Genomic DNA, 52,037 nt, shown 5'->3' on the forward strand with positions numbered 1-52,037 from the left:
GTAGTCCCTAGGAGGATCGAACTCCTGATTTGTATTTTGCTAAAGATATTAATAGATATTAATTTACATGCATTGGCACTACTTCGCTTAAAGCAGATATCTCACTATAAAATATAATATCTTTTGGTATGTATATATAACTTATGTGTTAAAAATGTGTTAAGTGATTTTATTATTTTATAGAGTATTATCAATGTCTAAAAGCAATTTTTATTTTTTATATTGTGCTAGCTTTTGATACTAAAAACCACTTTATAGAAACTCAATTATTGTAAAATTTATATGCACATTTAATATTTTATTAATTTTACTTTCTATCATATTTTTCAAAATCATCAAATATTTTTTTATGAGTTTTATCTAATAGCAAAGTTTCATCTAACTGTTGTAACAAATCATACTTTCTTATTAGTAGTAAAAATTTTCCTTCGCTGTATTTATTCATAGAATTATAGAATATTAACAACATTTCATATGTAGAAAGTTGTGCCCTAACTAAAGATGCATAATATTCTTTATCATTTTGATTAATAATATTATTCCTATCAATAAATTTTATTATATGATATAAATTTCTAAAATAATGTCCAATATACCTTTGATTTAGTTTATAAAATTTTTCATAAACATTGCGAATACTATTTAACTCTTGAATATAATCTTTAATATGTGTATAATTTTTTTTATTTTCTTTATAAAAAGCCTTTAATTGATTATATGCTATCTCAAAATACTCTCTACCTTTTTTATCATTATAAATAATAGAATTAATTATATCGTTATTAAAAGATAATAAATTAAATAATGTATTTTCAAATCTTTGTATATTGACATTTTTATTTTGTTCCTGACTTTCTTCCTTAGTTATTTCTAATTGCTTTAAAGCGTAAATTAATGTACCGACAGTACCTATTGAACCTATCCACGTAGCTATATCTCCAATATTTGCTTTTGCAGGGTTAAGTAAAAAGTAAATTATTAATATAGCTACTAATAGTTCAACCAAAAGCATCTTTTTATCTTTCATTTTTATTGTTTTCATCTCCATATAATGATCCTATTAATATTACTGATAATTTTGTAAAAGTAAATTCACTTATTATTTTAATATAAAAGTTAAAACGAATTTAAAACAAAAATCTATACTTTTTCTATGAAAATATAAGTTTTTAAAATTACATTTTATTTTATTTTGAATATTTATATTATTTAATAAAATCACTAATATGATGAACTAATGGTTGAATATAAGGCTCAAGCCATTCCCAACTTTGATGAATAGTATTAACCAATGTTAATACTACTTGTACATTTTTAGCTTTGTCCACTATACCTTTTTTCTTAATTTTATTATTTGCTTCTTCTATACTATCGGAAGAAACGCTAGTATTTTCTAGAATAATATCTTTTAATGATGTTGGAGTATTGAGTGTTGAGTCATAATTACCAGTTGAAATTTGATTACAATTTAACTTTTCTTGTACTTGTAAGCAAACATTCTTTTTTTTTATATATTCTCTATAGTTATCATTAATATAATAAATAGGAAATATATTTTCTAAACCAATTACAAATTCAGTTACTGAATCGCAATCTTCACACTCAATATTTTTTCCTAAATAGTCCTCATAAGAATCAACTATATCCATAATATCAAAATTATCACATCTTATTTCAAATTTTAATTTCAAATATCCCATATTAACTAGTTTATTTAATCTATTTATCACTAATTTAATCGGAAATTTCAGCATCTTACAAATTGCTATAGGATAAAAACTTTTAACATTTTTATTTGATGCTAGTTTCTCAATATAACTATCTATTTCAAATTCATTCATATGTTAAAATCCCTCCTCCTAAATTATCATAATAAATATTTTAACAAGCTACTTTAGATGGTAAATTAATTATAGCACTTTTTGCCTTATATATTTTATAGTTTTTTCACTAACAGAAGATTTAAAAAATATAGAAAGAGTCTTTAAGCCAACTGATATTGTGTAAATTTCTCCTACAGGAGAATCTGAAAACTTTATCAAGCCTGAATAATTAGTTATATATTTTTTTAATACATTATAAAGAGTTTGTTTTGATAAATCTTCTTCACAATCTTTCCTTATTTTTAATCCAATACTAGCCATTCCAGCTAATAATAATTCTGTAAATGGTGTACCATCAGTATCTATATTTAAAGCCTGAACCTTATCATTAAATTTTTTTATATCTTTATCTCCAAAATAGTCATCAATAACTATTAACATATTAACTAATAATTCATTGTTCTCTTCAGTCAATTTTAAATTTTTATCAGGTATAGATAGAGATTGAGCAAAATTTCCATTATATAAGGAACTCTTAAATTTTTCTAATGATCCATTGTAATTTTTTAAGACATCTAAGTCTCTAATAGAAACATACATGGCTTTAAATGTGTCCATTAACTGATTAGCTATACGTGTAGCATCTTTTGAATTAGTTCTTATTTCTAAGTATTCACAATTAAGATCTACTATTACTACAACATTATTAATATTCTTAAACTTTGAATAGTCTTGACCATCGTTATAAGTTTTAGTACCACATGGAATCATAAACCTCATGATATACTTATTATCATCTAATTTAATGCAAGTATATAAACTGGGGCTCTCTAAGCTTTTATTATTTATAGATTTAATTTTATCAAAACAATATTCATCAGATTCGATTTTTTTAATCAATAAATCTTTATAGTTTTCAATATTATCATTTCCTACATATATAATTTTAAACCATTTCACTGATTTTCTTCCTGCAAAAATTTTACTCAGCAAAACATCTTTAGCCTTATTATCTTTAAATATTAAATCTATATTATCAAACAAACGTTGTCTAGGATCTTCTTTGTCATTTAATTCTATATCTAATATTTTTATTATTTTATCAATTTCTTGATTAGTCAAATTTATAAAATCTGACTTTACTATAATATCTTTTATTTCCATATAATATCCTCCAATATATAACAATATTGTACTTTCAAAAACATTATTATATAATAGAGACGTCAAATGATTTGAAAGCACATATACTGTCATAGGTCCACCAAACTTATGACAGTTTTTTCTTTAGTATAGGACATGCCTAACAAACATTCAACAATTTCGACAAAAGTATACTTAATTTTCAATAGTTACATTATCTGTCATTTATATAATATGTATTCAATATTTACTTTTAAATTCCTTTCAATATTTAATAATTTCTAATAATCAGCTCGCTGTATTTGTGATCTTTATCCTTGTACTTCCCCATAAGGTTATGATTTCGCTGGACTTCATCTATATTGAAATCCTTATACAATCCTCTTACGAATTCACAATCATTATATGAAAGAATAAACTTCCCCTTCACATTTTTAAGAACTTCACACAGCCTCACATGATCCTCTTTGGAAAATTGAGCCTGATAGTATCTTTCAGTACCGTAGTAGGGTGGATCAAGATATATTAAGGAATCCCCTTTATCATAAACCTTAAGTAAATCCTCAAAGTCTTTATTCTCAATCACTACATTTGAAAGCCTTTCCTGAATATCAGTAAGATATTGAGTCATTACATTAACATTTCTTTTTACACATCCATAGGACCTGTGATCACTTCCATAGCTTGTCTTGATTAACATGAAAAATCTAGCTGCTCTTTGAATATCTGTCATTCCTCTAGTGTTGTATTGGCTGACAAAACCATAAAATATCTCCCTTGAATTCAACATGAAAGAGAGTTCCTTTTGTAGCTCTCCACAGTGAAATTTTACACATCTAAATAAATTGACCAGGTCTCCATTTATATCATTGTAAACTTCCATGTTGGCCAGTTTATCTTTTGAGAACAATACCCATGCTGCACCTCCAAATACCTCTATGTATCTATTGAACTTTTCAGGAAAGCGTTTGATTATCTCCTTCCTAAGTAATTTTTTCCCACCTATCCAACTTATAAAACTATTCATATGTACCTCCTATATTCCAGATAATACTATTATATACGAACATGTGTTCTGTTTCAAGGTAGAATATGATAGTGCATAATAGTTGACTAACTATATTTTTTTGCTAATATCTAACTAAAGATAAAAGCTTAATAACTTAAAGTTTTATAGGGTTCCGTAGTTTAAAATAACTAGTCTGGTTCAAGATAAAACGCACAGTATACTGTGTTCACGGAAGGATAAAATCCTAGAAGATATTTTACAATATCAGCCTATGGCTTTTTATTTTTTTGTATATTATAAGAATGGATGAAAGCTATGAAATGGATAATGTTAATTATTGCATGTCTATTTGAAATAGGATGGGCTGTAAGTTTGAAATTTGCACATGGATTTACAAAACCTATACCAAGTATATTTACAATAGTAGGCATGATAGCAAGTTTCTACTTTTTATCATTAGCATTAAAAAATCTGCCTTTAGGTACAGCGTATGCTACTTGGACAGAGATAGGCACTATTGGTACTGTAATCTTAGGTGTACTATTATTTAAAGAGCCTGTTACTATAACTAGACTAGTTTGTATTTACTTTATAGTAATAGGAATAGTTGGATTAAAACTTGTATCTCGTTAACTTTTTATTACTGATAAACATAGAATTATTTAAAGCCTAGAAATTATTTAACTTTCTAGGCTTTAAATTGTTATAGTTTTTGTGGTTCATTTGTATTAACAAATTTATTTTTATCTACCAGCTTTTAATACTATTTGGTTTTGTGCAACAATTTTTCCATTTTTATCATATCCTTTTACAGTTATTTTATAATTAGCATTAGCAGTAAAACTGCTTCCTCCATTTCTTATATATATAACTTTAGATGCATTTTGACTTAATTGAATATAATTGGAATTAGGTACTTGTTTTGCAAATGACCATGAAGCTCCTGTATCTGAATCTACCCATGCATATACACGTTCTATATCACTACTATAACTTCTAATTATTAGATTTATACCTGGATTTCCATTAACATTTGTTCCTCCACCATCTATATTAACATAAGAATTTGAAATTATTATTCTTCTTCCACCACTAAAATCAGATCTATCTACTGATGCTATTTTGACTACATCACCAGTCTGAGGAGCATTTATATATGAGCCATTTCCTATATATATTCCTACATGATATGCAGGTGATCCAAAGAATACCAAATCTCCTGGTTGAAGATTTGCTCTAGATACTGGAGTACCGACTTTTTGTTGATCCTGTGAAGTTCTTGGAAGTGAAATGCCAAAGTGAGCATATACGTATTGAACTAATCCTGAACAATCAAATCCAGATGGGTTAGTTCCACCCCAAACATAAGGAACTCCTAAAAAATTTTGTGCATAATTTACTATTTCTTGTCCAGTAGTTTGAGCTTTAACAGGACTTAAATTTACTGCCAATACCATAAATAGTGCTAAAACGACACTTAATATAGTTGTCTTTTTTTTTGAGTTTTTTTCATTTGTTAACTTTTTTTCCATTGATTTTCCCCCTAAATTTTTAATACTTTGTTTATATTTATTACTATTCTATACAGTTAATTAAATTCCTTCTTTTTTTATCCATCATAATTCTACATATTATTACATTTCCATATCCTTGCTTGTATTTTATAAATAGTTTAGAAACTTAAGGCGGTGTTTGCCTAATCTCTAAATTATTTACATTAAACTGTTGCAGTTCCAGCAGTACTCTGAATACTAGCAATAGTCTGCTTCAACTGAGTATTCTCAGCCTGTACTGCTGCCAAGTCCTGATTTATTTTAACAATCTGTGCATTCTTTTCAGCTTCACTTACAGGAGCATGTCCAAGGTCATTCACTGCTTCCTGGATAAAATCATCAATAAGCTTTTTCTGATTATCTGTTGGAGTAACATTAATTTCTTTCAGTGCTGCATACACCGTTTCTTGTGCGGACTTGAATTTTTCTTCATTTGTTTGAAGACTTCCGGTATGCGCTAGTTGTTCAGCTGCTTTTACTCCGGCCACTGCCTTTTGTTCAATCCAATCTACAAGTGTTGCTGCAGGTTTTAGACTTGGAATTGTCTTTGCTACCTGGATAAGTGGCTCTGTTGCTTTTAATACATCTCCAGTTGTATCAAGTACTTTTTCAGTGTTAACACCTTTTTTCTTAAGATAAGGTACCAATCCATAGATACCACCAATTACCCCTACTAAAACTCCACCTACTGCTACAATATCATTTACATTTATCATTTTTTATTACCTCCATTATTTTGATAATTTAAAAAAGGTAGTTCAATTAAGAAATACCTATAGTTGTTTAGATCCACTATTACCTTTGTTATCATTCCAATATGCTACTGGTGGTTTGCCTTTAAATAGAGTAATATAATTTCCTCTATCAAGGTGTATTCCTAATCCTCCATCAGATCTCTTTTCAATATAGAAATCACCTAGAAAATGCTCTATCGTATCACTTTCAGGTGGAATACTTGTATCATATTTCTTTATAGGAACTGAAACTTTTTCGGCTACATTGACTGTCTTGTTTTTTATAACCTTGAAGAAATTATCATCCATGTAGTTAAGATCAACATATCCACTTATACCAGATATCTGCCCTTTATCTGCATACTGCCACACCGTAAAGTATTTCCATAACGTAAAACTTGGTTTAATAACACCGTAATTTGCAACCCACAACGGGAATTTTGTTATCTTGGAATTTAAATGTGCCTGTATCCAACTTGGATTTGCATAGAACAAAGGCTGTCCCACTACAGATGCTTTGTCTAAAAAATCTATACATAAGTCTGTAATATCACCAGTGCAGTTGTTTTCTGCATCCAATATAACTATGTCTGGATTCGTGTTTTTTATAAAATCAAGGAAATTAGCTATTTCAGTAAGTTCTTTGGCTTTGTCTGCAAAATGTGAAAAGTGATATGCTCCAGTAAGTAACCCTGCTTTCTTGGCGTTTTCTATATTAGTATGATATTTTTCATCTCGCGATCCTGTTCCAGAAGTACCTTCTGTAGCCCTACAAAATACAAATTGATATCCAGCATTTTTCAAGATATTCATATTTACATTGCCATTAAGGTTACTTATATCTACACCTTTAATCATAAAATTTTACCTCCTTTACTTTTTCAATATATTTTTAACTTAAAAATTTACCAATAATAATGCCAACTATTACAGTAATAATCTTATCTATAAGACCATCCCATTTCCTAGCTGGCTTTTCTTTTAAATTTTCTAATTGTGTTGTCATTTTTTCTATTAATTGTTTTATATCTTCAAGTGTATCTTTAAAATTCTGCACATCTTTTGCGGTACCTACATTCTGATTCTCTATCTTTTTAAGCCTGTCAGAATGGTCATTTAACCTTCTTTCATGTTGGTCAAATGTCTCCGTTATCTGCCTATGTCTTTCCTCACATAATTTTGCATCATAGCACTCACTCATTTCCAGCCTCCTATTTTGGACAAAATAAAAAGACTATCTCTAGCCCTCTGTTATTTCTTCAAACATATTATCAAAGGTCGTTGCTTTGATGTCCTTTAATTTATTCATACTAAGAATCCCTTTCTTTAATGTTATATAGTAAATACCGTAATATTTTTGCTAGCTTTTACCAAAAATATAGCTTTAAATTAACCCTTTAAGCTTATCTTCTCCAAAAAGTTTATGCTTTAAGTAAGCGTATTTAATTTTTAGCTTTCATCATCCTAATCTCAAATTTGCTATCCAAACTATCAATTAATTTATTCATATTTCCATTAATATGTCATATTATCTCTTGATAATTTATTTAAAATATGTTCCTTTGGTATTCTCCTAAATGGTTCGTAGTTGTAATTATATAAATTAATGCCCATTCTATATTTGGTTGCTCTTAGATCTGTCATATTAGAAATTAATGTCATACCTTCGCCACTATTTGTGATTATACCAATATGATATTTGCTTGGCCTTAGGTTTGTAAGTATACCAACTACAGGCATACTTAGATATGGAGCTATTATTCCAATATAAGTCGCCATTTTATGCCACCTCTAATTATTTATTTTTATGGCTACTGCCGCGGGTGCAATACTATCACGATAATAGCCATAAATACCGATTAAAGTTGTACCATTGACAGAATAACCACCCATAATAAAAACTTGATAAGTATCAGAACCTACTGTCACTATATCCCCGTTTACTATACTGGTATTTGGCATACAATATAATCCTGATAACACACCTAGAGGCCCGGGGTCACCGGCACCACAGCCATCTCCAGTTACGTAAACAGGTGACAGTAAATATGCTCCTATAGGCGTTGGATTTAAATTATTCAGATTGCATTCACTTAAAGCATGGGCATTATAGTGACCTAAAGAATTTTTATGCCAATAACAACATGAGGAACTAGTCCCCCAAGATGATGGTCTTCCCAAAATATCCCCTAAAATAAGTTGATTTGTGTAATATAGCCCTTCTAAATTTGTACTAGGTTCAGGATAACCTACATATAGGAAATGTGGATATGTTACTGTGCCTGTATTTGTCTGCTGAATAACAATTAATATCCTATGATCTTCAATATCTATGAAATAATCAAACATAGTTGTTGGAATTTTGTTATAAAGATCAAAGCACCATATATTACAATAATAACTTCTATTTGTATGAGTTCCATTCTGACCATCTGTAGCATTTGGTACATAATTATCTGAAAGCCATGCAAACAAAGCACCGCTAACTCCAGTCGAAAGACTTAAATCTAAACTTTTTAAAGTCATAAATATACTTTGTTGTTTTGCTCCTATGGGTATACTTTTAAAAACCCAGCCATCTGACATAGCTCCTGAATATAAGTGGTCATTTGTTTTATTACTGGAAATTTCAGTCCAGTTAGAACCAGGAGATAATATAGCATCATGTATTGTTTGCATTAAATCTTGTTTTTGACAAGAACCTTTAACCATCATTTTAAAATCACTTCCCTTTTATTGTCCTAAATAAATTTTATAAAAATTTAATACATCTTCATATATAGCCTTTAATATATTCTGCTGCTGTGATTTATCTGTGCTAATAGTAAAATCAAGGTTTACTGACCTCTTTAATTTGAGAAGATTAATTACTTCAATAAAATCTTCATCGGGTATAATAATATCATTCATTATATTATTATACGATACTATAAATTTATCCTTGTCCATTATTTTTGAACCTCCAAACCTAGTATTTTAATATTTAATTGCACCGAAGAGTTCATATTAAAATTCTTTATTTTTATATGCAAGCTATTTGTATCCACATCCTTATCCTTATATGGTATAAAAACACTATCCGTGTAATGATTTACCTTATACGAGTCATAAAGGGCAAAGCCATCATCAACCTTATCAAGAATTTGAAATCTGAAGTTGCTACCGTCTTGAATATCCAAATATAAGGTAGTTATCATAATAGATGTATCTCCTAAATCATAGTTCTTTTTCAGTTCTTGATTAGGATTTAGTTGTATTAAATCATTTATCTCCCTGTACTTCAAATTCAATCCTCCTGAAGAATTTTGCACATGACTAAGTATCTCTTCAAGTATTTGTTCACTACTCCATGTAGTTGATCTAGATACTCTACCATCATCCATAATAATGTTGCTATCTAAAGTCACACTGAAAAATTCACTCATATATTCACCTACTCACTTATTACAAGTTGGAAATCTCTCACCGAGAAATCATGATTTTCTGCATTTTTAATTATTTTTACAAATATATCTTTACTCTTACCTTGTACTAAATTCAAAGTTACTGTATCAGAATAGACTTCACCATCTAGACTTAACTGAATCAAATCATTACTTGAAGTCTGTATTCCAATATTTAGTCCTGTATAATCAATAGTATCTACATTTTTGATGCTTATACTTTCTTCTAGATCTTTCAATATTCCTGGACTTGTATTTGTGACAACCAAACCATTATAGATTATTTCAAGCTCATATTTACTGAATACATATACATCACCATATTTTAAGTCCATCAAGTCAGATCTGTACAATTCATTGCCATCAGTATCTTTGAAAACAAAATATCCTTTAATATTGGAATCTAAAAATACCTTGCATTCCATATTACTATCAAAAACTCTGGTTTTAAGTAAATTGTCATTCACATCATATAATTCACAAGTAGTATTTTCAGGAAAGTTTTGCAATGTTACATAGGGACTTGCATAAACTCTGTAATTATCCAATATAAAATCTTCATTACTGTATTTTTCAAAACCTTGATGAAGTATTTCATCTGGAAAATTCATTCCACCTATATTGGTATAGTTAATTCCATCATCTGATACATAGGCTTGGATGTAATTATCCTGCTTAAGTATTTTCCAGAACTTATGCTGTTCATCTTGCTTTTTATCTTTAATACCAAATGCATATTTTTCATTATCAAAATATATAGCTGCATAATCATCTTCACCCATAGAACTAAAATTCTGTTTTTCAAATTCTAAAACAAACTCAGAGAAATTAAAGTTTCTCTCAATCTTGCTATTTGAAATCAGTTTTACTTTTCCTGTACCAATATCTCTTGAAACATTTGCACTCCCCGCAAAATCACTAAAAGAAGAAGTCAAGAAGAAATTCTCAACCTCCAGCAGTCCATCTTTAACTTTTATAAGTTTCATATACTCACATCCTATTATACATTAGGTTGCATCATGTAATCATATGGTACAAATTCAACTACATATACATTGCTTATACCATCAGCAGCTATTAACTTTTTTGCTTCTTCCATGGCATCCTTATAACAATTTGTTGAATAGGAATTTATAGGGTTGCCATATTCATCTGTTATCCCTCCGTAATTTAAAGAAGTTAAGCTTCGATACGTTCCACTCAGCACTCCCCATTCTCTTTGACGTGGTGATTTAAAATCTATTAAATTGGCCATTAGTATCATCTCCTAAAATATTTTTCTTTTCTATATTTTGAGTATCAATATAATAATATCTTCTACCTTTTGTCTTATTTAAAGACTTTATGATATCACCATTTTGGGCAATCCTATTAAAATTTCTCTCTATGTCCATAGCCTTTGAATTCCTCCAAAGTGGGACTGTATTAAAATGATGATTTTTTAAATAAGCTATTAAATTTGCTATAAGTACTCCTATAGCTTGTAATCCAGTATAATAATTTAAAAAATACACTTTTTCAGCCTCCCATCTAATCCATCTATAAGCTCTATAGTAATCTGAATTAGGTTTAGAAGTTTCTAAAGTATACCAATCATACAATAGTTCCATAATAAATTGCATTGATTCTTTTCCTGAGCAACATAGCCATCCTTGAACATTATCGTGCCATATCATAATCAGGATATTTACTAAATCTAACATAATTTCAATACTTACTGAATAAGTAGGAATATTACAATCTATACCCCAGGTATTTCCCCAATCTATTGGGTGATTTTTGAATCTAAGATACTCATAACCCTCATTATTTAAAAATTCCTGATTATAGCAAAAATCTTTATTTGGAATGATTAAAGTATCTCCTGGATCTGTAGGATTTAACCACCACAATCTTTTAATAATATCTATAAATTTATTTTTACCTGGCTTAAATACTTCTTTTTCAGTATAATTTTTTATATACAATTCATTTAATTTTAATATATCTATAATAGGAAACTCACTTAATTGTTTTTCATTCTGAGTAAATATTTCTATTAATTTTTCTCTTCCAAGATATCTACAAGTATTCTCATACATAGATTTTTGTGAAAATCTTCTAAATGATTTACCTGAAATTTTAACTATATTTTTAATACTGCCTCTATCAAAATAAGTGCTTTCCATGATTTTAAACATATCTTTTTTTATATTCTTTTTAAGAGTCTTATTAGCTAATGCCTTGTATATATGTTTATAAAACGATCTATCTAAAGATGTTATACTGTCTATTTGTGTTATTTTCCTTAATATACTCTTTGAAAGCATAAAATTCAGAACAACTTTACTTGTATCTATTCTTATGAATCTTCGTAAAAACATATTTTTAATTTTATTTATGGTAACCACAGTATCTCGTTCATAAAAATTTCTATCTTTATCTAAAATTATTTCTTTAAAAACATTTCTTCTTAAAAGTTCTCCAACCAACTTATTTATATCTCTATACCTATTCAAAGTATTAAATATACAATAGTTATTTTTAAGTATTTCTTTATTTATTAAATCACTTAAGTATTTTTTAGTATACCTATTGAGTTCCAGACCATTTTTTGCATTCAGAGATTCATAAGTACTCTTTAAAAGGTCATTGACCTTTTTATCGCATAGATTTTTACCAAGTGGAATATTAATTATAAAGTCTTTAATGTCCTGCAAAACATTAACATTTTCTATGGATATACTAATATTTTCACTGTTTTTTAGTTGTAAATTACTATACTTAATTAAATTTACAGCCTTTAAATTCTGTAAAATAATGCTATCCCCTATAAAAATATCTTTCTTTCCAAACTTAAACATTTTACTTGAATGTTTAAATATCTCACTCTTATGCTTTTTAAGCTGCTTCCTATTATCTTTAATTATTGCTTTCTTAGGTACATATAATGATTTAAGCTCAGATTTATCAATAATATCAACTGAATTTTTATTTAAAATGCTAATATTGCTTTTAAACATATTTCCCATTGAACTACCACTAAATAATTGAGATTCAACTTTATTAACATTATTTTGATTATTTAGAGACAGTAACTTAGGAGTATAATTTATTATTTCTGCTCTAGTATCATATTTAAATGTAGCTCCAGAACAGATATTATCCCCTGCATATTTAAAATTGCACAAGGGAATTGTATGCAGGGACATTCATAATCACTCCTATTCAGCAACTTTTTTCCACCTTATAGCGATAGAACTATTGGGATTAACACTATTATTTAAAAAATTAAAAGGTGCTGTAATTCTAAATTTCTTATAGTTTTCCTCTGAATCAGTGTCCCTCATATAAGTTAACATATCTTCATCATTTATATTAGATCCATCTCCAGCTAATACATTTATCATATTTCCTCTTTCCATATCAATTGGATGAACTAATGTAATCGGAGAAAATTGATGCTTCTTGTGGTCCCATCTTGAACCTTCTACATTACACTTGTCCATGAACATATTAGTTGAGTAAAAGCCAGGATAATGTGGTTGATATGGCATTCCTATTTTATTGGCAATCATACATACATCAGTTATACCAGTTGCAGTTCTTTGGCCATATGGATTACTATAGCCAGGTTCAACATCTGAGGATACTGTTATACCAAAATTATATTCATCATCTGTATAAGCTGAATCTTCTATAGGTTTTAAAGCTCCAATATAACAATATCCAGTTAAATAATTATTGTATGGGGACACATCAGCAGACGGATCACCTCTGAGCACTAAATTTATACTATCTTTTGTAACAGTAATCCAGTATTCAACAGGTAGAAAATCTTTTATTTCTGATTGTAGATTTCTATACCATGCTAATCTATAATTGTAACTTTTTTGGATATCATTAGGAATAGATATATCATCACCTGCAGCATTTAATTTATCTGATATCTGAATTCTTATATTATTTATTGCAAGCCCTTTTGTCATAGCATTTACATAATCACTGTATCCACTTCCCGATACGTCAGGATTTTCTCCTGCCATTATCTCTAAAACCTCTGCATCAGTTCTTGTCTTATTATAATATCCTCCACTTCCATTTGGAGTACTATAAGAATGTAAATCTTGAAATTTCTTTATAATTTGTTTATCTTTCAAGCTTAAATCCATAGGTTCTCTACTAAATTTCACGTAAAAGGTCTTTCCATATGATGTAGTAGCTTTTATTATGCATGTATCATCTTGATTGGAAGTTGAAAAAACAGTTTGAACTTTATCTGTACTGCTACCATCTGCAATTAAGTTTATTGTAGATCCATCAATTGCTGCACCAACTTTATCTATACTATCTGGAATTACTAAATCCCATTTATAAATTCCTGCATTTTGAGTTATTTCAGTTATAATTGATCTCATTAAGTTTTTCACGCTAGTATTACCTTCAATACAGTAAAAATCCTCCGTTACTGCCATCTAATTACCTCCTTCTATATATTCCAAATCAATTGTGCATTGCCTGCTGTTGCCACTTAAATTGTGCAAAATAAAATAAATAGGAGTGTTAGCATTTACTTTATAATAAGTATTAAAGTATTTATGCTCTCCTATTTCTTTGGTTGTGGCACTGTCTATTATTCTGTTCTTATTTATTTCAACGCTGTATCTATCTTCTTTTTTCCAGCCTGTCTGATTTAAATGTATTCCTGATAAATACACATCTTTATCAAAAATAAATTCATTCTTGTAATCTCCAACTATGGCAGGAACATCAAGCAACGCTCCCTGAATTTTTTGAGTACCTGTATATTTTCCTAATATAAATTGTTCTATCTTATTTTTAAGTCCTTTGTACTTTTCATCTGGCAGCAAAGCTTCTATTTCACTTAATAAAGATTCCAAATTTCCAGTGTTTAATTGAGGATATTCTCCTTTCATTGCATCATCTATAAGCTTCAGCAAATCTTTCTTTAATTGATCCGTCAATTCATCAAAATTTATAATATACTTTGGCAAACTCATTTTATGAATCCTCCAATATGTTAAAATCTACCCATAGTATCTTAGAAGAGCCACTTACATTATTAAATACAAAGTATATTTTTTGACCTGTAGTTACTGGATAAAAAACATTGAAGAACTTATTTTCTCCATACTCTTTAGTCCTGACACCAATAAATAACTCTATATCTTCTACTTTTAAATCCCATGTATCCTGAAAATTCCATGCTGATTGAGATGTAGTTATTCCAGTTATTCTTCCACTAGCAGGTATGGCAAATTCCATAGTATGTGCTCCTTCAACAGCTGGAACCTGAAGCATTTCTCCATATATTTTCTGTGTTCCACTTATACCTAAATTTCCTGATAATCCATCAAGCTTAACTCCTAGAGCATTTAATGCATTAATCAGATCTGTATAATTAACACCTTGTATCTTATCTCTTATTTGAGTAAGCAAATCCTCCATTTTATCTGTAGGTACTGTTATAGTTCCAATATCAACATTAACTCCATTTTCAAGATAAGCTTTTATTGCATCCGCCAGCTCATCAAAGTTTATTACATAACTTGGTAAACTCAATTAAATCACTCCCTTACACCTCGGTTATAGTATCAACTAAATTATCTGATCCCTTATTAATCTGTATTGTATCAGTGCTGCCATCAGGATAAGTTGTTTTTATTTGATATACTTTTCCACTGCCATCTCTTATAAGTTCTTCTGACCATTGATCTGAATCAGTGCCATATATACATTTAACTACCTTTTTTGTATCAGAATCTCTTATTAGTTGTATTGGATATTCAACAAGTTTACCGGTATACGGCTGCTCCCCTGTATCAACAGAAATCTTATTACCTACATTTCTCTTTCTAAGCTCCTGATTTAATATATAAACAACAGGATTTCTAAAATTGTTAAATCCCATACCAGACATTTTAACTTGCCTCCTTTATAAGACCAGAGTCAAGAAGTTTAGGGAGTGTATATATTTTATTTTTATCTTTCATACCTTGAAGCTGCAAAGTATTTGTATATCCATTGTCAGCATCCACTTCCGTATCTATTCCAACTACCAAATAATATCCTGGGACTGTATTATCTCTTAATAATTTTACTACTTGTCCTATATCAATATCCTTATTACCTAAAGTAGGAAGTATTGTCAAAGGAGTACTGTTTCTCCAATAATCTAGGAACTGCCATCCTGCTACAGCTTTTCTTTTTTCTTGTGTATTGGCCAATGGATTATCTATTATGTCATACCATTTCTCATCATTAAGATATTCTGTCATAGATGTATCTTCAAATTTATCAAAAGCAATATAATCTTGATTCTTAATTTTTACACTACACGTTATCTTGAGGATATTTTTCATTAAAGATGCATCTCTTCCAGCAGTATCAGAAGAATTATTGACAGAATCCCTGTACACCCAATCAAAATGATTTGCATCTCCACCACCTTCAATGTAAGGTGGATACTGTTCTTCTAAATATATAGTTCCATTCTTCCCACATCTTACAGATGCATGCATTGTTTCTATGAAATTTTGTATAACATCCATAAAAACAGTACCATCAGCTATGGTTAAATTTGAAATACTATAATTAGTACCACCTGAGCGATAAAAACTTAGTCCAACTCTTCTAACTAAATCTGAAATAACATCTGCAGCTGTAGTAGCACCATATTTTATCTGTCCATCACATACATTCAAAAGTCTATAAAACATATCATGGCAGGTCAAGGTTATAGTCTTATCCTGCTCATTGTATTCATACTTTTTAATAATTCCTGAAAACTGACATACAACATCAAACCATATTTCAATCCTGGCGAAGTTATCTATTATTCCAGAATTACCTCCTTGAAATGCTGCAATTGGAAGTTTTTCATATTCTGCTATTATTGTAGCTTCTGATACCTGTGTATCTTTGGCCCTATTTATTCTTATACTTACAAGGCTATTTCTAAGTATTATTTTATCTGCATCTGCAGTACCATAACTTATATAACCTTTCTTCTTGTATATCTCTACTCTAAAATCCATTATCATCACTCACCCAACCGGAAACATCATGATTACATAAAAGATGTATGGCTATATAATATATATCTCCCTCCACAGGAGTTGATGGTTCAAATTGTTCTTGTATATAGCCTTTATAGGTAACATCAAATTCATTAATCAATGTAAGCCTTTCAAAATATCTATTCAAGAACATCAGATAGGTTTCTACATTCTTTTGTGTCTCTTCATCAGTCTCACCTTTAACTTGAAATGCTAAAGTGCATTCAATTATACAATCACTTTTAAAATTCTGCTGAAATTGGGTGTACCCTGAAATAGTTCTAACACCTTTTCTGTAATATGCAGGATAAGGAGGCTTGTAATTGGTTATAATTGCACCTGTGTCAGTTCCATCATCATATAAAAGCTGTATGTTAAACTCTTTTAATCTTTCACGCATAGGAAGATGCCTCCTTATTTCTAATCTCTTATTACATCATTCATAAAGAAATCTACTAATCCATTTTTAAGTGAAGTCTTAGTCATTGATTTTACTTCATCTGTAAGTTTTGCAGTGCCTTTTTCTCCAGTGTCTGATACAGTTACATATAAATTTATCTTTGGATCAAAATTAAGTAATTTAGCTCCCATATTGTTGCTTAATTTTCCAGTATTACTACTTCCATAAGCACCATTTAATGCAATGTTATCAATTCCATGAAAATCAGGTTTTGTATTACCCAATTTTTTGATACCGTTTGCCAAGGCCATAAATCTCTGCTTTATAGGGTTCTGCATCTTATCTACTCCATTTATATACCCTTGTCCTGTATTTACACCAAATTCGTCAAAAACAGTTGAAGGAGAATGTATGCCCAGTACAGCCTTAAAAGTATTTTTTATAGAATTAGCTATTGATGTTACTTTATTTTTTATTTTACTTCCCATGCTACTTATACCATTAAATAAGCCTTCAAAAATAAATTTTCCTATCGATTTAAAAGCTCCACCAAGTCCTGAAAATATTGCCTTCCACCCTTTTACAACCATTCCTAAAAACTTTCCAAAACCAGTAAATATATTCTTCCATCCTGCAACAAGCTTACCTAACACTCCACTAAAGTCTGTAAAAATTAATTTCCATCCTTTAATTGACTTGGAGAAAAAACTTCCAATAGATTTAAATATATTTTTTATAGCATTCCCAAAAGCAGATGCATATTTTTTAAATCCATTCCAATGCTTTATGACCTCATATACTATTAATCCAATTCCAGCTATTATACCTATTGTTATAAGTACTGGAGGATTGATAAGTGCAGGGAGAGCTGAAAAAACACTTGCGGCTGATCTTAATCCTCTAAATATAGTCCCTACTGTTCTCACTGCGTTACCAATTTTTCTCATAGCTCCAACTACTGCCATTGTTGATGTTATGAACTTGCTGAATATAATCATTGTAGGTCCAAAAGCAGCTGCTATAATTCCTAGATAAACAATTGCAGTTTGAATAGGCCTTGGTAAATTAGAAAATCCATTAGCAAGCTTGCCTATAAAATCTGCAGCTTTTCTTATACCTGGTGCAAGGACATCTCCAATTCTTATACCCATAGTTTCTATTGAACCTTTCATTCCTTCAATAGCGCCTTTAAGGTTGTTTTGCATGGTATCAGCCATCTTTTTTCCTTCACCATCACAGTTTTTAAGTCCTTTTTCAAGGCTTCTAAACTTATCTGGTCCCTGATCCACCAATGCTAACATTCCACTCATAGCTTCTTTTCCAAAAAGAGTTTCCATCGTACTAGCTTTCTGCTGTTGTGTTAATCCAGAAGTTTTATCTTTTAATTGCTGTATTACATCTCCTAATGGAAGCATTTTCCCATGTGCATCAAAGAAATTCATTCCCAATTCTTCCATAGTTTTAGATGCACGTTTAGTAGGACTTGCAAGATTAGTCAATGCACTCCTTAAAGTTGTACCTGCTTGAGAACCCTTAATTCCTGCATTACTAAGAAGTCCTATTGCAGCTGTAGTATCTTCAAAAGAAATTCCAAGAGAATGAGCTACTGGAGCAATGTACTTCATAGCTTCTCCAGTGTCTGTTATTCCTGCGTTAGTATCTGCTGCGGTTTTAGCCAATACGTCTGCAACATGAGTAGCCTGGCCAGCTTCCATTCCAAAACCTCTAAGAGAACTTCCTGCTATATCAGATGCAGTTGCTATATCAACATCTCCTGCAGCTGCCAAGCTTAGCATACCCGGCATGGCTTCCAATATCTCATTTGTTTTAAACCCAGCTGATGCTAAATTTTCTTGACCTTCAGCTGCTTCAGTAGCACTAAATGAAGTATCTGCTCCAAGTTTTATAGCCTGTTCTCTTAATTTATTAAATCCATTTCCTGTTGCACCACTTATAGCTTGAACCTTTGACATTTGTGCTTCAAAATCCATTGAAGTTTTTACAGCTGCTGCACCAACTCCAACAAGAGGTAATGTCACTGCTTTAGTAGCATTGGAACCAACAGTATTCATTGCACCACTTAAACTTTTAATCCTTGTTTCAGCAGAATTATTTGAATTCATAAACTGTTTCATTTGTTGGCCTGCACTGCTAAGTCCATTTGCAAACCTTGAAGTGTCCAGCTCCATAAAAGCAACTACTGAGCCTGCATTTATTGCCATTCTATTACCTCCTTACATTATTTTCTAAATGTATTTACCAAATTTTTGTAGAATTATCACCTTAAAGGAGGTGGTACTACATGAGATCCATAGGTTTGAATTCAAAACGACTTCTTGAAATTGCTATAGCCGAACATTCTTGTTGTTTAGATAAAAAACTCGAATCAGTTAATAATAATAAAAATATTCCTCAAAATTTAAAATCAATTATTGCTGAAAGAGAAGCTATATTGCAGGCTATTGCCAAGATGATTGAAGAAAATAATAAAGCTATTTTCTTATCTCTAAAAAACAATGATATTATCAAAGACACAGTAAATCCATAGCTCTATTTATGGTTACTTCTAAAAGCCGGCTTTCATATAAAAGAACTTGTTTTTCTTTTTTTGTCTTTGCTAGAGCAGCTTTTATTTTAAATTTATTCACACTATTTAGAGCACATTTCAGTTGCTCCTGAACTGATCCTTCAGGATTAACTACCCTGTGCTCTATTTTTTTAACCTGTTGTTTCACATCTTTGTACAAGCTCATTACCTCCTTTTAGTGCATAAGAAAAGCACCTACTATAAAAGTAAGTGCTCCATTTTAAGCTGTTTTCTTTATTTTTGTTGATATTTTAATAATGCCATCAAATAATCTTATCATATAACTTTTAACCTTTTCTGATTTAACATTATTATGGGAAATCCATTGATTTTTCATATCCATTATTTCATTAGTTGTAAAATGTTCTAATAAATATACTCCATATTTCATTGTAATATCTTTAAGCTCCATATTTAGCTTTTTATTATGTTCTATCTTGTCTACAACAGCAGTATCAATTCCATTCTTTTCACAAACTATTCTATATATGGACATCTTTATTGCCTCCCCCATCTTGAGATCATCAGCAATAAATTTGCAAGCTTGAAGTTGCTCTAAAACTGGTGCTTTACTTTGTGATACTGGACTTTCTATCTTAAAATATTCTTCAATCTTTCTTACAACATCTTCTGATAAATTCAATAAATCTATTAGCTTGTATACTCCCTGTTTTGAAATAACAATCAAGGAACCTATCCATGGAGAAAAATTGTTTTCTTTTTTAAACTTTTTAAGTTCGTTGGCTTCCAATAAAAAATAGTCAATACCAATAGTAAAATGTTTATTGCTCCTAACTATATAACTGATATTATGAACTGAGGTTTCTGTAAGAAATTCTAAATCCTTAAACACCATTACTAGGCTACCGTTGTAAAACTTCTTAATCATCTTGTATGACTCTTGAATTTTTGACTGCTCAGATTTCTCCGTTGAATACACTCCTGTTTTTCTTATTGATGGAAGCACTTCATCGGCTACCCAATCTGAAAATTTTTCAGCATTAGGTTTATTGCTTTTAAAAGCTAATTTATAAACTCCACTCTCTGTAAGAAATTTCTCACCTGCGTTATTTAACTTGATTAATATTCATTTTAGATAAATAATTTCTAACTGTACTTTCTGCCATTTCTAAACAATTACCTACATGATATGGATTAAAATAAATAACACCATTCAATTCAAAAACTTCTACATGTTGTTCTTCAAATATCATTAAATTATTTTCCATATTATACCCTCTCTTTCAATTTTTATTTCATTGAGTGAGATTATTAACTATGATATAATATTTCATAGGGAGTAATCTCTAAATGAGATAGTCTGTAATCGCCAAATTACAAGAGAGACTATCTCATCTATTTTTTACCTAGTTCGCCATACAAATCCTTTTTAATGAGTCCTACTATATAATCTTTAAGTGAAATCCCCTTTTTAGCAATATTTATTTTTATATCTTTATGCAAATTATCGTCAATTCGTATGGTAATAGTTTTTTCTGCCATATTTTCACCTCCTGCATTTAGTATATACTGCAATACTGCAAATGTCAAGAGGCTAAATATTTTGCATCTAAAAAAGAACCACTTAAGTGATTCTTTTTAGTTATCCGTAATAGCTATAATAAAACATTAATCCAGTTAATAGAAAATAGAATGACGTCGCTAAACCATATAACATGCCAGCTTGCCATCTCTTTCTAAAAAGTATGGGTTTAATCATAGACATTATAAACAATATAAAAAAGAAAATCGTAACACAAAAAAGTATCCATTTAATCATAATGTCCCTCCAAAATAACTTAACTTATTAATCAGCAGGATTACCTTTATTGGTATAAGTTATTGGAACATCTTTACCAGGTATCTTATCTCCTCTTAATGTTAATTCGCTTTCATTTACAAATATTACTACTTCAGCATTCCAGGTATCCCACAGCTTGCCATAATAATCTTTAGTAGGTTGTCCGCCCTCGCCATCATTAAATCCACTAAGTTGTCTTATCCCACTATCTATTAAACTTTTAGCATTTTGTTCATTTAATGGCACTTTTGTTTGTATTGCTATCTTAATAGTGCTTTTGTCTTTATGCACTCCTACCCCTGCATCTCTGACAAGCTCATTCTGTTTCAACGTTTTAACTGTTAAATCAATAGCTTGTTGAGTAGGCGCTATTAAAGCCTGTTTCTTTTCTGTGGTGTCACCACAAGCAGTTACACCTATGAGCAATATCCCAGTTAAAATTATTCCTAATAATCTTTTCATATCCATGACCCTCCAAATTATTATATTTTTATTGTGCGGTAAACGAAGTTTGTGCCTTAGCATTTCCAGCAGTTACATCTATATTTACTGGAAAACCAGAGGTAGATGTTCCTATCTTAATTGGGATTATTGCTTTTCCATTGTTTCCTATTACTCCAGTATAGGGTGTGGTAGTTGTTTTATAATTACATATAGCAGTTACTTTACTTCCTGGAAGTCCAGTAACAGTTAAATGTATAATAGAATTTTTCCTAGGACTGTGATTATCCAAAGAAACATTTATGTTATTATTAGCTGGAGTAGTATTCTTAGTATTTGCAACAACGGGAACTATTTTTCCTGAATCAATACTGTTTTGTAAATTATCAAGGTCTTTTTGTAGATCGCTAAGTCCCTTTTGTAAATCACTATTATTTGTAATAGGTATACTTACATAATTGGAATTAGCCGTTGTGGCCTTAACCGGTGTAACATTTCCACTTACTGTTGGTGGCTGCCAATTTGAACTAGCAATCCTTTCACTTTGGTCTTTGAAATAAGCCTGTTGAGCATTATAGTCTAAAAGTATAGATCCGAAAAACAATAACAAGCAAATAATACCAGGTACACCATATCCTAATACAGCCTGCCACTTTTTTTTGAATAATATTGGATTAAGTATCATAGATTTTGCAAACATTATTAAAAGTACAATTCCAATTAAATATAATATCCACATAATAACATTCCTCAATTAGATAAATTTTACTATATTGTAACAAAATATTCATATCTTGTCCAATAATTGCTATAGTAATTTATTATGCTTCATCATCCATTTAATTGTATCTTCATTGCTATTTGTAGTGATATGTTTCTTGTCATCCCATTTAGGTGTTCTTGGTTTTTCTTTAGAAAGTTCACTCAATATATAATCACACGCTTCATCAAAACAGAAGGCATCATAATCATTTTTTATGCTTAAAATTTGACTTGGCCTTATTTTGTAGGCCTTTGACATCACTATTACTGATAGCACCCTTTGTGATCTTACGAAAGGATTTTAACCCTTCCACCCCCTGCTGGCTGTAGGCCCAAAGTTCAAATTTCTGCACATCCGTGAGCTTTAAACCTGCTTCTTTTAATTGCTCTATACTCGGCTCAACCAGAGTATTTTCGCAAATTATATCTATTATTTTCCCATATTCTTTTAAGTCTATTTTTTGAATATCTTCCTGATAAAATAACTTTCTTGCTACTCCTAAAAGCTGATTAGGTATTTCTCCACTTTGGCATAGTCCCAAAATTGAAAGTCTTTTTACTCTTACCCGAATAAGTTTATCGCCAGCAAAAGGCTGCAATTCTATCACTTCTGTAGACTGATTTTTTAATTCTTCCATACTTGTTACTTTTAATTCATCCATTTAAAACCCTCCTATGCTGTAGTAAACTCAACTGTTACTGATGTTGTATTGCCACTTCCATCAGCTTTTCTTATGGATGCCGCAGTAGCTTGATAAGTTACACCAGCGCTTATACTTGTAGGCACAAAAGTAATAATCTTTTTAGTTATATCCATAGTTACATCACCTGGAACAACTGATCCATCTGATTTTTTAGTAACTTTAAAATTGATACCTATTACGTCTGCATCATTTACAGCATCAGCAAATGTCCATGTTACCTTACAATCTGTTCCTATAGTAACTCCCGGAGTTCCCGTAGATTCATCTGGAGTAGTAGGTGCTGGCGGACTAGGTACTGTTGCACTAGTATCTCCTCCGGTGCTTGTTTCTCCATCAGGTAATGTATCTACAAAAGTAATATATACAGGCTTTTCGCCTTTCTTTGGCCTGCTAGTTGATTCAAATTCAGGTACATAGAACTTTCCATCCTCAAATTGAAATTCAACTGGTGTTCCCTTATTATGCTTAAAAGAGAATTGTACATATCTAAGCGTTGATGAATCATAATCTTTTTCTTCGCTGTATAAATTCAATGTATATGGAGTTTTATTTACTGCTTTTCCTACTTCTGCACCCTCATATCCCATTGGAGTTGAAGTACCTCCATCCACTAATGCCATAGTTTCAGGAGAGAATGTATTATCTGTAAGTTTTATATTATATCCAATACAGATATCTTCAGTTCTATTCATAGCAAGTACTCTATTTTTTACCCTAAGTATGTCTTCTTTACCCTTACTTAGATCAGGTTTTGCATCTGCTTTTTCAGCAGTATCAAAAATAAATGCTTCACCTGTTATTTCGTTTATTATCTCTGCCAACGCTATATTAGCAATTGGCAAAGATGAAGTTTCAGTCTCTGACATTATATTTTACCTCCTCAATCTTTGAAATGTTTGATATTCAACTGTTTGCGTATATCCATTTACTGTATCGTCTAAAACAACGGGTGTAATATTCCCTGTAGGTCTTATATAATCTTTTAATTCACTTAAAAAATCTTGAATCTGTGTAGTATATGGTTCCATGCTTGAATAATTTGTTTTAGGACAGTAAATAATTATATCTAATGTCTGAGATCCTATTTTATTACTGCCCTGAAATCCCATAGTTCCAGTATTTTTTACTACAATATAAGAAGATGTACATTTCCCTTCGTGTTGTGCTGGAGAATACACATCCACCCCTTTACTTTTGAGTAATAAAAAAACACGTTCCCATACGGTACGCGGCGTGTATGTTCCATTTATATAATTTTGCAATGTATCTCCTGGAACTGCATATTTAAAACTAATTTCTGCCATAACATCACCTTATTTTAAAAGATTAGCCATGCCACTAATAAATTCAGGAGTAAGCTTCCTAACTGTAGGCCTTAATATTGCATACTTGCCCTCATTAGCAAGTTCCAATTGAGAAAAAGAAGGAGCTACCTCCATACCAACTTCATCGTCTGAACTTGTACCTTTTGCATGAGCTAGTTCAAGATATGGAGAGTAATTCATATTTCCAGCTACAAAGGCACTACATTTATTTTTATCTTCCCATTTGAATCCACCTTTTATAGTCTGTCTTGCATTCCCTGTTCTATCTTTCCATTTAGCATTATTCTTAGCATAACCTTCCATCTTTTTACCGGAACTGTCACAATAAATCCCCACTGCAGCTTTCACTTTTCCATTTACTCCACCACTTCCACTAGCAATTTTCTTCAAGAAGTCAGATGCATCAAACTTAAAACCATCCATAATTCTCATTCCTTCCTTTTCAAGTAAGTATCCCAGACAATATCTTCAATGTTACCCTTATCAATTATTTCATATATAACATCATCAAGTTTAAAATAATCATGCTCTTTTATTTTTTTAACTTCATCATCTAATATAAATAAAAGCCTATCTTCATAGTTTCTGTTTAAATTTGCTCCATCATTTATAAAATTGGTTATATAAGTACCACCTTTATGATAATATCCTTTGACAGTACAAACATATTGATCTTCTTCATATTCTCCAAATATATTCTCGCCTTTTCTTAGAATTATTATATCCTTCATAAATGGAGCAACTTTTCTTACGAGTTGTCTCCTTATTCTCTGTTTTTTAGTTTCATCCCATCTCATTGGCCGTCAGCTCTCTTCATGATAGTAATATATTGAGGTGCTGGCTTAAACTGTTTTGCAAGTGCAAGCCAGTATTCTCTATTACTAGAAAGTTTTATATCAGACAATGTAAGCGAATCATCTGCTACAGCTTTTTTCATGCATCCTTCATAACTTGCAGCTTGTATATCTCCATTATTTTTATCCAGCAATAACTGCAGGTCCTCATCATCAAAATAAGGATACTCTTTCTCTTGTAGATTGAATTTTAATATATCTAAATCACTAGTCATATTTTCACCTACTTACCATCTGCAGGTGGATTTTGTGGTGGAGTAGAATCTTGTATACTATCTTGATTAATATATTTTATATATCCTTTTTTCTTAAACTCCTCCAAATCAGATTCTCTTATTTTAAGTTTCTCTCCTGCTTTCTTAATTTCATTGTCATACTTTACATTCAATTTAAGAGTTACTTCGATCATAGTTTCCTTGGTTGCTGCCATTTTTATATCATCCTTCCTTTAAATAAATTGAGCATAGAGACTAAAATTTTCTCTATGCTACTGTTGCTATAAATACCTCATCTGAATGTTCAAATGAAGGCATACAAATTTGAGATACTTTTGTCTGTATCTGCACTGGATCTGTTTGCTTTACAGTAGTTACAGCTATGCCATTTCTAACTATAGAAACATTAGCAGATGCACCACTCATTAAATCAGCTTCCTCTGGAGTTGTACCATAATGTGTACTACCAAGAGTTCCTTTTGGAATTAAGGTTATCTTGTTATCAGGATAGTATGGTAATTGAGTAGTTCCATCTTCAGCAAAATATTTTCCATTCTCAATAGCTACACTTACACCCAACTTATTTTGGAGATATGCAGTTATAATAGCATCCGTCATTATTGTTGTACCATCTTTGTTTATATCAAGCTTTATAGCCTTATTCTGCTTGATTAAATTAAATGTAGCTTTAGTCATAACAAGTATAGAAGGAGTAACACCCTGATCTGATTCTATTGTATTTACCCATCTTTCTATATCTCCTACAATGTCAGCATTATCAAAATCATTCCATTTAGCAGTTCCAGCAAGTATTTCTTGATGTCCTGTTGGTATTTCAAAATCCAAAGATATGTCAGCATCATCTGTGGAAATATATATTTTGCCATCTGATAGTAACTGCATTCTCATTCTTTCAGCTTGGACATCTGCACCATCAACAAGAGTAGAAATATCACCATAAATATTGTTTAGGATTAAATCTCTCATTTGCTGATTATTTGCCTGCATTGCTAAAAGTAAGTTTTGTCTATCTCTTTCTTTTATTACAACAGATTCTTTGAAGAAAGGCATTTCCTTAGTCTTTTCATCAACACTAGCTCTTAATGCTCTGACCTTTACTGCTACATCAAAAGCACTTGGTTTTAAAGCCACCGCCTTGTTTTTAGCTCCCTTTATAAGAGTTATATCTATTCCCATCTGTTTTGATGCTGGGAATAATGCTGATCCCAGTAAATTCTGTGGTGGTAAATTAGTTATATATGTTGTTATGTTCTCAGGATTTAAAACATTCATAAAATTAATAGGCATTGATTATCATCTTCCTTTCTAGACTATTGATATAAGTTTCATTGCTGCAAGTGCTTCAGCTGTAGGTTGAATAGGTATTTGCTTACTATCTATAATTCCATGAACAACTACAGGTACTGTTTCTATTCCAGTAGAATTAGTAAAATCAACATCTTCATATACAAAGCCATAAGCAGTACCATCATTAACTATTTTTCCAGTATTATCTACAATACTTCCGGCAGATAATATCTTTTTACCATTTGAATTAGCTGTAATTAATGTAGCACTAACTTTAACAGGTAAGCTGATAAAATGCTGTGCATCTCTAAGTATATTTTTGTTTTCTCCAAATATTGTTCTTGATGATTGAATACTCATTTTTCATTCCTCCTCTATTTTAATAAGAAATCGTCTATTCCTTTGGCTGCTTTCTGCTGTTCTGATCTTTGTTTTGCAAGTCTTTCACCTATATTCATAACTTTATCTGTTGCTGAAGAACCAGGATTGCTTATATTACCAGTTCCTCCTGCACCTGCATTGGTATTTGTTTCAGTGCTATTTTCATCAAACAAATAACCATCAGATTCTTTCAAAGCTTCAAGCTGCTCTTTTAACCCAATAATATCTTCTCCATCTAGTTTCAAGTTTTCTAGGTTTAAAAGTGCTTTTACTGTCTTAGGATTTTTAGCTTTGGCACCTGTGAGAGCCTTATCAAGCCTGGTATCAAAGTTCAATTTTTCAATCTTGGCTTCATAATCCTTGGCAACATTTTTATTTTCATCTTTGAGCCTTTCAATTTCAGCTGTAAGTTCCTCATTACCTTTTGCTTTTTCCTTCAAATCTTCAAGCTGTTTATCTCTGTCTTTCAGCTGTTTTTTATAATCTTTAATAGAGTTATTTACAGTATTAAGTTCAGTTTTTTCAACATAATTTTTACTGTCTACCAAATCTATATCCTTATATTTCTTCTGGATATTTTCAGGTATTTTTGTGAATGAATCTCCTAATATTTCACTTAATTTTGGCATTATATCATCTTCCCTTCTCAAATTTTTATAAAATAAAAAGCCCTATCTCTAAGACTTATTAAAACCACATTTCTTTACCTCCTTTCGTATCTACTTAAACCCTGCTTTATTATTTTCAATACATTTATTAATGGCTATAGCTTCAACTCTATCCATATCAAGAATCACTCCACCTTCTTCGTCAGGAAATGAAATTATTTCTCTTTCTTCTTTATGATCCTTAAATCTATCCTTTAGCATTTCCAAAATATCTTTTTTAGCAGTACCACTTATGCTTTCACCACTTTTAAGCCATATTAAATAATCTTTCATTCTCTACTCCCCCTCATATTCTTCTCTGAGTTCCTCCATTATCGATTTATTCTGCTTTGTTATACTCTCCATTTCAGACTGTAGCTTTTCAATTTTTTTAATGTTTTTTCTTACCCTTTTATCTGTATAAAATGAAGTATACTCCTGCTTGCAGTATGGACAAACAAAATAAGTTCTCTGGACATTTTCATCAATCCACTTAGTTTTAAGCTTCTTGATTTTAAATTGCTTTCCACAAGTATCACAGTTCAACGTTATATTTCCAAAAGATTTCCTCATATTCTGGGTCAACTCCTCAATTACCACTAAAATAATCACCGTATTTATCATACCAATCATCCAATGCTGGATCGTTACCACCTTTTGCCCAGCTATTAAGTCTGGAACCTATATTCTCCAAACTATCATCTAGTAAAGGCTCTTGATAGCATAAACCATTGGGATGATCCAATGGACAGTCAGCAAGAAGATATTCCTGACCATCTCTCTCTTTGCATAATGGACAAGTTCTACCAGGTGCAAAGACACTGTGCCATCTTACTTTCTCAATAAAAGGATTTTTCTCACAACTTTTTATCATTGATAATATATAAGCATGGCTTATAGAAGTCCTTGCCAATCTTTGTGCATTATAATCAACTGTTTTTGAAGTACCTGGATAAACATTCTTCCAGTTCCACTCCTTTTGCATATCAGGATTAACATATGTCTGAAGATCTTGTGCTAATTCAATAGCGCTTTTCTTTTCAACTATTCCCTTTTGAATTATTTTATCTATGTCTCCATTTACTTTATTACCAGTCCACCATATTCTCTTAGATAATCCTCTTCCATCTTTATATATATTACCTTTGATAAGTTCTTCCACTGCATCATTTGGAACCTTGGAAAACATATTTGTAAATGATTTACTCATATTGAGTTTGTATTTTTTATCTACTAAATTAAAGAAGTTAAGCTGAATGCCTGCAGCCAGATTCGCACTTTTTACAATATTATCTAAAATCTGTTTGAATAATATTTTATTTACCTGCCTTATTTCAGATTTTACGGCTTTTCTGTAATCTTTAGCCCATCTTTCTGTTAAACTTCCTTTCCTAGCCTTATCTGATTTAATCTTTAAATCCTTAGCTGCTTCTTTATATAAATTCTTGATCTGCTTATACTGTTTTCTTGTAAGGTTAGCTCTGTTTTGCATAGACTCTTTAATCATTTTTTGGTATTCATTCATCTAAGTTACCACCCTGTATTGACTGCATTTCATCATTTTCAGCTGCAGTTATATCGGCTATGTCTTTGATTATTTCATCCATCTCTCCATCTACATCCTCTGTATTGGAGAAATCTTTAATATAGGACTTGTGGCTTCTTACATTACTCTGAACCTCCTGTATGGCCAATGTCTTTTTATCATCTATGTCCTCCGGAATAGGGAATTTATGATTGAATACAATGTTAAATTCCAAGTCATCCCATTCATGGTTCCAGTCCTTGTAGCAATTAAATTTAGTGCAACACTCAATAATCAACTTAATTAAATCCTTAATTACCGGCTCCCACGTATTCCATTTCTCATTACATCTAGCTATCAGATCATTATAAAGATACTTCAACGCCTTAGCTGAAGGAACATTTTTAAGTTCCTCCTGCCTTGGCATATCCAGCATTTCATATATATCTTTTTCAGCCCTATCAAGAAACTTCTCTGCTGGATCTGCTGATGTAAATGAACTTTCAAGCCTTTTGGCATCTGCAGTATGTTCATCTATACTTTTCAATGGTATTATTGCTCCTGGAGCTACTTTACAACTGTTAACACTATTTTCATCAGCATCTATAATTACACGCTCACCAAACATATTAAATCTCAGTGCATCAGCATAATCAGAAACTTTTCTATTGTAGCTATTTTGTGCATCTTTGAGACCTGTTACATCACTTTGGCCATGTATATCTCCAAGCATTGAGTCATTCAGAATTACCCAAGCCGGAAGCCTGTCAAGTTTAGTATCAGCTTCAACTACAGATTCAGGAATACCAAAGTTTCCATTCACAAATGTCTCTATTTTATGCTTACATGAACTATTTTCTAAACTATAAGTATGCCTGTACCATATTTGATTATCCTGTTCCATATCTGCTGTATCAGGTTCTTGAACCACCAAAATAATCTCTTTAAGCTTCTTATAATTTTGTACAGTAGTTCTATAAGTAAAATCATTAATAGAATTGTAAAAAATATTTATCGGCTGTTCTGGATTAGCTTCAACCCTTAAAAGTACTCTTCTCCGTATAGTACAATCTAAAAAAGCCTTTAGAGTATCACTCCAAAAGCTGTTATCTGCAAGGATTTTATCTATAAATTGTCTTAGTTCTTCACACTTATATTTATCATCAACATCATATGGCTTAAATAAAATGTCCGGAGGAACACTAAACATAAATCTTGCCTGCTTACGGAGAAGCGGGCCCACCTTGTTTCTTATGTCCTGTGCTGGTACGTAATCCAAATCATCACTAACTGTCCATGACTGTCCAATAGTATCTGGATCGCTTATTGCCATCTGTTCATCCTGGCATTTTCCCTTGTAATAGAAATAATCATTCTTACATTGTTTTCTTTCCTTTAGTTGAATGGATGTTAAACCTAATAATTGTTGTTTAGTATTCATTAGAATACGGTACCTCCTTTCCTTCCATGGTAAACATTATTTTTAAGACCTCTGCCTTTGTTATAGACAGAATCATCATATTTTTGTTCTTTAATATCGGCAACCTCATAACCATCAAGTCCATACCAGATGGAGCTAAATGTATGAGGATCGATATTAAATTCATCCTCTATGATTTCTCCATTCTTATCTACTGCATAGGTTAGATCCTTGAGCTCTGCTATGGTATTGGTACAATTGGAGGAACATATTATTTTCTTAAACCTCTTTACCTTCTTGGTGTTCTGCAATCTGGAGCCTTGAAACTTTTTAGCTCCTCTAATATTAAAACCCTGCTGTCTATAATATTTAATTGTCTTAGGTTCAGCTGAATCCGCATTAATTTGTTCCTGTGTGTCCTTAAATTCTGATATTTCAACAGCGGTTCTATCGTCTGTCATTTGATTCTTATAATATTCCCAGTAGATATAAAGTATCTTTTTATCATCATCAATACACATCCTTATAAGAGCGTTATATGATTTCTCAAATCCAAAATCAAAACCAACTCTCCTAATTGGATTTCTTATATTTCCTATGGCTTGAAGTACTTCATAATGTGGAGCAATTTCAAACTGAGGAAGTACTCTTTTGCCATTTACTCCAAATCTGCCTTTTCTGGCTATTCTGTATAAATCAGGATCATATGTCTTCAATTCATCAAGCTGTTCTATATAACTTTTAGGCAAAAATAAATTATCATCTGCTAATGAATGATGATAATACGTCTTATTTGTTATGACTATTCTCTTTTTATAAAGTTCTTCATCATCAAGTATAAATATTTTCTTCTTGTCATTTCTGAAGAAGTGCTTGTATGTCCAATTGTCTTTGCTGACAGGATTAGTAGAAAGTATCATATGCAATGATAGGCTTGGATGTCTTAAACGCCCTAATAGTTCTTTAAATCCTGCATATTTTACCTCTGAACATTCTTCTATCCATACTATAGAAACATTGTTTATAGATTTCAGCTTTGAAGGCTTATCCATTCCTTTGAATATTATCTTTGAGCCATTAGGGAATTTAACCTGCATTGGTGAAGCTGTAAACTTAATTCTATCATCAAGTCCCATATCAGTTACTATTTCTTCTAAAAGAGAATAGCAGCTGTCTCTTATAGTATCAAATACTTCTCTCACTACTAGAGCGGTCCTTTTCTCCTGGAGCAATTTAAGTATTAATTTTAGAGCTACATGGTAACTCTTAGAGCTTCCATAGCCACCGACTAAAAAATAGAATTTATAATCCCAGTTGAAAATAAAATCTTCAAAACTTGGATTTACTTCTTTTTCTATAAGCATTATTTATCACTTTTTCTCTTTATCATTATTTCTATAGGTTTATTATCATCTTTATTTTTAACCTTAACCACCTCAGCTCTCAACTTCTCAATTCTAAGTTTTTGTTCTTCAGTAGCAAGATTACTCTTCAGCAATTCATCATACTGCTTAATCATACTCTCAAGAGTTTTCATTGCCCTTGATTGAGCCTGAAGGAATGTAGCCTGCTTATCCCAGGCAAACTGCAATTCATATTCTTTTTCCCAACTGTCGGAAGTTTCTCCAGTGGACTCCTTTTCTCTTTTGAGTACTTTAGTCAAATCCTTCTGATTCTTCACACTCATAATTCTTTGAGACCTTGCTATGGCCGTATACTGAATTATTATATTTTCCCACAGCATATCTAACGGATCTTTAACCATAATATCCTCCACTATTTCTATTGTTTCAGGCGGAAAAATCTTAGAAAAAAAGCCATGCGTTTCAGCGTTTTTATTACCTTTCGGTACGCTGCTCACATGACCTTTGGAGTTCTTATTCTTAGGCTGACCGCCCTTTTTTCTTTTGGAACGTTCCGTATTCTTTTGGAGCGTTCCATTCAATTTACTATCCCATTTATCTTTATTCTTCCACCCTCTTATGGTGCCAGGCGAAAGATTCAGCATCTCTGCAATCTTTACTAAATCAATATTTCCGTCATTCTCTTTGTAAATCTCAAACGCTTTGTCCCTATTCGGACTTCTCTGTCTTGGCATGTCTACACTGTCACCACCTGCCTATTCGTTTTGTTTTGGACTGAAAAAAAGCCCTTGGGGGACTCTTTTTAACTATATTTTATTTATTTAATTCAAATGATTCATGCGTTGAAATAAATTCATCTGATATTGGAAATCCTGCTAATTCCAGTACTGTCTTGGTTCCTCTGCAACCTTCTCCTCCATATCCAGATGTTAATTCTCCATTAAATACTAATTCTTCTTCGTTTGAGTTTGTAAGTGTTAGCTTGTAATTAACATTTTCTGTATCTCCAATCATTTTTGCCTTTACAACTTCGCCAAAAGCATCTTTATATCTTTTGTAAAATTCAATAGCTCCTTGTGTATATCCTACGTCTTTTTTTAGCGTTATTGCCATAATATATCATCTCCTTTAATATCACATATATTCTCCATAGTTTTCAAAATCCCTTCTAAATTTTAGAGGAATTTAACATAAAATGTTGAATATTGGATTAAAAGGAGGTGATTACTATGCAACGTATTCCTGTAACATCATCTGATTTAAGTTCTGTGGGCTATAATTCTATATCTCAAACATTAGAAATACAATTTAATTCTGGTGGCATATACCAGTATTCTGGTGTACCTTCTAATGTTTATGAAGGACTTATGTCTGCATCTTCACACGGCAAGTATTTTCATGCTTATATAAGGAATGATTACTCGTGCAACAAAATATAACTTTTAGTCAATAACAACAAATACTATAGCCGGACCATTTGCTTTAATTATTTTTTGTTCATAAGGTTCAACTATAGTATTTTCCACACCTTCTCTTGATTTTAACTCTTCAACTAATCTCTTTGTAGATATATCATTTAAATTCATTTATTTTCACCTCACCCTCTTAATAGCACCTCTGACTCTTCTAAAGCAGTCATGCATCATAAGTCTTTGATAATCATAAAAAGAGAGGTGCTCACCTCTCCTGGATTTATTTTTGTTTTGTTTTTCAATCTTATCCTTAAGGATCTCTTTCACTTTCACACCTCTCTCCCTTCTTTCATGCATAAAAAATAAGCCCCAGAAATAATTATCTGAGAGCTACAACCAAAATTTAATATTTTGGTGAACAATATATATTAAGGTGTATTTTAAATATACTCTTATGCTATTAATTTTATATTAAATGTATGTTAATACTATATGTTATTCCTTGTCCATTTTATTTTTAATTATTTTATAATATTTATTAAGTAGTAAATCTAACATCTGACTTATCTCAATTATTTCAGTATCTACTAAATTGTCTTTCTCTTTAATTAATTCATTAAGATGTTTCTGCAAGTTTTTTATCTCCAATAAAATATTACTCATTTTTTCTCCTTCCTATTTTGATAGTATAAAGAAAAAATATAAAATGGATGTTAACGTTTTGTATAAATTCTATGTATAAAAAGACACCCAGATAACCAGGTGTCCGCACAAGATATAGTATTAAATTTTACGGTTTCCCGCATTGGAGCTCCATTTAACCCTGGAGCCATAGGTTTTCAATGATTTATTAACCTAAAATCTTCACCATCTACTTCAACTATTAAAAAATCATTATCTTCCTCAACACATTCTTTTTCATATCTGAATGTTTTATCCTTTATCATCTCAAAATAATTGTTCTTTTCATTTAGTTCAAAGATTGGACATTCTTCATATCTAGCATCTCCAATGTAAATTGCTCTAATCTTTTTCATACAAACTCCCCTTAACAACTATATAAAGGTATTAAAATCTATCCTTATTTTCATTGGTCAATCTTCTTGGAGTATCCCATGTAACCATAGGAGCAACTTCCCTATTTAAGATTATATCACCGTTTAATTTTGTTTTATATATGGATCTGTTCTTTTTCACGAAAGTGCTGTCACCCATATACCTATTAGCCTGATAATTTACTGCCTTTACTATTTCACGCCTGCGAGTTAATGCAACTCTGTGAGCACTCTTTAGACATCCAAAATTTCTCTGGATACACTTCTTGATAGTATCTTTCTTACAATTTAATTTCCTTGCAATTTCAGAATCTGTAAATCCTTCATTGTACAATTTCTCAACCTGTTTTTTATCTATAACAGCCTTCAAGGCTATCTCCTCCTAAAAAAGTATATAGTTTACCCAAACCATAAAAGGGGACATGTTTTATTTTTACTGAATTAAATTTCTCAAATTTCATTTATATTATATATCTTTTCTATATAAGTTTTTTCCCGAATTTGTCCCACTTATGTCCCAAATTTGTCTCATTTTTGTCCCACGATTTTCAGTATTAAAAAAGGCAACAGCATTCTTTTTCAGCTATCACCATACACTCTTTTCCATTTGACTATATCCTTAACTATATCTTCTCTCCATCTATAAGCAGTACTCCGCACACCTCCATACATTTCATTGGCTATCCATCCAACACTCTTGTTTAACTTATACTTGTAGGTAATAAATTCCATAATTTCTTTTGATAGTGGAGGGACTGTTAGAACTTTTTTTAATATGGCTATATTCCTCTTTAACTGCCTTATCCTGGCCATATTTTTACAGAGCTTTTTATTTACGAACTTCAATTCATCTTTAAGCTGCTTAATTTCCTTTTCACCTTCATTTTCTATCATGCTTTCCATTGACCATTGAATATTTTTCTCCTGTTCCTGAAGATCCCTGCAGTCTATTTCCAAAAGTTCTATCTCCTTAAGATCTCTAAAATAACCATATAACTGTCCTTCTGTCTTTTTAAATATCTCCTTGTCTAACACAACGGTCCCTCCCACCTATTTATTACTTATGTCTATAAAAAACTCTGCTGCATGTTCTCTTTCCTGACTTTAATATCGACTTTATTCTCAATCTTATCTATTTTCTCTTTGAGTATCTCTTTATGTTTCTCCGAAGTACTATATTCCAAAGAAAGTTTTAATCTCTCTAGTTCAGTTAATTCTTCCATGATTTCACTTCCTGTCATGTATAATAAATTGATTTTCCGAACATACTATAAATGTTTCTCCCATTTTGTTTTTATGCATTACCAGGATTTTTCCTCCTGGTCTTTTTTTATTTTGTATAATACATAAAATTTCCAGTATAATATATCTGGTTTTTGTGCATCCTATTTCACATAAGGTTATTAATATATTAAATCTATTAATATTAATGTTTACATAAACTAAAATATTATGCTGAAGTATATTGATAGTTACCTTTATACTGGGGATGATGAATCCTCAGTATTTCAATAATTGTAGTTCTCCTATAACCATTGCTACGCCAGGATTTCACCCCTGGCTTTTTTTATTTACAATATCTTTGATTTATGAACTAAAGTTCACTATAAACTTTAACACTTATAGATTTTCCTAATGTATATTCAACGCCTTGCCTACTTAACCAAAAATATATACAGCCATTATTGGGTTCTTCCTCGCTTTTCGTAGCCAATCCTTTGTCCACAAGTTCATTCCAATCTTTATCATCTGGAGAAGTGCAAAAATAATTTCTGTACGGTTTTTTCTTATAATTTAATCCTATACAGTGTCTCATTAAATCCAGTTGTATTTCTGATACCTTAATCCATAAATTTCTATATAAAGATGAAAACCGTTTTGCTCTTTCTTTAGTATTTATAATAGGATATCTGTTTTTTATATAATCTAAATCAAAACATTGTTTGTCTTTAGGTGGAGATGTCCAAAGACTGTTATATCCTTTCCGACCTACTAGTACAGTTATTATATAAGATCCGTTTTCTTTTTCCTCTGCTAAAAGTTTCAATTTTATCGCCTCCCATAAGTTCGTATAAATTTCATTTTATAGCTTAACATTTATCCCAATCTGTATCTTGCAATATTTTATAAAGCTTTTCTACTTGAGGACTTCTCCCTGCTGTCATAGCGTATGAGTGCGGTTTATTGTAGTGATAGCCATTTCTTTCTATGTGCTCTTTACATTCTCTAAGAGTAAGAAACATTGTGTTTTCAGCTATTTCTTCCCTATCTCTATAATTACAAATTGAATATCGGCCAGGAGCATATTCTTCTAAAAAGTCCTCTATTTCTGCTATGTCATCAATTAAGTATTCATTTTCATCTTCACAAATTATCTCAACGGAAATACCATCGTATTCATATTTAACTATTCCATCAAAATTTTCTTTTAACCAATCAGGTAATTCTTCTAATTCATCCTCAAATACACTTTCTGTACTATCTTTGTCATAGATACAAATACCATCTATGTTATCATCCACCCAATAATCTCTTACAGTTTGCATTACTACCCAAAATCTCGGATCTGCTTGACAAACAGTATCTTGAGTTAACATTTCATGTTGTAGTTCTTTTAAAAATTCTATATCCTTTTTATTCATAAGTTTAACATCCTTCCCTTTTCTTTATGTTCTCCATAATCCTGCAGGCAGACAACAAATCAGGCTCATTGGCACATTTATATCCTGTAGCATTTTTAACTGTCATTTTGTGTATTTTTATTTTAAACAGATTGCAGTACTTTCAAAATGTGCATTCTGCCTATGGCAGTACGTGCATAACCATTGTTTTTCTTGAATTCTATATTGAGTATGTCATTATCCATGCCATATTCACGTGTTATTCTTCCTTCTATAGTTTGTTCACCATTCAAAGCCTGTACCAAATCTCCTACTTTTACTTTTATTTTTGAAGTGATTTCAGAATGAATTTTAGGTTTTGAATAATCTTTCACAACTTCATCTTCCATACAGTTTATATGCTTTATATTGTTAAATTCCAAAACCCATCCATTAACATTTTTATACCTCCAATCAATTAGCCCTATCGAACATATTCATCTGCTTGTCTGCTTTCTTAAGCATACTAAAATCATCTTCATCAAATCCTTCAAGTAAATTTGGAACTGGACTCATCGTTGTCTCCCATCCATAGCCTAAAGTACCTATTACCTCTTTCCATCCTCTTACGTCAGGATCTATTAAATTGTCACCCTCAATTCTTTTCAAGCAACTGTATATAAGTGCAATTACCTGCTCATTGGATATTCTCTCCATCCAGAACTCTCTACTCTCTATAATGAACTTGTAACCAGTAATATCTTTTAATTGTTTAGGAGTTTTCTTAATCCACATAACATCATCAGTTCTCTTGACTTCATCTCCGACATAATCCGTATCCTCAATGAACAATATTTTATCTATGTTTATATTACTAAAGCTAGGTACCTTTTCTTTAAATCTATTCTTGATTTTCTGAGCTATAGGTTGGTAGAATTGATTCTTAATCCAGTGCCTTAAATCATATTTGCCATTGTTTAATCTAAGTATTTTTCTTATCTGACCATTTCCAGTAGATTCTACATACTGAAGATTATATCCAATACAATCTATCTCTCTTACTGTTTCATTCTTGTCATTAATTATTTTTATTTTGGGCATTTCTCTTACTCTCCCTTCTTTTTTTCTGAAGCTCCTTGAAGTCTATCCAACCACTTTCACTGTACTTTAAACTTCTGGAAATCCACCTAAAGTCCATGTCTTGGTGAAGATGTTTAAGTATCTTAAATTTGAGTTCTCCTTGTGGTGTGCTGTCTCCTTTAACGTCAACATATGTTTCAGTACCATCAAGGTTATATATTAAAAAATCAAGCGTATATGTCGCTGGTCTTTCCTTCTTACCCTTATACTCAAAAGCTGGAATCAATACGAACTTAGGCTGTAATTCAAAATTTACTATCTTACCTTTAGCTTTGAGTTTTTTAAGATACTCATAATACCTGGCTTCATCCTTACTGTCGAATGTTATGCCATCCACAGTTATTTTCTTGGCATTATATTTACTCCTCATACAATCACTTCTTTCAACTCTTTGAGTTCTTCTATAAAATCATCAATATCCTTTTTGCCTATAGGTATTGTATTACTGGAACTACCCTGCCTTAAAAGGAATCCTTCATCTTGAATCTCATAGTTCATTACCTTACCTTGAAGCAGTGCTATTTTTAATAATTTCTTAGGTTTTGGTTTTTCATATTCAGTGTTTTCACATAATTGATCTATCTCTTCTTCTGTCAATCTTTCATCCTTTTTAACCTCAGACACTTTTGTCTCCTCCTTTGGTTTTACCTCTACATGTTCTCTATTTTCTAATGATTTATCTATATTTTTTAATAATTCGTCTATTCTAAATTTTGCAGTATGTTCTTCTAGTCTAAATTTATCTGCAATGCATTTAATCATTTCAGGTGTTTCAGAGAGATAACTAAATCCGTGTTCAGTCAATTCATCAATTATCATTTCATCAGTTAGTGGCTTTTTACTTTTAACCTTGCGCCCACTTTCAGGATTATGATTAATTATTTTAATATCTCCATCCATGTATTCTTTTTTCCATGCATAGTAATAGGTCTTTACTGACATCTTGGTTATCTTAAATTCTCTTGCTGCATCTGCTATTAATTCATCCCTGTCTTTATCATCATTTTCACTAAAATACACAAAGCATTTTTCTTTATTGGTTAATCCTTTACCCACTTTTCCTCACTCCTAACCTTAGCTATTTAATATCTCTGACAGTATCTTGGTTTTCTCCAGACCTTTTTTCACTCGTATACTTGAAAATGTATTCTCAATAGGCTGGCACATCTCATGCATTAATCTATCTGCGGTTCTGCCTATTTCCGTATTGCAATCCCTGTCATATCTCTTTTTTAATTGACTCATTGTCAGATTTGATGTAATCACAAGGGGTTTCTTTTTCCTGCATCTCGAATCCAATATTTGATACATGGTAGCCCTGGACCATTCGGTATTGTTCTCTACTCCCATATCATCAATGATTACTAAATCTGCATTGTCCAGGCAGTTTAATATACTTTGGATTCCTTCATCTCCATACTTTCCGAAACTGCTTTTTATCCTGTCCAATAATCCAATAGCTGAAACACATACAACTGGTATATACTGCTCCATAAGTGCATTTGCAATGCAACCGGACAGAAATGTTTTTCCGTTGCCTGGATTTCCATAGATAAGCAGTCCTACATTCTTTTTCAAGGCTTTTTCCTTGAAGGATTTCACGTACTTTATCCCTAGGTCATACATTTTCTCATTACCCAAAGTGTGGTCCCAGTTTTCAAAGGTAAACTCCTGGAATTCCTTTGTCATAAGGCTGTTATTGAACATCTGCTTGAGTCTTATTTGCTTATTCCTGGCATCAGATATTCTCTTGTTTTCTTCAAGAGCTTTTCTCCTGCATTTACACATTCTTGGCACTATATAATTTCTTCCAAGCATCCTGATTATCTTACCTGTAGGCTCTCCACAAACAGGACAGTTCTCAAGTTTTGACTTAGAAGTGGAAACCAATGCCGGAGCTGTCGACTCCATACTCTGCAGGTTGTTTTGAGTTTCTAACATTGCCTTTACCTCCTTCAATCTTAGATTTTTCATACTTCCAGAGCTTTTTTATGGGTCCTACACAGTAGCAAAAAGAATTTATTTTATCCTCAGGTATATCTGACTTGAAGTTGTCAAAAGCATAGTCTATGCCCTTGAGAACTGTTTCGAGGATCGGTACCTCTTTGCAGACTTCCTGAGCTGCTTCTCTTTCACGGGATTTTAATTGCGGATCAAGCTTACCTGATTTTTGGCAGAAATAATCCAGTACTGTAACCCAAGGCTCCTTTTCTTTATTTTCTTTTTTAGTAATAGTATTATCTGTATCTGTGTCTATTAATGTGGCACGATCTACGGAAGTATCTCCGGCACGACCTGCGGAAGTACCTGCGGAAGTAACTGCGGAACTCATTTCCGTGGAAGTTTTTTCCTCGGAATTCATTTCCTTAGGTTGTTCCGGGGAATTACCATCAGTATTCGAGAACGGTACCCGTTTTGCTGATGAATTTTTATTAAAACAGTTTATGCCTGTTTCAAAAGATATAATTGTATATATGGGAGCTCTTCCTCCAACTCTACTTCTGAAATCAATTCTCCCTTTTTGTTTTAACTCATTTCTTGCATTTCTTACTCCCCTGCCTGATAAGCCTGTCTTAATACTTAACACCGATTCGGCTACCGTAAATGTTTCTACCCATGCAGCTTTGTTGTTTATGTGCATTAATGCGTACCATAGAGCAACTGCTGATGTCGATAGTTCGTTTAGTTCGAGCCAATCATAGAAAGCATTAATTTCACTTATATATTTCATGTGAGCACCTCTCAGGAATTTTAAATCAGACTGCTAGGTCGGTACCAACATATCTAATTTAAAACTTCTAAATTTCTTGTTTTATTAAAATAATTCTATATATAAGTCTCTATCGGCTACACGAGTTGGTACTCCTGTTAGCCTTTCAATCTCTTCCTTAAATCTTTCTGTATTACTATTTCCATCACTTAAATGTAATAGTGTAATTTCTCTAACACTGCTTAAGTCTGTTTCTTTTAAAAATTCCTTTACGTTTTCCAAACTAAAATGAGATTTTAACAATCTTCCTGCCAATACAGGATGTATTAATCCCTTTTCAATATTTTGTTGAAGTATATCTGAACTGTAGTTACATTCAATCATAATGTGATTCAGTCCTGAGAATTTATATCTGCAGTAATAACTGTCTGTTATAAACAACAACTTTCCCATATCTTCATGCTGTATTAAAAATCCCAAAGGTTCTACAGCATCATGTTTAGTTTCAAATGGCAATACTGTAAAATTACCTATATTGCACTGTTCCTCACTTTTCAAAAATCCTAATCTGTAGGAATTAACTGCACAATCATCAATGTCTAATTTTTGTGAGGTACCAACACTGGTGTATACATCTATTCCACTGCTGATTAACTCCTTAACAGCCTTACTGTGGTCTTTATGTTCATGGCTGACCAAACACCCTACTATATTACTTAAATTGAATTTGAGCCCTCTCAGGATTGTTTTATATGGTAATCCACATTCAAGCATCAATGTCTCTTTTTCATCCTGGAGCAGATAGCAGTTACCTGCTGATCCACTCCCTAGTACTTTAAGTTTCATTAGAATCCCGGACCTTCCAGTATAGTCTGCTGCTGTTCATTTTTATCCTGGTCTTTAGCTGTATCCTTAGGTTCAACATCAATTACTTTGTTGCTCTCTTGAGATTTTATTTTTTCTTTATCCTGATTCTTTTTATTAGAACGTTCTATATCCAATGGTTCTTTATTAGCCTTATCCTTTATTTCTTCTTTAACTTCATATTTAACATTGTCAACTATATCTTTTTCATCATAGGTCTTGTCTGTATTGTTAAAGGCTTCAATTAAAATATCACTGTCATCCGATGTATTGGCATACATCTTACAAGCTCTATTGATTACTGTTTTCTTTGCCATTTCATCTGTGAAATTATTATGGGCTGTAGATTTTCCACTTTTGTAGGCTACTCCTTGTCCCCATGCTTTTTTAATCTGTTCCATATTCATAACCTCAGCATGAATTGGACCACTCTCTCCAAGTACTACTGCAAAGGCACCTTTGATTTTTGTAATATCAATATTTTCAAACTTGGGATTGAACTTGCTGATTTTAAGCGTTGCTGTATTCAAATCATAGGTCTGTTCAAATTCATCACCTTCATATATGCAGTAGGCTTTGACATCCTTAACACCCTTTAATCTCTTTGTAACTGCCACAGTTCCCATATAACTTCTCATTAACTGGAGCTGGTTTCCATAAGCTACAAAGTAACACTGTTTCTTGGCCGGGCTTAATCCCTGAAGGCACATATCATAAAGTGACCCTATTATTGAATTCTTTGTGCATACATCCAGTGCCAGTTTTCCACTTCTATCTTTAACTTCCTGAAGCTGCAGCCATGCACTGTTAAGTGCATTTGCTACAGAATAGTTCTTCGGAAAAGCTATGTCATTATTCTTCCTAAGTTCATTTATCTTTAACGTTACTTGATTTAAAGCTTCTTCTTTTGCCAGTGTCAGAGCTGTATTTTCATTACTCATTTACATCAAATCCTCTCTTTCAGTTTTATTAGCTTGCCATTTCTGCTTGGAATGTTTCTGTATCATTCTTTATCCTTAATTTTTTATCACTGCTGCTTACAACTAAATTCACTATCTGGCTTTCAGTGTCTATAAGTTTTGTTGTACTCTCACGGTTATCTATGAATATTGGTGCTTTGATTCCATAATAATTTGCCAGAGTATTTATAATATCTATACCGGCATTGATCTTTGCTCCTGAATTAAGATTTGTTGAGAATGGAACACCATCAACGAGTGCTTCACAATCTTCATCAATTCCTCCATTAACCTGTGTTTTAAAAAATCTGAACTTAACATACTTAAATTTAGAGTTAATACTTGATTCCATAAGTTTTACCTTAGTTTTTATAAATTCATCACACATGAAATCCTGATTTTCTAAATCTGCAATCTGCTGTGCTAAATTTTTTTCTTTATCCATGAGTTCCTTGATTCTAGCTTTTGTCTTAAGATTGATTTCCTTATAGGATAAATCCTTATTAACTTCTTCAAGTTCATTTTGAAGTTTTACCTTTCTCTCTCTGAGATCCTGTGTCTGTGAATTTACCTCAACTGGTTTAGACAGTTCAGATTCTAGCTGTTCAATCTGCTTAAGCGTTTCCTGATATTCTTTATTTTCATCAAGATTTATAGTTATTTTGAAATTATCCAATTTACTTTGAAGTTCAGCTTTTTTATTATTAAGAGTTTCAAGTTTTTCATTTGCATTTTCAATGAAAGATTGATTTTTAGATGCTCTCTCCTGATACTTCTTAAGATCATCAGATTTATCCGTTCCTTTCTGACTTATATCCGTTAAGATTTTAGCTTTATTTTGATTGAAATTTGCTTCAAGCTCCTGTCTGTGACTTTCAATATCCTCTTCATCAAAAGGTCTTTTGCATAAAGGGCAAACTTTAGCATTCTCCGGAAGCTCAAATACCTTTTTATTTTCATCAAACCACTTGGCTCTTAAATTTTTAACATCTGTCTCTAAACTCTTGACCATTTTAAGATTATTGTTTTTCTCAGATTCAAGAGATCTTATATCAAATTTGAGTTCAGCAATTTCTCCATTTAAGCTTGTTAACTCCTGTGATATGTCATCTTTCCCACTTTCAGCCTTTGATATCTCTTTACGTTCAATATCCTTCAGCTTCGATTTAAGTCCATACAATTTATCCTTCTTGTCAAACAATTCATCATTTATCTTTGAAGTGTCCATGAGTTGTGCATCTATACTTTTTATACCTGAAACAATTCCTCGCTTTCTAAAATCTAAGGCATCAAAGTCAATATCCTCTCTCAGTTCTCTTCTCTTTTCATCAACTCTTGGTGGAATTGAATCTTTATCCTTAACTAATTTTTTCTTTGAAGCACTTATACTTTTCTTGATTTCTTCTATAGTTTTATTCTGAATTAAATCATTTAGTGGACTTAATTCTTTCCTTGAGTTAATTACGCTCTCATCTGTAATCTCTCCTATGATATCCATAAGTACTTTTTTTCTATCCTGCCATTTCATATTGGTTGAGAAATATAGAGGATTTGTTATAAGTTTGAATATATCCTCCGGAATAATATTATTGATTTTCTGCTTATACTCTTTTTGCTTCTTTGGAACATCATCAATGTAGTACGTAGTGGTTACTCCTTTAAGTTCTGCATCAGGCTTTCCTTTAGGATTAACCCATTTTTCCTTTAGAAGCTTTTTCAAAACAACATTTACTCCATCTATTTGAATTACTGCTTCAACTTCCGTTTCAAGCATGTGAATTACATTATTATTTTCATCAAGTGGCTGAACATCAAATTTGCTTCTGTCCTGACTATCCTTGTCAAAGAGCAGCCATGTAAATGCATCAAATATGCTTGTCTTTCCTGTGGCATTGTCTCCGTAGATATTGGTTATGTTTGAAAAATCTATGTCCAACTCTTTTATACCCTTGAAATTTCTAAGACTTAATTTCTCTAAAAATATTGATTTACTCATAATTTTCCTCCCATATTTGATTTTTCTCTCATCCTCGTGTAGAATGAGAATAATGTATTTTTATTTTTGCCTTTTTAATTAAAGGCTTTCTTTTTTATATCTATCTAAAATCTTTAAATATTCTTGATATATATCATCTGCAATCCTTAAACATGGTGCTACTTGACCGGAACGCGTTAAAAATATTTTTGCAGTATCATCAATTACTACAATGTTATTTTTTTCAACAAAGTCCAACATTCCATCATTTTCTGAATAATCTTTTATGCAAGCGTGAGTTTGTGGAAAACTTTCTTCAGGATTTACAGTTATTCTTGCTACTACCGAACCATCTTCAGTATCAATCAATGTTAACGCTATATTTTTATTGTCTGATTGTGTATATAAACCAACATCCAAATAACAGTTCCAATCCTTATATTTCAATCCTTCTCTTAATCTATTCATTTACATCCCCCAATTCCTATCTAAGTAAATTCTTAACCTGTTCATCTGTAGCAGTGTCAATCTCTCCAATCGTCTTACCCGTTTCAGTATCATATAATTCATCTCCATCAAGTTCTATCGCATTACGCTTAACTTTGCCTACTGCTTTCCAAAAAGGATATCCGGCAAAATAAGCTTTCACTATTATTTCTGCATTTCTTAAGTTAAGGTCCATATTACTCACCTTCTTTCAAATACTCATTAAAACCTTTGAGCTCATTATTGCTATAGTAAGCATTTGTTTTAAACTTGTCCTTTTACCAAACTTAACTCTGTTTTCTCTTATATCATCAGTGGTAATCTGTAGTATTTCTTTAAAATCTTGTTCAGATACCTTGATTCCAAGTTCTTTAAGTAGTTGTTTTATCATGCCATAAGCTCCCTTCTGAGTAACTCCAGTGCCCTATTAATGCGATTCGAAATTGCCTGTCTAGTTATCTTTTCTTTTTTACTTATCTCTCCTTGGTCAAATCCATAATAATAGTAAAGTTTTATAGTTCTCTTTAAATGAGCTGGAAGTTTATCCAGTAACAAATTAACCTCTGTAGCAAAAAATCCATACTCCTCACTTTTCAATAAATCCATATAAGATACAGTTTCACCCTCTTTTAACTCAACATTTAAGGAAATAGGAGTGTTATCTTTCTTAAATTTTCCCCTTGCACTAGTTAAGTTCCATGAATCTTTCCTCATAGCATTGTATATTTCAGTTCTTATATACTTTGATGCAATAGTTGAAAATCTATATCCTTTGCTTTCATCAAAAACTTTAGAAGCCTTTATGAGTCCTATAGAACCAATCTGAACTAAATCTTCTAAGCTGTGCCTATAGCCAACTCCTTTGTGTTGTTTGAGAGCTATACTATAAACCAACCCCATATGGTCCTCTATATTAATCCCCTTATTCATTAGCTTCCCTCCTTATTTTTTCTTTGACTAATTTGTCATGTGCAACTAGATGAATGCATCTGTCCTTTTCTCTGGTGTCATGCTCTATAGCATATTCCAATGCTTTAATCTGCATATCCAATTCTGCGTTGTCCTCTGGAATTATTACCTCTAACACTTTTCTTCCTCCTTTTTGCTTTATTTTAAAGGTTTTTACATATTTTTGTAGAATTATCACCCTTATGAAAGGTGGTGATTACTATGAATTTACTTCCTGTATCATCAAGGCGAATGAATGGCGTTGGTTATGAAAATGGCGTAATGTACATTCAGTTCAAAGATGGATCTATTTACGCTTATGAAAATGTATCTGAATCTGAATATCAAAACTTTATAAATTCTTCATCTTTAGGTTCAGCTTTATCTACATTTGACAAAATTCATCCATACCACAGAGTTTAATTTTTTAGTGGTGGCTATCGTATTTAGTCATCACTTCCTATTGGTATTCCTATTTTATCCTCTACCAATTTGATTTCAACATCTGTAATAATCACAGTACAATGCGGATTATAATTATTTTTAAGATAATCTACTATTGGATTGCACAATTCTTTTAATGAATTAATCTCTTCAATTTGTTTACTCACTTTTCTTCCTCCTCTCAATTTCTTTTTCTACTGCAGCAATTTTGCTTTTTACCTTTTCTCCTCTTTTGAGTTCTATTCCAAGGCAAACTTTGGCCATAGTTAAATCAAATTCGGATGCTTTCTTTAAGCCAGTTTTAAATTCTTTACTGTTCAATGCTTCTTTACTCCATCTCATTCGCTCACCCTCCCTATGCACTTGCACCACTCAGGTATTACCCAAGAGTCATGGCAATCTGCTACAAAATCATTTTCAGGTACAACCATGTGTCCATTCATCTTCTTAGCTTGATCTGGCAATGTACCAGTTAATTTTTTATATCTCTTAGAGGTAAATACATATTTAAGTCCCTTTCTGAATCTTTTGCCCATCCTCACTCCTCCTATAAAATTCTCTTTTCTTCTGAAACTTTTTCCAACCATAGATCTAGTTTCTTTTTATTTATCAAAAATTTATTACCATTTCTAAAGCAAGGGAAATCAGAATTTTCAGCATGCACAAGTTCCATAAGTTTATCTCTTCCTATACCTGAATACTCTTTGCATTCATCTATTGTCATTGTTGGTTTATTAATTTCTTTTAAAGCTTCTTGTATTGCATCCCTAATTATAGTTTTAAAGCTCTCATTCGCCTTTACTTCCATAAATAAATACCTCCTATCTATTTAAGATTTTTCTGAATACAAAGTTTTAATTCCTGAGAGTTTATAGATATTTCATCCAAAGTTTTTATTATGGACTTCAATTTAGGCTTTTCATCTTCGGTAATAACTCCATCAGATGTTATGTCTAGTAAATCTCTCCTAACATCATCAATATTTTTTAATGAAGCCAATACTTGGATAGTTGCTCTATCAATTCCCAATACTTTAAGTTGAGGTACTGTATACTTTCCTATAGGACACTGCTCACAGCAAAAATAATTTTCTAATTCAGGAGAATTATATATATCAGCCATCATCAATACTTCTTCTGGATATGCACAAATACTATCAAGTTCTATACGTGCAAGCCTTGTCCTGTCTATTCCAATTATTTCAGCAGCACCTTCTCTACTATTTAACTTATCATTTGTAGCTGCAGCTTCTATTCGTGCCTTATAATATATATTGTCTGCTGCTTTCGTAGCTTTTCTTGCCATTTATTTCACTTCCTTTTACCAGTAAAATTAAATTGTGGAATTATTATTTCTGTTTGTTATCTATTTGGCAACTTTATCATCAAAAAAAATATTATTGAAGAAGATAAAAGCGGGATCTTTTTTAAAAATTTTGCTGATTTTATACATTTCAGTCTCTGAAAAATCAGCATAACCATTTTCTTTTCTATTATAGGTAGATTCTGATATTCCAATCTTTTTAGCTATATCAGATTGTTTTAAATTATGTTCTACTCTTAGTCCTTTTAATTTAAAATTAGCCTTTTTCTTTTCCAATACTTTCACCTCATTCCTTTTGTTATCTATTTGGTAACTTTATTATATTATACGTTTGGCAACTTGTCAACGATTTTTAATAAAAATCTTTTATTTTTGGCAACTTGGTTGTCGTTTTTGGCAACTAGATGGTATTATAATTTTAAAGAGGTGTTATTATGGCAACTTTTAATAAAAGAATGAAGGAACTGAGAGCTGAAAAAAATATAACTTTAGAAGAGTTGGCAAAAGTTTTAAATACAACAAAATCTACTTTGTCAAGATATGAAAATAACTTAAGAACTCCAAATGCTGATTTTATAAATCAGTTAGCTAAATATTTTAATGTGTCTGCTGACTACCTTCTTGGTAATTCAGATATTAAAAAGCCAAGTCTTGAGAGTGATATTCCTCAGGAGTATACAGATAAATATAAAGTTACCAAAAAAGATATTGAACAGCATGACGAAGTTATAAAACATGCACAAGCTTTTATGATGGATGATGAAGTTGGAGAGGAAGATAAAGAAAAGCTTGTTGCAGTAATCAATAAACTTTATTGGGATTCAAAAGCTAAAAACAAAGAAAAGTTTGGGAGAAAAAAGGAAAAATAAACGAGGTGTTTTATATATGATAAATATTCATGCACGAGTAAAACACCTTATCCAAAAATATGATACAAGAGATCCTGAAAGAATAATTAACTATTTGGGTATAGACTTACGGTATGAAGATATAGGAGAAAAAGCTAAGGGGTTTTACATTAGTCTAGTAACAAATAAATATATAGTTATTAATAATAAATTAGATGAACATGAGAAAAACATTGTATTGGCACATGAATTAGGACATGCTTTGCTACATTACCATAAATCCACATGTTATCTAAGAGAATACACATTATTCCCGAGAGGTAGAATTGAAAATGAAGCTAATAAATTTGCAGCTGAATTATTGATTGATGAAAAAAATATTGAAAAATGTTATATAGAAGGTATATCTATAAAGCAATTAGCTTGTTATTATGGAGTGCCAAAGCAATTAATTAAATACAAATTTAATTATTAATAGAAAGACGGTAAATTTAATGCGTTTTTTTAACCACAAGATATTGAATAAAATATACAATTTTTTTATTGTATTTCTTTCACTTTTAGCAGTTATTTTATGTTTCTTAGACTTAGTAAACAAAATAAATATATCTATAAAACCATATAATTATATAGACAATGTAATCTTAATTGTTTTTACAATTGATTACTTCACAAGATTTATAATTTCTAAGAATAAAAAGAAATTCTTTATAAATAATATATTTGATTTAATTGCTATAATTCCTTTTAGTTCAGTGTTTAGAGCTACTAGGCTTCTTAGATTTATAAAACTAATTAGATTAACTAAATTTTTTAGACTGCTAAGGCTTTTGGCTTTTATGGAAAAGTTTAAAAATCATGCTAAAAATTTTCTATATACAAATGGATTAATATATTTAATATATACTAATTTAGTAACCATAACAGCTGGAGCGTTCTCTATATACTTCTTTGAAAAAGGAATAACTGTAAAATCTCTAGGAGATGCTTTTTGGTGGAGTTTTGTCACAGCAACTACTGTCGGGTATGGTGATATATCTCCAAAAACTACAGCTGGAAGAATAACTGCAGGTGTTCTTATGATAATGGGTATAGGATTCATAAGTTTACTTACTGGTACTATATCAACGTACTTTATAAATAAAACAAGTAATCAACATAGTGGAACTTCTTTAAAACAAAATTATGAAGATCTTCCAAAGGAAGCTCAAAATGAAATTGAAAATTTTATTTCTTATATAAGAAATAAATATAAATAGTGTATCAGTATAAATTTACCAAATACAGATTATACTAAATTATAGGAAGGAATGAATGTAATGTCTGATACAGATAAGATATTAAAACAAATTTTAAAAAGTCAGGAACAATTCCAAAAATCTCAAGAGAAAATACAAGAAGATATAGGATTAATCAAAACTCAGCAGAAAGAACATGGTGAAATATTATCCGCACTAAAATCTGCCTCTGAATTCCATAAAGCTGACGTTGACAATTTAACTCACCAAATCGCAGAGACTCAAGGTACAGTTAAAAATATGTCTGATAAAATGGATAAAAATTTCTCTGACTTAAATGAGACAAATAAATCCCTGCTTGAAATGTATGGTACTCATGAAGCAGAAATAAGAACTTTAAGACGTAAACCAGTTTAAAAAACATTTATAATAAAAATTAATTAGGAGTATATCTCCTATATTTTTTGATTTTATAGCGAACATAAGTTTGTATTTAGGAGGTATTAAAATGGCAAGAAAAACTAACTTTGAAGTTAACGGTTCTCAGTATTATAGAATTACAGCTGTAATTGGTCGCAACAGTAAAGGCTCATTAATAAGAAAACAATTTTATGGGAAAACCAAAAAAGAAGCTGAAGATAAGAAAAATGAATACTTAAATGGTGTAAAAAGTGGTCTAAAGTTAGATTCTCAAAATATAACCTTAGGTGAATTAATGCACTTGTGGTTATTTGAAGTAATTAAATTAAAAATAAAAGCTTCTTCATTTGAAAAATATGAAGGCATATATAGAAATTATATTAAAGATACTGCCATTGGAATATTAAAAATATGTGATTTAAAGAGTATACAAATTCAAAAATATTACAACAAATTACATGAAAATAATAAAAGCAGTAATGTAATAAAAAACTTAAATAAATTGTTAAAACAATTTTTAAACTATGCCGTAGATGAAGGTTACATTATAAAAAATCCTTGCTGGGGTAATAAGATAGTTATACCAGAACAAAATATTGCTAAAAAAGATGAAATAAAAATATTTACAGATGGAGAAATTTCTCAATTAGAAAAAGTTCTAAGAACTAGTCGATTAAAAGGCTTGATATTAACAGCATTAACTACAGGGTTAAGACAAGGTGAGCTTCTAGCTCTTACATGGGATGATATAGATTTGGATAAAGGTGAAATAAGTGTTAATAAATCTATAAAAAGAGTAAACATCATAAAATCTGATGATTCAAAAGAAAACAAAATATTGATTCAACCACCAAAAACTATAAATAGTAATAGAGTTGTTCCTATTCCATCAGAATTAATCCCAATTTTAAAACAACATCATTTGAAACAGAAATTAGAAAAAATTAAAGCTGGTGAAGAATATGAAGATAAAAATCTTGTTTTTCCTACCGCACTTGGAAAACCTATAGATGCCAAAAACTTATTTAGAAGCTATAAAAACTTATTAATAAAAGCAGGTATAAAACATAAAAAATTTCATTGTTTAAGACATACTTATGCTTCAAAATTATTTGCAA

The 52,037-nt window shown here is 31.1% G+C and carries 82 protein-coding genes, 2 pseudogenes and 1 riboswitch; of the genes and pseudogenes, 9 read left to right on the top strand and 75 right to left on the bottom strand.

All coding sequences use genetic code 11. The annotated features are described in order from the left end of the window. Nucleotides 1–307 precede the first annotated feature (307 nt). From J418_RS0112005 to J418_RS0112020, 4 genes are all read right to left on the bottom strand, one after another. On the bottom strand, nucleotides 308–1,027 hold the full coding sequence (locus J418_RS0112005; RefSeq protein WP_020381131.1) for a putative phage abortive infection protein: 720 nt from the start codon (nucleotides 1,025–1,027) through the stop codon (nucleotides 308–310). 178 nt (nucleotides 1,028–1,205) lie between these two features. After that, a complete protein-coding gene (locus tag J418_RS0112010; RefSeq protein ID WP_017895678.1) occupies nucleotides 1,206–1,841 on the bottom strand; it encodes a hypothetical protein in 636 nt (211 codons plus the stop codon). Nucleotides 1,842–1,910: 69 nt separating this feature from the next. Continuing rightward, nucleotides 1,911–2,987, bottom strand: coding sequence for a hypothetical protein (locus J418_RS0112015; RefSeq protein ID WP_017895679.1), 1,077 nt, complete (start codon nucleotides 2,985–2,987; stop codon nucleotides 1,911–1,913). A 250-nt stretch (nucleotides 2,988–3,237) separates the two neighbouring features. Next, entirely contained in the window at nucleotides 3,238–3,993 is a 756-nt protein-coding gene (locus tag J418_RS0112020; protein ID WP_017895680.1) for a DNA adenine methylase, read from the bottom strand. A gap of 135 nt (nucleotides 3,994–4,128) precedes the next feature. Then, a riboswitch (guanidine-I (ykkC/yxkD leader) is annotated at nucleotides 4,129–4,228 on the top strand. A 62-nt stretch (nucleotides 4,229–4,290) separates the two neighbouring features. Between J418_RS0112020 and J418_RS0112025 the strand changes: the two genes are divergently transcribed. After that, on the top strand, nucleotides 4,291–4,608 hold the full coding sequence (locus J418_RS0112025; RefSeq protein WP_017895681.1) for a DMT family transporter: 318 nt from the start codon (nucleotides 4,291–4,293) through the stop codon (nucleotides 4,606–4,608). Nucleotides 4,609–4,718: 110 nt separating this feature from the next. Here J418_RS0112025 and J418_RS17025 read toward each other — a convergent pair whose 3' ends face one another. The 18 genes and pseudogenes from J418_RS17025 to J418_RS0112115 form a co-directional block, all read right to left on the bottom strand. Next, a complete protein-coding gene (locus J418_RS17025; protein ID WP_017895682.1) occupies nucleotides 4,719–5,507 on the bottom strand; it encodes a C40 family peptidase in 789 nt (262 codons plus the stop codon). Between the two features lie 185 nt (nucleotides 5,508–5,692). Continuing rightward, nucleotides 5,693–6,244 carry a hypothetical protein gene (locus J418_RS0112035; protein WP_017895683.1) on the bottom strand — a complete coding sequence of 184 codons (552 nt, stop codon included), beginning with the start codon at nucleotides 6,242–6,244 and terminating at the stop codon, nucleotides 5,693–5,695. A gap of 57 nt (nucleotides 6,245–6,301) precedes the next feature. Next, nucleotides 6,302–7,120: a glycoside hydrolase family 25 protein gene (locus tag J418_RS15655; protein ID WP_017895684.1), complete on the bottom strand. Its 819-nt coding sequence runs from the start codon at nucleotides 7,118–7,120 to the stop codon at nucleotides 6,302–6,304. 34 nt (nucleotides 7,121–7,154) lie between these two features. Next, the gene (locus tag J418_RS15915; protein WP_017895685.1) at nucleotides 7,155–7,463 is read right to left on the bottom strand and encodes a hypothetical protein; all 309 of its coding nucleotides are present in this window, start codon (nucleotides 7,461–7,463) and stop codon (nucleotides 7,155–7,157) included. A 314-nt stretch (nucleotides 7,464–7,777) separates the two neighbouring features. Next, on the bottom strand, nucleotides 7,778–8,041 hold the full coding sequence (locus J418_RS0112050) for a hypothetical protein (protein ID WP_017895686.1): 264 nt from the start codon (nucleotides 8,039–8,041) through the stop codon (nucleotides 7,778–7,780). A gap of 12 nt (nucleotides 8,042–8,053) precedes the next feature. Further along, the gene (locus tag J418_RS0112055) at nucleotides 8,054–8,977 is read right to left on the bottom strand and encodes a hypothetical protein (RefSeq protein ID WP_017895687.1); all 924 of its coding nucleotides are present in this window, start codon (nucleotides 8,975–8,977) and stop codon (nucleotides 8,054–8,056) included. An 18-nt stretch (nucleotides 8,978–8,995) separates the two neighbouring features. Continuing rightward, on the bottom strand, nucleotides 8,996–9,211 hold the full coding sequence (locus tag J418_RS0112060) for a hypothetical protein (protein ID WP_017895688.1): 216 nt from the start codon (nucleotides 9,209–9,211) through the stop codon (nucleotides 8,996–8,998). Next, a complete protein-coding gene (locus J418_RS0112065; RefSeq protein WP_017895689.1) occupies nucleotides 9,211–9,687 on the bottom strand; it encodes a hypothetical protein in 477 nt (158 codons plus the stop codon). The genes J418_RS0112060 and J418_RS0112065 overlap by 1 nt, the downstream gene beginning before the upstream one ends. A gap of 8 nt (nucleotides 9,688–9,695) precedes the next feature. Continuing rightward, complete coding sequence (locus J418_RS0112070) at nucleotides 9,696–10,691, bottom strand: hypothetical protein (RefSeq protein ID WP_017895690.1); 996 nt, start codon at nucleotides 10,689–10,691, stop codon at nucleotides 9,696–9,698. 14 nt (nucleotides 10,692–10,705) lie between these two features. Next, entirely contained in the window at nucleotides 10,706–10,960 is a 255-nt protein-coding gene (locus tag J418_RS0112075; RefSeq protein ID WP_017895691.1) for a hypothetical protein, read from the bottom strand. Further along, nucleotides 10,938–12,896 (bottom strand): hypothetical protein, encoded by a 1,959-nt coding sequence (locus J418_RS0112080; protein ID WP_017895692.1) that lies wholly within the window; start codon nucleotides 12,894–12,896, stop codon nucleotides 10,938–10,940. The genes J418_RS0112075 and J418_RS0112080 overlap by 23 nt, the downstream gene beginning before the upstream one ends. Nucleotides 12,897–12,908: 12 nt before the next feature. Further along, the gene (locus tag J418_RS0112085; RefSeq protein WP_017895693.1) at nucleotides 12,909–14,159 is read right to left on the bottom strand and encodes a hypothetical protein; all 1,251 of its coding nucleotides are present in this window, start codon (nucleotides 14,157–14,159) and stop codon (nucleotides 12,909–12,911) included. Nucleotides 14,160–14,168: 9 nt separating this feature from the next. After that, nucleotides 14,169–14,705: pseudogene (locus J418_RS15665) on the bottom strand (hypothetical protein); the annotation flags it as partial. Nucleotide 14,706: 1 nt separating this feature from the next. Next, nucleotides 14,707–15,267 carry a hypothetical protein gene (locus tag J418_RS0112095; RefSeq protein WP_017895695.1) on the bottom strand — a complete coding sequence of 187 codons (561 nt, stop codon included), beginning with the start codon at nucleotides 15,265–15,267 and terminating at the stop codon, nucleotides 14,707–14,709. Between the two features lie 13 nt (nucleotides 15,268–15,280). Next, a complete protein-coding gene (locus J418_RS0112100) occupies nucleotides 15,281–15,625 on the bottom strand; it encodes a hypothetical protein (RefSeq protein WP_017895696.1) in 345 nt (114 codons plus the stop codon). Between the two features lies 1 nt (nucleotide 15,626). Next, nucleotides 15,627–16,742, bottom strand: a complete 1,116-nt coding sequence (locus J418_RS0112105) for an XkdQ/YqbQ family protein (protein ID WP_017895697.1) — start codon at nucleotides 16,740–16,742, stop codon at nucleotides 15,627–15,629. Continuing rightward, nucleotides 16,732–17,163, bottom strand: coding sequence for a hypothetical protein (locus J418_RS0112110; RefSeq protein WP_017895698.1), 432 nt, complete (start codon nucleotides 17,161–17,163; stop codon nucleotides 16,732–16,734). The genes J418_RS0112105 and J418_RS0112110 overlap by 11 nt, the downstream gene beginning before the upstream one ends. Nucleotides 17,164–17,183: 20 nt before the next feature. Beyond that, entirely contained in the window at nucleotides 17,184–19,385 is a 2,202-nt protein-coding gene (locus J418_RS0112115; RefSeq protein ID WP_017895699.1) for a phage tail tape measure protein, read from the bottom strand. 80 nt (nucleotides 19,386–19,465) lie between these two features. Between J418_RS0112115 and J418_RS0112120 the strand changes: the two genes are divergently transcribed. Continuing rightward, nucleotides 19,466–19,711, top strand: a complete 246-nt coding sequence (locus J418_RS0112120) for a hypothetical protein (RefSeq protein ID WP_017895700.1) — start codon at nucleotides 19,466–19,468, stop codon at nucleotides 19,709–19,711. Here J418_RS0112120 and J418_RS0112125 read toward each other — a convergent pair. From J418_RS0112125 to J418_RS0112240, 24 genes and pseudogenes are all read right to left on the bottom strand, one after another. Continuing rightward, the gene (locus tag J418_RS0112125) at nucleotides 19,689–19,910 is read right to left on the bottom strand and encodes a hypothetical protein (RefSeq protein WP_017895701.1); all 222 of its coding nucleotides are present in this window, start codon (nucleotides 19,908–19,910) and stop codon (nucleotides 19,689–19,691) included. The genes J418_RS0112120 and J418_RS0112125 overlap by 23 nt on opposite strands. A gap of 60 nt (nucleotides 19,911–19,970) precedes the next feature. Next, entirely contained in the window at nucleotides 19,971–20,717 is a 747-nt protein-coding gene (locus tag J418_RS16200) for a hypothetical protein (protein WP_017895702.1), read from the bottom strand. Nucleotides 20,718–20,753: 36 nt separating this feature from the next. After that, nucleotides 20,754–20,837 (bottom strand): annotated as a pseudogene (locus J418_RS17105) (hypothetical protein); the annotation flags it as partial. Then, on the bottom strand, nucleotides 20,818–20,979 hold the full coding sequence (locus tag J418_RS16880; protein WP_017895703.1) for a hypothetical protein: 162 nt from the start codon (nucleotides 20,977–20,979) through the stop codon (nucleotides 20,818–20,820). The pseudogene J418_RS17105 and the gene J418_RS16880, both read right to left, overlap by 20 nt. Before the next feature lie 127 nt (nucleotides 20,980–21,106). Then, a complete protein-coding gene (locus J418_RS16425; RefSeq protein ID WP_017895704.1) occupies nucleotides 21,107–21,253 on the bottom strand; it encodes a toxin-antitoxin system HicB family antitoxin in 147 nt (48 codons plus the stop codon). A 304-nt stretch (nucleotides 21,254–21,557) separates the two neighbouring features. Then, the gene (locus J418_RS0112145) at nucleotides 21,558–22,013 is read right to left on the bottom strand and encodes a hypothetical protein (protein WP_017895706.1); all 456 of its coding nucleotides are present in this window, start codon (nucleotides 22,011–22,013) and stop codon (nucleotides 21,558–21,560) included. Nucleotides 22,014–22,041: 28 nt separating this feature from the next. Then, entirely contained in the window at nucleotides 22,042–22,731 is a 690-nt protein-coding gene (locus J418_RS0112150) for a hypothetical protein (RefSeq protein WP_017895707.1), read from the bottom strand. A gap of 229 nt (nucleotides 22,732–22,960) precedes the next feature. Further along, nucleotides 22,961–23,416: a hypothetical protein gene (locus J418_RS0112160; protein WP_017895709.1), complete on the bottom strand. Its 456-nt coding sequence runs from the start codon at nucleotides 23,414–23,416 to the stop codon at nucleotides 22,961–22,963. Nucleotides 23,417–23,427: 11 nt separating this feature from the next. Then, entirely contained in the window at nucleotides 23,428–24,324 is an 897-nt protein-coding gene (locus J418_RS0112165) for a hypothetical protein (protein ID WP_017895710.1), read from the bottom strand. Between the two features lie 6 nt (nucleotides 24,325–24,330). After that, on the bottom strand, nucleotides 24,331–24,762 hold the full coding sequence (locus J418_RS0112170; protein WP_017895711.1) for a hypothetical protein: 432 nt from the start codon (nucleotides 24,760–24,762) through the stop codon (nucleotides 24,331–24,333). Nucleotides 24,763–24,771: 9 nt separating this feature from the next. Continuing rightward, entirely contained in the window at nucleotides 24,772–25,206 is a 435-nt protein-coding gene (locus tag J418_RS0112175; RefSeq protein ID WP_017895712.1) for a hypothetical protein, read from the bottom strand. A gap of 5 nt (nucleotides 25,207–25,211) precedes the next feature. After that, complete coding sequence (locus J418_RS0112180) at nucleotides 25,212–25,580, bottom strand: hypothetical protein (protein ID WP_017895713.1); 369 nt, start codon at nucleotides 25,578–25,580, stop codon at nucleotides 25,212–25,214. Continuing rightward, nucleotides 25,577–25,852 carry a hypothetical protein gene (locus tag J418_RS0112185; protein WP_017895714.1) on the bottom strand — a complete coding sequence of 92 codons (276 nt, stop codon included), beginning with the start codon at nucleotides 25,850–25,852 and terminating at the stop codon, nucleotides 25,577–25,579. Before J418_RS0112185 ends, J418_RS0112180 begins: the two co-directional genes overlap by 4 nt. 8 nt (nucleotides 25,853–25,860) lie before the next feature. Further along, on the bottom strand, nucleotides 25,861–26,067 hold the full coding sequence (locus tag J418_RS0112190) for a DUF7210 family protein (RefSeq protein ID WP_017895715.1): 207 nt from the start codon (nucleotides 26,065–26,067) through the stop codon (nucleotides 25,861–25,863). A 52-nt stretch (nucleotides 26,068–26,119) separates the two neighbouring features. Beyond that, entirely contained in the window at nucleotides 26,120–27,160 is a 1,041-nt protein-coding gene (locus J418_RS0112195; protein ID WP_017895716.1) for a major capsid protein, read from the bottom strand. An 18-nt stretch (nucleotides 27,161–27,178) separates the two neighbouring features. Then, nucleotides 27,179–27,520: a hypothetical protein gene (locus tag J418_RS0112200; protein ID WP_017895717.1), complete on the bottom strand. Its 342-nt coding sequence runs from the start codon at nucleotides 27,518–27,520 to the stop codon at nucleotides 27,179–27,181. Between the two features lie 14 nt (nucleotides 27,521–27,534). Beyond that, nucleotides 27,535–28,170 (bottom strand): phage scaffolding protein, encoded by a 636-nt coding sequence (locus J418_RS0112205; protein WP_017895718.1) that lies wholly within the window; start codon nucleotides 28,168–28,170, stop codon nucleotides 27,535–27,537. Between the two features lie 90 nt (nucleotides 28,171–28,260). Then, on the bottom strand, nucleotides 28,261–28,482 hold the full coding sequence (locus tag J418_RS0112210; protein WP_017895719.1) for a hypothetical protein: 222 nt from the start codon (nucleotides 28,480–28,482) through the stop codon (nucleotides 28,261–28,263). Nucleotides 28,483–28,485: 3 nt separating this feature from the next. Beyond that, nucleotides 28,486–28,761, bottom strand: coding sequence for a hypothetical protein (locus tag J418_RS0112215; protein ID WP_035122768.1), 276 nt, complete (start codon nucleotides 28,759–28,761; stop codon nucleotides 28,486–28,488). A gap of 16 nt (nucleotides 28,762–28,777) precedes the next feature. Next, entirely contained in the window at nucleotides 28,778–29,713 is a 936-nt protein-coding gene (locus J418_RS0112220; protein ID WP_017895721.1) for a hypothetical protein, read from the bottom strand. Then, the gene (locus J418_RS0112225; protein WP_017895722.1) at nucleotides 29,706–31,154 is read right to left on the bottom strand and encodes a phage portal protein; all 1,449 of its coding nucleotides are present in this window, start codon (nucleotides 31,152–31,154) and stop codon (nucleotides 29,706–29,708) included. Before J418_RS0112225 ends, J418_RS0112220 begins: the two co-directional genes overlap by 8 nt. After that, nucleotides 31,154–32,497 (bottom strand): PBSX family phage terminase large subunit, encoded by a 1,344-nt coding sequence (locus tag J418_RS0112230; protein WP_017895723.1) that lies wholly within the window; start codon nucleotides 32,495–32,497, stop codon nucleotides 31,154–31,156. The genes J418_RS0112225 and J418_RS0112230 overlap by 1 nt, the downstream gene beginning before the upstream one ends. After that, on the bottom strand, nucleotides 32,497–33,231 hold the full coding sequence (gene terS, locus J418_RS0112235) for a phage terminase small subunit (RefSeq protein ID WP_017895724.1): 735 nt from the start codon (nucleotides 33,229–33,231) through the stop codon (nucleotides 32,497–32,499). The genes J418_RS0112230 and terS overlap by 1 nt, the downstream gene beginning before the upstream one ends. Before the next feature lie 79 nt (nucleotides 33,232–33,310). After that, the gene (locus J418_RS0112240) at nucleotides 33,311–33,610 is read right to left on the bottom strand and encodes a hypothetical protein (protein ID WP_017895725.1); all 300 of its coding nucleotides are present in this window, start codon (nucleotides 33,608–33,610) and stop codon (nucleotides 33,311–33,313) included. Between the two features lie 116 nt (nucleotides 33,611–33,726). On the opposite strand from J418_RS0112240, the gene J418_RS0112245 reads away from it, so the two are divergent. After that, the gene (locus J418_RS0112245; protein ID WP_017895726.1) at nucleotides 33,727–33,936 is read left to right on the top strand and encodes a KTSC domain-containing protein; all 210 of its coding nucleotides are present in this window, start codon (nucleotides 33,727–33,729) and stop codon (nucleotides 33,934–33,936) included. 3 nt (nucleotides 33,937–33,939) lie between these two features. Here the strand turns inward: J418_RS0112245 and J418_RS16430 are convergent, their stop codons facing one another. The 23 genes from J418_RS16430 to J418_RS16635 form a co-directional block, all read right to left on the bottom strand. Next, complete coding sequence (locus J418_RS16430) at nucleotides 33,940–34,083, bottom strand: BC1881 family protein (protein ID WP_017895727.1); 144 nt, start codon at nucleotides 34,081–34,083, stop codon at nucleotides 33,940–33,942. 6 nt (nucleotides 34,084–34,089) lie between these two features. Further along, entirely contained in the window at nucleotides 34,090–34,266 is a 177-nt protein-coding gene (locus J418_RS16515; protein ID WP_017895728.1) for a hypothetical protein, read from the bottom strand. Between the two features lie 138 nt (nucleotides 34,267–34,404). Further along, nucleotides 34,405–34,572, bottom strand: a complete 168-nt coding sequence (locus tag J418_RS15680; protein ID WP_017895729.1) for an aspartyl-phosphate phosphatase Spo0E family protein — start codon at nucleotides 34,570–34,572, stop codon at nucleotides 34,405–34,407. Nucleotides 34,573–34,748: 176 nt separating this feature from the next. Further along, nucleotides 34,749–34,946 (bottom strand): hypothetical protein, encoded by a 198-nt coding sequence (locus J418_RS0112265; RefSeq protein ID WP_017895730.1) that lies wholly within the window; start codon nucleotides 34,944–34,946, stop codon nucleotides 34,749–34,751. 31 nt (nucleotides 34,947–34,977) lie between these two features. Then, nucleotides 34,978–35,334, bottom strand: a complete 357-nt coding sequence (locus J418_RS0112270; protein ID WP_017895731.1) for a hypothetical protein — start codon at nucleotides 35,332–35,334, stop codon at nucleotides 34,978–34,980. Between the two features lie 209 nt (nucleotides 35,335–35,543). Continuing rightward, nucleotides 35,544–35,999: a transcriptional regulator gene (locus J418_RS0112275; protein ID WP_017895732.1), complete on the bottom strand. Its 456-nt coding sequence runs from the start codon at nucleotides 35,997–35,999 to the stop codon at nucleotides 35,544–35,546. Between the two features lie 32 nt (nucleotides 36,000–36,031). Then, complete coding sequence (locus tag J418_RS16630; protein ID WP_017895733.1) at nucleotides 36,032–36,187, bottom strand: hypothetical protein; 156 nt, start codon at nucleotides 36,185–36,187, stop codon at nucleotides 36,032–36,034. 371 nt (nucleotides 36,188–36,558) lie between these two features. After that, entirely contained in the window at nucleotides 36,559–37,011 is a 453-nt protein-coding gene (locus J418_RS0112285; protein ID WP_017895734.1) for a hypothetical protein, read from the bottom strand. Nucleotides 37,012–37,054: 43 nt separating this feature from the next. Next, nucleotides 37,055–37,606, bottom strand: a complete 552-nt coding sequence (locus tag J418_RS0112290; RefSeq protein WP_017895735.1) for a hypothetical protein — start codon at nucleotides 37,604–37,606, stop codon at nucleotides 37,055–37,057. Between the two features lie 122 nt (nucleotides 37,607–37,728). Next, the gene (locus J418_RS0112295; RefSeq protein WP_017895736.1) at nucleotides 37,729–38,007 is read right to left on the bottom strand and encodes a hypothetical protein; all 279 of its coding nucleotides are present in this window, start codon (nucleotides 38,005–38,007) and stop codon (nucleotides 37,729–37,731) included. Between the two features lie 31 nt (nucleotides 38,008–38,038). Continuing rightward, entirely contained in the window at nucleotides 38,039–38,665 is a 627-nt protein-coding gene (locus tag J418_RS0112300) for a putative metallopeptidase (protein ID WP_017895737.1), read from the bottom strand. Continuing rightward, on the bottom strand, nucleotides 38,643–39,074 hold the full coding sequence (locus tag J418_RS0112305) for a DUF1064 domain-containing protein (RefSeq protein WP_017895738.1): 432 nt from the start codon (nucleotides 39,072–39,074) through the stop codon (nucleotides 38,643–38,645). The genes J418_RS0112300 and J418_RS0112305 overlap by 23 nt, the downstream gene beginning before the upstream one ends. Further along, the gene (locus tag J418_RS0112310) at nucleotides 39,071–39,760 is read right to left on the bottom strand and encodes an IDEAL domain-containing protein (protein ID WP_017895739.1); all 690 of its coding nucleotides are present in this window, start codon (nucleotides 39,758–39,760) and stop codon (nucleotides 39,071–39,073) included. The genes J418_RS0112305 and J418_RS0112310 overlap by 4 nt, the downstream gene beginning before the upstream one ends. 18 nt (nucleotides 39,761–39,778) lie before the next feature. Then, a complete protein-coding gene (locus tag J418_RS0112315; protein ID WP_080629786.1) occupies nucleotides 39,779–40,645 on the bottom strand; it encodes an ATP-binding protein in 867 nt (288 codons plus the stop codon). Continuing rightward, complete coding sequence (locus tag J418_RS0112320) at nucleotides 40,578–41,435, bottom strand: hypothetical protein (protein ID WP_017895741.1); 858 nt, start codon at nucleotides 41,433–41,435, stop codon at nucleotides 40,578–40,580. The genes J418_RS0112315 and J418_RS0112320 overlap by 68 nt, the downstream gene beginning before the upstream one ends. 84 nt (nucleotides 41,436–41,519) lie before the next feature. Continuing rightward, nucleotides 41,520–42,260, bottom strand: coding sequence for an MBL fold metallo-hydrolase (locus tag J418_RS0112325; RefSeq protein ID WP_017895742.1), 741 nt, complete (start codon nucleotides 42,258–42,260; stop codon nucleotides 41,520–41,522). Beyond that, entirely contained in the window at nucleotides 42,260–43,219 is a 960-nt protein-coding gene (locus J418_RS0112330) for a recombinase RecT (protein ID WP_017895743.1), read from the bottom strand. The genes J418_RS0112325 and J418_RS0112330 overlap by 1 nt, the downstream gene beginning before the upstream one ends. A gap of 28 nt (nucleotides 43,220–43,247) precedes the next feature. After that, nucleotides 43,248–45,233: an AAA family ATPase gene (locus J418_RS0112335; RefSeq protein ID WP_017895744.1), complete on the bottom strand. Its 1,986-nt coding sequence runs from the start codon at nucleotides 45,231–45,233 to the stop codon at nucleotides 43,248–43,250. A 78-nt stretch (nucleotides 45,234–45,311) separates the two neighbouring features. Beyond that, nucleotides 45,312–45,680, bottom strand: coding sequence for a hypothetical protein (locus J418_RS0112340; protein WP_017895745.1), 369 nt, complete (start codon nucleotides 45,678–45,680; stop codon nucleotides 45,312–45,314). A 16-nt stretch (nucleotides 45,681–45,696) separates the two neighbouring features. After that, nucleotides 45,697–45,894, bottom strand: coding sequence for a hypothetical protein (locus J418_RS0112345; protein WP_017895746.1), 198 nt, complete (start codon nucleotides 45,892–45,894; stop codon nucleotides 45,697–45,699). A 15-nt stretch (nucleotides 45,895–45,909) separates the two neighbouring features. Further along, complete coding sequence (locus tag J418_RS0112350; RefSeq protein WP_017895747.1) at nucleotides 45,910–46,089, bottom strand: hypothetical protein; 180 nt, start codon at nucleotides 46,087–46,089, stop codon at nucleotides 45,910–45,912. Continuing rightward, on the bottom strand, nucleotides 46,086–46,628 hold the full coding sequence (locus J418_RS0112355) for a sigma-70 family RNA polymerase sigma factor (protein ID WP_017895748.1): 543 nt from the start codon (nucleotides 46,626–46,628) through the stop codon (nucleotides 46,086–46,088). Before J418_RS0112355 ends, J418_RS0112350 begins: the two co-directional genes overlap by 4 nt. Then, the gene (locus J418_RS16635) at nucleotides 46,621–46,785 is read right to left on the bottom strand and encodes a hypothetical protein (protein WP_017895749.1); all 165 of its coding nucleotides are present in this window, start codon (nucleotides 46,783–46,785) and stop codon (nucleotides 46,621–46,623) included. The genes J418_RS0112355 and J418_RS16635 overlap by 8 nt, the downstream gene beginning before the upstream one ends. A gap of 83 nt (nucleotides 46,786–46,868) precedes the next feature. Between J418_RS16635 and J418_RS0112365 the strand changes: the two genes are divergently transcribed. After that, complete coding sequence (locus J418_RS0112365) at nucleotides 46,869–47,069, top strand: KTSC domain-containing protein (RefSeq protein WP_017895750.1); 201 nt, start codon at nucleotides 46,869–46,871, stop codon at nucleotides 47,067–47,069. Between the two features lie 23 nt (nucleotides 47,070–47,092). On the opposite strand, the gene J418_RS16640 is transcribed toward J418_RS0112365, so the two are convergent. The 6 genes from J418_RS16640 to J418_RS0112395 are packed head-to-tail and all read right to left on the bottom strand — an operon-like array spanning nucleotide 47,093 to nucleotide 48,698. Further along, nucleotides 47,093–47,257, bottom strand: coding sequence for a hypothetical protein (locus J418_RS16640; protein WP_017895751.1), 165 nt, complete (start codon nucleotides 47,255–47,257; stop codon nucleotides 47,093–47,095). Next, nucleotides 47,250–47,432 (bottom strand): hypothetical protein, encoded by a 183-nt coding sequence (locus tag J418_RS0112375; RefSeq protein WP_017895752.1) that lies wholly within the window; start codon nucleotides 47,430–47,432, stop codon nucleotides 47,250–47,252. The genes J418_RS16640 and J418_RS0112375 overlap by 8 nt, the downstream gene beginning before the upstream one ends. Then, nucleotides 47,429–47,626, bottom strand: a complete 198-nt coding sequence (locus J418_RS0112380; protein ID WP_017895753.1) for a hypothetical protein — start codon at nucleotides 47,624–47,626, stop codon at nucleotides 47,429–47,431. The genes J418_RS0112375 and J418_RS0112380 overlap by 4 nt, the downstream gene beginning before the upstream one ends. An 11-nt stretch (nucleotides 47,627–47,637) precedes the next feature. Then, entirely contained in the window at nucleotides 47,638–47,898 is a 261-nt protein-coding gene (locus tag J418_RS0112385) for an excisionase family DNA-binding protein (RefSeq protein ID WP_017895754.1), read from the bottom strand. A 17-nt stretch (nucleotides 47,899–47,915) separates the two neighbouring features. Beyond that, entirely contained in the window at nucleotides 47,916–48,395 is a 480-nt protein-coding gene (locus J418_RS0112390) for a hypothetical protein (protein ID WP_017895755.1), read from the bottom strand. A gap of 60 nt (nucleotides 48,396–48,455) precedes the next feature. After that, nucleotides 48,456–48,698 (bottom strand): helix-turn-helix transcriptional regulator, encoded by a 243-nt coding sequence (locus J418_RS0112395; protein WP_145915613.1) that lies wholly within the window; start codon nucleotides 48,696–48,698, stop codon nucleotides 48,456–48,458. Between the two features lie 149 nt (nucleotides 48,699–48,847). Here J418_RS0112395 and J418_RS16885 point away from each other — a divergent pair, with 149 nt between their 5' ends. The 5 genes from J418_RS16885 to J418_RS0112420 all read left to right on the top strand — a co-directional run. Next, nucleotides 48,848–49,282, top strand: a complete 435-nt coding sequence (locus J418_RS16885) for a helix-turn-helix domain-containing protein (RefSeq protein WP_017895757.1) — start codon at nucleotides 48,848–48,850, stop codon at nucleotides 49,280–49,282. A 16-nt stretch (nucleotides 49,283–49,298) separates the two neighbouring features. Then, entirely contained in the window at nucleotides 49,299–49,736 is a 438-nt protein-coding gene (locus J418_RS0112405; protein WP_017895758.1) for an ImmA/IrrE family metallo-endopeptidase, read from the top strand. 19 nt (nucleotides 49,737–49,755) lie between these two features. Next, nucleotides 49,756–50,520, top strand: coding sequence for an ion transporter (locus J418_RS0112410; RefSeq protein WP_017895759.1), 765 nt, complete (start codon nucleotides 49,756–49,758; stop codon nucleotides 50,518–50,520). 60 nt (nucleotides 50,521–50,580) lie between these two features. Continuing rightward, the gene (locus tag J418_RS0112415) at nucleotides 50,581–50,916 is read left to right on the top strand and encodes a hypothetical protein (RefSeq protein ID WP_017895760.1); all 336 of its coding nucleotides are present in this window, start codon (nucleotides 50,581–50,583) and stop codon (nucleotides 50,914–50,916) included. A gap of 91 nt (nucleotides 50,917–51,007) precedes the next feature. Beyond that, nucleotides 51,008–52,037 (top strand): tyrosine-type recombinase/integrase (locus J418_RS0112420; protein ID WP_017895761.1); only part of this gene is annotated, 1,030 nt, incomplete at its 3' end.

Origin of the sequence: Clostridium tyrobutyricum DSM 2637 = ATCC 25755 = JCM 11008 (assembly GCF_000359585.1) — a bacterium.
GTDB classification, from domain to species: domain Bacteria; phylum Bacillota; class Clostridia; order Clostridiales; family Clostridiaceae; genus Clostridium_B; species Clostridium_B tyrobutyricum.

Bases quoted from the DNA above. Each gene is read 5' to 3' on its own strand.
- J418_RS0112005 (WP_020381131.1), bottom strand. From the start codon at position 1,027: ATGAAAGATAAAAAGATGCTTTTGGTTGAACTATTAGTAGCTATATTA.
- J418_RS0112010 (WP_017895678.1), bottom strand. From the start codon at position 1,841: ATGAATGAATTTGAAATAGATAGTTATATTGAGAAACTAGCATCAAAT.
- J418_RS0112015 (WP_017895679.1), bottom strand. From the start codon at position 2,987: ATGGAAATAAAAGATATTATAGTAAAGTCAGATTTTATAAATTTGACT.
- J418_RS0112020 (WP_017895680.1), bottom strand. From the start codon at position 3,993: ATGAATAGTTTTATAAGTTGGATAGGTGGGAAAAAATTACTTAGGAAG.
- J418_RS0112025 (WP_017895681.1), top strand. From the start codon at position 4,291: ATGAAATGGATAATGTTAATTATTGCATGTCTATTTGAAATAGGATGG.
- J418_RS17025 (WP_017895682.1), bottom strand. From the start codon at position 5,507: ATGGAAAAAAAGTTAACAAATGAAAAAAACTCAAAAAAAAAGACAACT.
- J418_RS0112035 (WP_017895683.1), bottom strand. From the start codon at position 6,244: ATGATAAATGTAAATGATATTGTAGCAGTAGGTGGAGTTTTAGTAGGG.
- J418_RS15655 (WP_017895684.1), bottom strand. From the start codon at position 7,120: ATGATTAAAGGTGTAGATATAAGTAACCTTAATGGCAATGTAAATATG.
- J418_RS15915 (WP_017895685.1), bottom strand. From the start codon at position 7,463: ATGAGTGAGTGCTATGATGCAAAATTATGTGAGGAAAGACATAGGCAG.
- J418_RS0112050 (WP_017895686.1), bottom strand. From the start codon at position 8,041: ATGGCGACTTATATTGGAATAATAGCTCCATATCTAAGTATGCCTGTA.
- J418_RS0112055 (WP_017895687.1), bottom strand. From the start codon at position 8,977: ATGATGGTTAAAGGTTCTTGTCAAAAACAAGATTTAATGCAAACAATA.
- J418_RS0112060 (WP_017895688.1), bottom strand. From the start codon at position 9,211: ATGGACAAGGATAAATTTATAGTATCGTATAATAATATAATGAATGAT.
- J418_RS0112065 (WP_017895689.1), bottom strand. From the start codon at position 9,687: ATGAGTGAATTTTTCAGTGTGACTTTAGATAGCAACATTATTATGGAT.
- J418_RS0112070 (WP_017895690.1), bottom strand. From the start codon at position 10,691: ATGAAACTTATAAAAGTTAAAGATGGACTGCTGGAGGTTGAGAATTTC.
- J418_RS0112075 (WP_017895691.1), bottom strand. From the start codon at position 10,960: ATGGCCAATTTAATAGATTTTAAATCACCACGTCAAAGAGAATGGGGA.
- J418_RS0112080 (WP_017895692.1), bottom strand. From the start codon at position 12,896: ATGTCCCTGCATACAATTCCCTTGTGCAATTTTAAATATGCAGGGGAT.
- J418_RS0112085 (WP_017895693.1), bottom strand. From the start codon at position 14,159: ATGGCAGTAACGGAGGATTTTTACTGTATTGAAGGTAATACTAGCGTG.
- J418_RS0112100 (WP_017895696.1), bottom strand. From the start codon at position 15,625: ATGTCTGGTATGGGATTTAACAATTTTAGAAATCCTGTTGTTTATATA.
- J418_RS0112105 (WP_017895697.1), bottom strand. From the start codon at position 16,742: ATGGATTTTAGAGTAGAGATATACAAGAAGAAAGGTTATATAAGTTAT.
- J418_RS0112110 (WP_017895698.1), bottom strand. From the start codon at position 17,163: ATGCGTGAAAGATTAAAAGAGTTTAACATACAGCTTTTATATGATGAT.
- J418_RS0112115 (WP_017895699.1), bottom strand. From the start codon at position 19,385: ATGGCAATAAATGCAGGCTCAGTAGTTGCTTTTATGGAGCTGGACACT.
- J418_RS0112120 (WP_017895700.1), top strand. From the start codon at position 19,466: ATGAGATCCATAGGTTTGAATTCAAAACGACTTCTTGAAATTGCTATA.
- J418_RS16880 (WP_017895703.1), bottom strand. From the start codon at position 20,979: ATGGAAAATAATTTAATGATATTTGAAGAACAACATGTAGAAGTTTTT.
- J418_RS16425 (WP_017895704.1), bottom strand. From the start codon at position 21,253: ATGGCAGAAAAAACTATTACCATACGAATTGACGATAATTTGCATAAA.
- J418_RS0112145 (WP_017895706.1), bottom strand. From the start codon at position 22,013: ATGAAAAGATTATTAGGAATAATTTTAACTGGGATATTGCTCATAGGT.
- J418_RS0112150 (WP_017895707.1), bottom strand. From the start codon at position 22,731: ATGTGGATATTATATTTAATTGGAATTGTACTTTTAATAATGTTTGCA.
- J418_RS0112160 (WP_017895709.1), bottom strand. From the start codon at position 23,416: ATGGATGAATTAAAAGTAACAAGTATGGAAGAATTAAAAAATCAGTCT.
- J418_RS0112165 (WP_017895710.1), bottom strand. From the start codon at position 24,324: ATGTCAGAGACTGAAACTTCATCTTTGCCAATTGCTAATATAGCGTTG.
- J418_RS0112170 (WP_017895711.1), bottom strand. From the start codon at position 24,762: ATGGCAGAAATTAGTTTTAAATATGCAGTTCCAGGAGATACATTGCAA.
- J418_RS0112175 (WP_017895712.1), bottom strand. From the start codon at position 25,206: ATGGATGGTTTTAAGTTTGATGCATCTGACTTCTTGAAGAAAATTGCT.
- J418_RS0112180 (WP_017895713.1), bottom strand. From the start codon at position 25,580: ATGAGATGGGATGAAACTAAAAAACAGAGAATAAGGAGACAACTCGTA.
- J418_RS0112185 (WP_017895714.1), bottom strand. From the start codon at position 25,852: ATGACTAGTGATTTAGATATATTAAAATTCAATCTACAAGAGAAAGAG.
- J418_RS0112190 (WP_017895715.1), bottom strand. From the start codon at position 26,067: ATGGCAGCAACCAAGGAAACTATGATCGAAGTAACTCTTAAATTGAAT.
- J418_RS0112195 (WP_017895716.1), bottom strand. From the start codon at position 27,160: ATGCCTATTAATTTTATGAATGTTTTAAATCCTGAGAACATAACAACA.
- J418_RS0112200 (WP_017895717.1), bottom strand. From the start codon at position 27,520: ATGAGTATTCAATCATCAAGAACAATATTTGGAGAAAACAAAAATATA.
- J418_RS0112205 (WP_017895718.1), bottom strand. From the start codon at position 28,170: ATGCCAAAATTAAGTGAAATATTAGGAGATTCATTCACAAAAATACCT.
- J418_RS0112210 (WP_017895719.1), bottom strand. From the start codon at position 28,482: ATGAAAGATTATTTAATATGGCTTAAAAGTGGTGAAAGCATAAGTGGT.
- J418_RS0112215 (WP_035122768.1), bottom strand. From the start codon at position 28,761: ATGAGGAAATCTTTTGGAAATATAACGTTGAACTGTGATACTTGTGGA.
- J418_RS0112220 (WP_017895721.1), bottom strand. From the start codon at position 29,713: ATGAATGAATACCAAAAAATGATTAAAGAGTCTATGCAAAACAGAGCT.
- J418_RS0112225 (WP_017895722.1), bottom strand. From the start codon at position 31,154: ATGAATACTAAACAACAATTATTAGGTTTAACATCCATTCAACTAAAG.
- J418_RS0112230 (WP_017895723.1), bottom strand. From the start codon at position 32,497: ATGCTTATAGAAAAAGAAGTAAATCCAAGTTTTGAAGATTTTATTTTC.
- terS (WP_017895724.1), bottom strand. From the start codon at position 33,231: ATGCCAAGACAGAGAAGTCCGAATAGGGACAAAGCGTTTGAGATTTAC.
- J418_RS0112240 (WP_017895725.1), bottom strand. From the start codon at position 33,610: ATGGCAATAACGCTAAAAAAAGACGTAGGATATACACAAGGAGCTATT.
- J418_RS0112245 (WP_017895726.1), top strand. From the start codon at position 33,727: ATGCAACGTATTCCTGTAACATCATCTGATTTAAGTTCTGTGGGCTAT.
- J418_RS16430 (WP_017895727.1), bottom strand. From the start codon at position 34,083: ATGAATTTAAATGATATATCTACAAAGAGATTAGTTGAAGAGTTAAAA.
- J418_RS16515 (WP_017895728.1), bottom strand. From the start codon at position 34,266: ATGCATGAAAGAAGGGAGAGAGGTGTGAAAGTGAAAGAGATCCTTAAG.
- J418_RS15680 (WP_017895729.1), bottom strand. From the start codon at position 34,572: ATGAGTAATATTTTATTGGAGATAAAAAACTTGCAGAAACATCTTAAT.
- J418_RS0112265 (WP_017895730.1), bottom strand. From the start codon at position 34,946: ATGAAAAAGATTAGAGCAATTTACATTGGAGATGCTAGATATGAAGAA.
- J418_RS16630 (WP_017895733.1), bottom strand. From the start codon at position 36,187: ATGGAAGAATTAACTGAACTAGAGAGATTAAAACTTTCTTTGGAATAT.
- J418_RS0112290 (WP_017895735.1), bottom strand. From the start codon at position 37,606: ATGAATAAAAAGGATATAGAATTTTTAAAAGAACTACAACATGAAATG.
- J418_RS0112300 (WP_017895737.1), bottom strand. From the start codon at position 38,665: ATGCCCAAAATAAAAATAATTAATGACAAGAATGAAACAGTAAGAGAG.
- J418_RS0112305 (WP_017895738.1), bottom strand. From the start codon at position 39,074: ATGAGGAGTAAATATAATGCCAAGAAAATAACTGTGGATGGCATAACA.
- J418_RS0112315 (WP_080629786.1), bottom strand. From the start codon at position 40,645: ATGTTAGAAACTCAAAACAACCTGCAGAGTATGGAGTCGACAGCTCCG.
- J418_RS0112320 (WP_017895741.1), bottom strand. From the start codon at position 41,435: ATGAAATATATAAGTGAAATTAATGCTTTCTATGATTGGCTCGAACTA.
- J418_RS0112325 (WP_017895742.1), bottom strand. From the start codon at position 42,260: ATGAAACTTAAAGTACTAGGGAGTGGATCAGCAGGTAACTGCTATCTG.
- J418_RS0112330 (WP_017895743.1), bottom strand. From the start codon at position 43,219: ATGAGTAATGAAAATACAGCTCTGACACTGGCAAAAGAAGAAGCTTTA.
- J418_RS0112335 (WP_017895744.1), bottom strand. From the start codon at position 45,233: ATGAGTAAATCAATATTTTTAGAGAAATTAAGTCTTAGAAATTTCAAG.
- J418_RS0112340 (WP_017895745.1), bottom strand. From the start codon at position 45,680: ATGAATAGATTAAGAGAAGGATTGAAATATAAGGATTGGAACTGTTAT.
- J418_RS0112345 (WP_017895746.1), bottom strand. From the start codon at position 45,894: ATGGACCTTAACTTAAGAAATGCAGAAATAATAGTGAAAGCTTATTTT.
- J418_RS0112350 (WP_017895747.1), bottom strand. From the start codon at position 46,089: ATGATAAAACAACTACTTAAAGAACTTGGAATCAAGGTATCTGAACAA.
- J418_RS0112355 (WP_017895748.1), bottom strand. From the start codon at position 46,628: ATGAATAAGGGGATTAATATAGAGGACCATATGGGGTTGGTTTATAGT.
- J418_RS0112365 (WP_017895750.1), top strand. From the start codon at position 46,869: ATGAATTTACTTCCTGTATCATCAAGGCGAATGAATGGCGTTGGTTAT.
- J418_RS0112375 (WP_017895752.1), bottom strand. From the start codon at position 47,432: ATGAGATGGAGTAAAGAAGCATTGAACAGTAAAGAATTTAAAACTGGC.
- J418_RS0112380 (WP_017895753.1), bottom strand. From the start codon at position 47,626: ATGGGCAAAAGATTCAGAAAGGGACTTAAATATGTATTTACCTCTAAG.
- J418_RS0112385 (WP_017895754.1), bottom strand. From the start codon at position 47,898: ATGGAAGTAAAGGCGAATGAGAGCTTTAAAACTATAATTAGGGATGCA.
- J418_RS0112390 (WP_017895755.1), bottom strand. From the start codon at position 48,395: ATGGCAAGAAAAGCTACGAAAGCAGCAGACAATATATATTATAAGGCA.
- J418_RS16885 (WP_017895757.1), top strand. From the start codon at position 48,848: ATGGCAACTTTTAATAAAAGAATGAAGGAACTGAGAGCTGAAAAAAAT.
- J418_RS0112405 (WP_017895758.1), top strand. From the start codon at position 49,299: ATGATAAATATTCATGCACGAGTAAAACACCTTATCCAAAAATATGAT.
- J418_RS0112410 (WP_017895759.1), top strand. From the start codon at position 49,756: ATGCGTTTTTTTAACCACAAGATATTGAATAAAATATACAATTTTTTT.
- J418_RS0112415 (WP_017895760.1), top strand. From the start codon at position 50,581: ATGTCTGATACAGATAAGATATTAAAACAAATTTTAAAAAGTCAGGAA.